At 65.1% G+C, this 57,671-nt stretch carries 56 protein-coding genes, 1 tRNA gene and 1 pseudogene (2 of these 58 cut by a window edge); 21 read left to right on the forward strand and 37 right to left on the reverse strand.

Features of this window, described 5'->3' with window-relative positions:
* Both BH95_RS01245 and BH95_RS01250 read left to right on the forward strand, forming a co-directional pair.
* Positions 1-115, forward strand: the final stretch of a protein-coding gene (locus tag BH95_RS01245) for an ABC transporter ATP-binding protein (RefSeq protein ID WP_020112030.1). It extends 926 nt beyond the left edge of the window; only the last 115 of its 1,041 coding nucleotides appear in the window; its start codon lies off the left edge, out of view; it ends in the stop codon at positions 113-115.
* Complete coding sequence (locus BH95_RS01250) at positions 112-921, forward strand: ABC transporter ATP-binding protein (RefSeq protein WP_019665838.1); 810 nt, start codon at positions 112-114, stop codon at positions 919-921. Before BH95_RS01245 ends, BH95_RS01250 begins: the two co-directional genes overlap by 4 nt.
* A gap of 340 nt (positions 922-1,261) precedes the next feature.
* On the opposite strand, the gene BH95_RS01255 is transcribed toward BH95_RS01250, so the two are convergent.
* Positions 1,262-2,602 (reverse strand): ABC transporter substrate-binding protein, encoded by a 1,341-nt coding sequence (locus BH95_RS01255; protein ID WP_020112029.1) that lies wholly within the window; start codon positions 2,600-2,602, stop codon positions 1,262-1,264.
* A 172-nt stretch (positions 2,603-2,774) separates the two neighbouring features.
* A complete protein-coding gene (locus BH95_RS01260; RefSeq protein ID WP_019665841.1) occupies positions 2,775-3,392 on the reverse strand; it encodes an ANTAR domain-containing response regulator in 618 nt (205 codons plus the stop codon).
* Positions 3,393-3,551: 159 nt separating this feature from the next.
* On the opposite strand from BH95_RS01260, the gene BH95_RS01265 reads away from it, so the two are divergent.
* Together BH95_RS01265 and BH95_RS01275 are read left to right on the forward strand one after the other, a co-directional pair.
* A tRNA-Leu gene (locus tag BH95_RS01265) sits at positions 3,552-3,628 on the forward strand.
* Between the two features lie 257 nt (positions 3,629-3,885).
* Complete coding sequence (locus tag BH95_RS01275; protein WP_033188593.1) at positions 3,886-4,614, forward strand: AAA family ATPase; 729 nt, start codon at positions 3,886-3,888, stop codon at positions 4,612-4,614.
* 2 nt (positions 4,615-4,616) lie between these two features.
* On the opposite strand, the gene BH95_RS01280 is transcribed toward BH95_RS01275, so the two are convergent.
* Positions 4,617-5,582: an AraC family transcriptional regulator gene (locus tag BH95_RS01280; protein ID WP_037181045.1), complete on the reverse strand. Its 966-nt coding sequence runs from the start codon at positions 5,580-5,582 to the stop codon at positions 4,617-4,619.
* 111 nt (positions 5,583-5,693) lie between these two features.
* Here BH95_RS01280 and BH95_RS01285 point away from each other — a divergent pair, with 111 nt between their 5' ends.
* Positions 5,694-6,173 carry an anthrone oxygenase family protein gene (locus tag BH95_RS01285; RefSeq protein WP_052059938.1) on the forward strand — a complete coding sequence of 160 codons (480 nt, stop codon included), beginning with the start codon at positions 5,694-5,696 and terminating at the stop codon, positions 6,171-6,173.
* Here the strand turns inward: BH95_RS01285 and BH95_RS28675 are convergent.
* Complete coding sequence (locus tag BH95_RS28675; RefSeq protein WP_019665846.1) at positions 6,170-6,352, reverse strand: hypothetical protein; 183 nt, start codon at positions 6,350-6,352, stop codon at positions 6,170-6,172. The two genes, BH95_RS01285 and BH95_RS28675, sit on opposite strands and share 4 nt — an antisense overlap.
* Before the next feature lie 127 nt (positions 6,353-6,479).
* On the opposite strand from BH95_RS28675, the gene BH95_RS29210 reads away from it, so the two are divergent.
* Positions 6,480-7,007, forward strand: coding sequence for a DNA-deoxyinosine glycosylase (locus tag BH95_RS29210; RefSeq protein WP_347876814.1), 528 nt, complete (start codon positions 6,480-6,482; stop codon positions 7,005-7,007).
* 198 nt (positions 7,008-7,205) lie between these two features.
* Here the strand turns inward: BH95_RS29210 and BH95_RS01295 are convergent.
* A pseudogene (locus BH95_RS01295) lies at positions 7,206-8,120 on the reverse strand (glycosyltransferase 87 family protein); the annotation flags it as partial.
* A 119-nt stretch (positions 8,121-8,239) separates the two neighbouring features.
* Between BH95_RS01295 and BH95_RS01300 the strand changes: the two are divergent.
* Positions 8,240-9,211 (forward strand): alpha/beta hydrolase, encoded by a 972-nt coding sequence (locus BH95_RS01300; protein ID WP_019665848.1) that lies wholly within the window; start codon positions 8,240-8,242, stop codon positions 9,209-9,211.
* A 16-nt stretch (positions 9,212-9,227) separates the two neighbouring features.
* Here BH95_RS01300 and BH95_RS01305 read toward each other — a convergent pair whose 3' ends face one another.
* From BH95_RS01305 to BH95_RS01355, 11 genes are all read right to left on the reverse strand, one after another.
* The gene (locus tag BH95_RS01305; RefSeq protein ID WP_019665849.1) at positions 9,228-10,148 is read right to left on the reverse strand and encodes an acyl-CoA thioesterase; all 921 of its coding nucleotides are present in this window, start codon (positions 10,146-10,148) and stop codon (positions 9,228-9,230) included.
* The gene (gene pyk / locus BH95_RS01310) at positions 10,149-11,567 is read right to left on the reverse strand and encodes a pyruvate kinase (RefSeq protein WP_027498862.1); all 1,419 of its coding nucleotides are present in this window, start codon (positions 11,565-11,567) and stop codon (positions 10,149-10,151) included.
* Between the two features lie 137 nt (positions 11,568-11,704).
* On the reverse strand, positions 11,705-13,210 hold the full coding sequence (locus BH95_RS01315) for a glutamate synthase subunit beta (RefSeq protein WP_019665851.1): 1,506 nt from the start codon (positions 13,208-13,210) through the stop codon (positions 11,705-11,707).
* On the reverse strand, positions 13,203-17,786 hold the full coding sequence (gene gltB / locus BH95_RS01320) for a glutamate synthase large subunit (RefSeq protein ID WP_037181050.1): 4,584 nt from the start codon (positions 17,784-17,786) through the stop codon (positions 13,203-13,205). The genes BH95_RS01315 and gltB overlap by 8 nt, the downstream gene beginning before the upstream one ends.
* A gap of 298 nt (positions 17,787-18,084) precedes the next feature.
* Positions 18,085-19,020: a TM2 domain-containing protein gene (locus tag BH95_RS01325; protein ID WP_037180699.1), complete on the reverse strand. Its 936-nt coding sequence runs from the start codon at positions 19,018-19,020 to the stop codon at positions 18,085-18,087.
* Between the two features lie 3 nt (positions 19,021-19,023).
* Positions 19,024-20,058, reverse strand: a complete 1,035-nt coding sequence (gene lgt, locus BH95_RS01330; RefSeq protein WP_019665854.1) for a prolipoprotein diacylglyceryl transferase — start codon at positions 20,056-20,058, stop codon at positions 19,024-19,026.
* Complete coding sequence (gene trpA / locus BH95_RS01335) at positions 20,058-20,861, reverse strand: tryptophan synthase subunit alpha (RefSeq protein ID WP_020112017.1); 804 nt, start codon at positions 20,859-20,861, stop codon at positions 20,058-20,060. Before trpA ends, lgt begins: the two co-directional genes overlap by 1 nt.
* Positions 20,858-22,171 carry a tryptophan synthase subunit beta gene (gene trpB, locus BH95_RS01340; protein ID WP_019665856.1) on the reverse strand — a complete coding sequence of 438 codons (1,314 nt, stop codon included), beginning with the start codon at positions 22,169-22,171 and terminating at the stop codon, positions 20,858-20,860. Before trpB ends, trpA begins: the two co-directional genes overlap by 4 nt.
* A 72-nt stretch (positions 22,172-22,243) precedes the next feature.
* Complete coding sequence (gene trpC / locus BH95_RS01345; protein WP_019665857.1) at positions 22,244-23,053, reverse strand: indole-3-glycerol phosphate synthase TrpC; 810 nt, start codon at positions 23,051-23,053, stop codon at positions 22,244-22,246.
* 78 nt (positions 23,054-23,131) lie between these two features.
* The gene (locus tag BH95_RS01350) at positions 23,132-23,830 is read right to left on the reverse strand and encodes a TIGR02234 family membrane protein (RefSeq protein ID WP_037180701.1); all 699 of its coding nucleotides are present in this window, start codon (positions 23,828-23,830) and stop codon (positions 23,132-23,134) included.
* On the reverse strand, positions 23,827-25,413 hold the full coding sequence (locus tag BH95_RS01355; RefSeq protein WP_019665859.1) for an anthranilate synthase component I: 1,587 nt from the start codon (positions 25,411-25,413) through the stop codon (positions 23,827-23,829). The genes BH95_RS01350 and BH95_RS01355 overlap by 4 nt, the downstream gene beginning before the upstream one ends.
* A gap of 79 nt (positions 25,414-25,492) precedes the next feature.
* On the opposite strand from BH95_RS01355, the gene BH95_RS01360 reads away from it, so the two are divergent.
* A complete protein-coding gene (locus tag BH95_RS01360; protein ID WP_033188589.1) occupies positions 25,493-25,957 on the forward strand; it encodes a peroxiredoxin in 465 nt (154 codons plus the stop codon).
* A 93-nt stretch (positions 25,958-26,050) separates the two neighbouring features.
* Positions 26,051-26,548: a MarR family winged helix-turn-helix transcriptional regulator gene (locus BH95_RS01365; RefSeq protein WP_019665861.1), complete on the forward strand. Its 498-nt coding sequence runs from the start codon at positions 26,051-26,053 to the stop codon at positions 26,546-26,548.
* A gap of 5 nt (positions 26,549-26,553) precedes the next feature.
* On the opposite strand, the gene hisI is transcribed toward BH95_RS01365, so the two are convergent.
* The 11 genes from hisI to BH95_RS01420 all read right to left on the reverse strand — a co-directional run bounded on the left by hisI (position 26,554) and on the right by BH95_RS01420 (position 35,093).
* The gene (gene hisI / locus BH95_RS01370; protein WP_019665862.1) at positions 26,554-26,892 is read right to left on the reverse strand and encodes a phosphoribosyl-AMP cyclohydrolase; all 339 of its coding nucleotides are present in this window, start codon (positions 26,890-26,892) and stop codon (positions 26,554-26,556) included.
* 58 nt (positions 26,893-26,950) lie between these two features.
* Entirely contained in the window at positions 26,951-27,724 is a 774-nt protein-coding gene (gene hisF, locus BH95_RS01375; protein WP_019665863.1) for an imidazole glycerol phosphate synthase subunit HisF, read from the reverse strand.
* The gene (locus BH95_RS01380; RefSeq protein WP_037180703.1) at positions 27,721-28,551 is read right to left on the reverse strand and encodes an inositol monophosphatase family protein; all 831 of its coding nucleotides are present in this window, start codon (positions 28,549-28,551) and stop codon (positions 27,721-27,723) included. Before BH95_RS01380 ends, hisF begins: the two co-directional genes overlap by 4 nt.
* A gap of 27 nt (positions 28,552-28,578) precedes the next feature.
* Complete coding sequence (gene priA, locus BH95_RS01385; protein ID WP_026347902.1) at positions 28,579-29,313, reverse strand: bifunctional 1-(5-phosphoribosyl)-5-((5-phosphoribosylamino)methylideneamino)imidazole-4-carboxamide isomerase/phosphoribosylanthranilate isomerase PriA; 735 nt, start codon at positions 29,311-29,313, stop codon at positions 28,579-28,581.
* A gap of 32 nt (positions 29,314-29,345) precedes the next feature.
* Positions 29,346-29,594, reverse strand: a complete 249-nt coding sequence (locus tag BH95_RS01390) for a hypothetical protein (RefSeq protein ID WP_019665866.1) — start codon at positions 29,592-29,594, stop codon at positions 29,346-29,348.
* Between the two features lie 11 nt (positions 29,595-29,605).
* On the reverse strand, positions 29,606-30,235 hold the full coding sequence (hisH, locus tag BH95_RS01395; protein ID WP_019665867.1) for an imidazole glycerol phosphate synthase subunit HisH: 630 nt from the start codon (positions 30,233-30,235) through the stop codon (positions 29,606-29,608).
* A 9-nt stretch (positions 30,236-30,244) separates the two neighbouring features.
* A complete protein-coding gene (locus tag BH95_RS01400) occupies positions 30,245-31,357 on the reverse strand; it encodes an MFS transporter (RefSeq protein ID WP_037180705.1) in 1,113 nt (370 codons plus the stop codon).
* A 49-nt stretch (positions 31,358-31,406) separates the two neighbouring features.
* Positions 31,407-32,036 carry an imidazoleglycerol-phosphate dehydratase HisB gene (gene hisB, locus BH95_RS01405; protein ID WP_019665869.1) on the reverse strand — a complete coding sequence of 210 codons (630 nt, stop codon included), beginning with the start codon at positions 32,034-32,036 and terminating at the stop codon, positions 31,407-31,409.
* A complete protein-coding gene (locus tag BH95_RS01410) occupies positions 32,033-33,148 on the reverse strand; it encodes a histidinol-phosphate transaminase (protein WP_371828303.1) in 1,116 nt (371 codons plus the stop codon). The genes hisB and BH95_RS01410 overlap by 4 nt, the downstream gene beginning before the upstream one ends.
* 26 nt (positions 33,149-33,174) lie before the next feature.
* The gene (hisD, locus tag BH95_RS01415; protein WP_037180711.1) at positions 33,175-34,515 is read right to left on the reverse strand and encodes a histidinol dehydrogenase; all 1,341 of its coding nucleotides are present in this window, start codon (positions 34,513-34,515) and stop codon (positions 33,175-33,177) included.
* 110 nt (positions 34,516-34,625) lie between these two features.
* Positions 34,626-35,093 (reverse strand): SRPBCC family protein, encoded by a 468-nt coding sequence (locus BH95_RS01420; protein WP_037180714.1) that lies wholly within the window; start codon positions 35,091-35,093, stop codon positions 34,626-34,628.
* Positions 35,094-35,145: 52 nt separating this feature from the next.
* On the opposite strand from BH95_RS01420, the gene BH95_RS01425 reads away from it, so the two are divergent.
* Genes BH95_RS01425 through BH95_RS01430 form a run of 3 tightly spaced genes read left to right on the forward strand, consistent with a single transcriptional unit; the run spans position 35,146 to position 36,334 of the window.
* Positions 35,146-35,775 (forward strand): LysE family transporter, encoded by a 630-nt coding sequence (locus BH95_RS01425; RefSeq protein ID WP_037180716.1) that lies wholly within the window; start codon positions 35,146-35,148, stop codon positions 35,773-35,775.
* Positions 35,776-35,813: 38 nt separating this feature from the next.
* Positions 35,814-35,954 (forward strand): hypothetical protein, encoded by a 141-nt coding sequence (locus tag BH95_RS28680; RefSeq protein ID WP_155291609.1) that lies wholly within the window; start codon positions 35,814-35,816, stop codon positions 35,952-35,954.
* Positions 35,951-36,334: a YchJ family protein gene (locus BH95_RS01430; protein WP_033188582.1), complete on the forward strand. Its 384-nt coding sequence runs from the start codon at positions 35,951-35,953 to the stop codon at positions 36,332-36,334. The genes BH95_RS28680 and BH95_RS01430 overlap by 4 nt, the downstream gene beginning before the upstream one ends.
* A gap of 53 nt (positions 36,335-36,387) precedes the next feature.
* Here the strand turns inward: BH95_RS01430 and BH95_RS01435 are convergent, their stop codons facing one another.
* Positions 36,388-36,798, reverse strand: a complete 411-nt coding sequence (locus tag BH95_RS01435; RefSeq protein ID WP_019665876.1) for a DUF5997 family protein — start codon at positions 36,796-36,798, stop codon at positions 36,388-36,390.
* A 78-nt stretch (positions 36,799-36,876) separates the two neighbouring features.
* Here BH95_RS01435 and BH95_RS01440 point away from each other — a divergent pair, with 78 nt between their 5' ends.
* Positions 36,877-37,875 carry a LysR family transcriptional regulator gene (locus tag BH95_RS01440; RefSeq protein ID WP_020112004.1) on the forward strand — a complete coding sequence of 333 codons (999 nt, stop codon included), beginning with the start codon at positions 36,877-36,879 and terminating at the stop codon, positions 37,873-37,875.
* Positions 37,876-37,880: 5 nt separating this feature from the next.
* On the opposite strand, the gene BH95_RS01445 is transcribed toward BH95_RS01440, so the two are convergent.
* The 4 genes from BH95_RS01445 to nadA are packed head-to-tail and all read right to left on the reverse strand — an operon-like array spanning position 37,881 to position 41,849.
* Positions 37,881-38,288 (reverse strand): RNA-binding S4 domain-containing protein, encoded by a 408-nt coding sequence (locus tag BH95_RS01445; RefSeq protein WP_020112003.1) that lies wholly within the window; start codon positions 38,286-38,288, stop codon positions 37,881-37,883.
* A gap of 29 nt (positions 38,289-38,317) precedes the next feature.
* Positions 38,318-39,184 carry a carboxylating nicotinate-nucleotide diphosphorylase gene (nadC, locus tag BH95_RS01450; protein WP_037180718.1) on the reverse strand — a complete coding sequence of 289 codons (867 nt, stop codon included), beginning with the start codon at positions 39,182-39,184 and terminating at the stop codon, positions 38,318-38,320.
* 2 nt (positions 39,185-39,186) lie between these two features.
* Positions 39,187-40,809, reverse strand: coding sequence for an L-aspartate oxidase (locus tag BH95_RS01455; protein WP_037180720.1), 1,623 nt, complete (start codon positions 40,807-40,809; stop codon positions 39,187-39,189).
* Positions 40,806-41,849, reverse strand: a complete 1,044-nt coding sequence (gene nadA, locus BH95_RS01460; RefSeq protein WP_027498857.1) for a quinolinate synthase NadA — start codon at positions 41,847-41,849, stop codon at positions 40,806-40,808. Before nadA ends, BH95_RS01455 begins: the two co-directional genes overlap by 4 nt.
* 183 nt (positions 41,850-42,032) lie before the next feature.
* Here nadA and BH95_RS01465 point away from each other — a divergent pair, with 183 nt between their 5' ends.
* Entirely contained in the window at positions 42,033-42,728 is a 696-nt protein-coding gene (locus tag BH95_RS01465; RefSeq protein WP_020111999.1) for an NUDIX hydrolase, read from the forward strand.
* Positions 42,729-42,730: 2 nt separating this feature from the next.
* Here BH95_RS01465 and BH95_RS01470 read toward each other — a convergent pair whose 3' ends face one another.
* From BH95_RS01470 to bioB, 3 genes are read right to left on the reverse strand one after another with little or no spacing between them, the layout of a single operon-like run.
* Positions 42,731-43,378 carry a DUF2567 domain-containing protein gene (locus tag BH95_RS01470; RefSeq protein ID WP_037180723.1) on the reverse strand — a complete coding sequence of 216 codons (648 nt, stop codon included), beginning with the start codon at positions 43,376-43,378 and terminating at the stop codon, positions 42,731-42,733.
* Complete coding sequence (gene bsaP / locus BH95_RS30055; protein ID WP_442981363.1) at positions 43,318-43,542, reverse strand: biotin synthase auxiliary protein BsaP; 225 nt, start codon at positions 43,540-43,542, stop codon at positions 43,318-43,320. Before bsaP ends, BH95_RS01470 begins: the two co-directional genes overlap by 61 nt.
* Position 43,543: 1 nt before the next feature.
* Entirely contained in the window at positions 43,544-44,590 is a 1,047-nt protein-coding gene (bioB, locus tag BH95_RS01475) for a biotin synthase BioB (protein WP_020111997.1), read from the reverse strand.
* Between the two features lie 128 nt (positions 44,591-44,718).
* Between bioB and BH95_RS01480 the strand changes: the two genes are divergently transcribed.
* Positions 44,719-45,309, forward strand: a complete 591-nt coding sequence (locus BH95_RS01480) for a TetR/AcrR family transcriptional regulator C-terminal domain-containing protein (RefSeq protein WP_019665885.1) — start codon at positions 44,719-44,721, stop codon at positions 45,307-45,309.
* Here the strand turns inward: BH95_RS01480 and secA2 are convergent.
* A complete protein-coding gene (gene secA2 / locus BH95_RS01485; protein WP_037180727.1) occupies positions 45,306-47,612 on the reverse strand; it encodes an accessory Sec system translocase SecA2 in 2,307 nt (768 codons plus the stop codon). The genes BH95_RS01480 and secA2 overlap by 4 nt on opposite strands.
* A gap of 162 nt (positions 47,613-47,774) precedes the next feature.
* On the opposite strand from secA2, the gene msrB reads away from it, so the two are divergent.
* Both msrB and msrA read left to right on the forward strand, forming a co-directional pair.
* Positions 47,775-48,299: a peptide-methionine (R)-S-oxide reductase MsrB gene (gene msrB, locus BH95_RS01490; RefSeq protein WP_033188578.1), complete on the forward strand. Its 525-nt coding sequence runs from the start codon at positions 47,775-47,777 to the stop codon at positions 48,297-48,299.
* Positions 48,296-48,814 carry a peptide-methionine (S)-S-oxide reductase MsrA gene (msrA, locus tag BH95_RS01495; protein WP_037141930.1) on the forward strand — a complete coding sequence of 173 codons (519 nt, stop codon included), beginning with the start codon at positions 48,296-48,298 and terminating at the stop codon, positions 48,812-48,814. Before msrB ends, msrA begins: the two co-directional genes overlap by 4 nt.
* A 186-nt stretch (positions 48,815-49,000) precedes the next feature.
* On the opposite strand, the gene BH95_RS01500 is transcribed toward msrA, so the two are convergent.
* Positions 49,001-50,164, reverse strand: coding sequence for an MFS transporter (locus BH95_RS01500; RefSeq protein WP_037160334.1), 1,164 nt, complete (start codon positions 50,162-50,164; stop codon positions 49,001-49,003).
* 144 nt (positions 50,165-50,308) lie between these two features.
* Here BH95_RS01500 and BH95_RS01505 point away from each other — a divergent pair, with 144 nt between their 5' ends.
* From BH95_RS01505 to treY, 4 genes are all read left to right on the forward strand, one after another.
* A complete protein-coding gene (locus BH95_RS01505) occupies positions 50,309-50,761 on the forward strand; it encodes a MarR family winged helix-turn-helix transcriptional regulator (protein WP_019665890.1) in 453 nt (150 codons plus the stop codon).
* A gap of 91 nt (positions 50,762-50,852) precedes the next feature.
* Positions 50,853-52,964: an acyltransferase family protein gene (locus tag BH95_RS01510; RefSeq protein WP_037180731.1), complete on the forward strand. Its 2,112-nt coding sequence runs from the start codon at positions 50,853-50,855 to the stop codon at positions 52,962-52,964.
* A 34-nt stretch (positions 52,965-52,998) separates the two neighbouring features.
* Positions 52,999-55,257: a glycogen debranching protein GlgX gene (glgX, locus tag BH95_RS01515; RefSeq protein WP_019665892.1), complete on the forward strand. Its 2,259-nt coding sequence runs from the start codon at positions 52,999-53,001 to the stop codon at positions 55,255-55,257.
* 5 nt (positions 55,258-55,262) lie between these two features.
* On the forward strand, positions 55,263-57,671 hold the 5' portion of the coding sequence (treY, locus tag BH95_RS01520; protein WP_037180733.1) for a malto-oligosyltrehalose synthase. The gene runs 30 nt beyond the window's last position; the window shows 2,409 of its 2,439 coding nt (coding positions 1-2,409); the start codon lies at positions 55,263-55,265; its stop codon lies beyond the right edge, outside the window.

Genomic DNA, 57,671 nt, shown 5'->3' on the forward strand with positions numbered 1-57,671 from the left:
GGAACAGGCCGAAGCCGAAGAGCTCGAAGCAGGCGGCGACTTGTCCGAGCCCGAGTTCGTCGCGTCTGCCGACGTCGCAACCGGCAAGCACGCCAAGGAAGAAGACGGCAAATGAGCGAACCGAACACCGACAAACTGACCCCCGCCGAATTCGCCGCAACACCGGAAGAACACGCCCGGCTCGCCGAGGGGGCTCTCGTCCGCGCCGACAACCTCGTCGCCGGATACATCCCTGGCGTCAACATCCTCGAAGAGTGCAACTTCTTCCTGAAGGACGGCGAGATCGTCGGCATCATCGGCCCCAACGGCGCAGGAAAATCGACCCTGCTCAAAACACTGTTCGGGCTCATCCCCGTCCGCAAGGGCTCGGTCAGACTCCGCGGAGACAACATCACCTCCGCCGAAGCCCACGTCCTGGTCACCAAAGGCGTCGGATACGTGCCGCAGACACAGAACGTCTTCCCGTCACTCACCATCGAGGAAAACCTCGAAATGGGAATCTATCTGCGGCCGAAGAAATTCGCGGAACGCTTCGACTTCGTCAGCGAACTCTTCCCACTCCTCGGCGAACGCAAGAAAGTCAAAGCAGGCGCACTCTCCGGCGGCGAACGACAAATGGTCGCCATGGGCCGTGCCCTGATGATGGAACCATCGGTCCTGCTGCTCGACGAACCGTCCGCAGGCCTCTCCCCCATGTTCCAGGACGAAGTCTTCATCCGCTGCAAGAAGATCAACGCAACAGGCGTCTCCATCATCATGGTGGAACAGAACGCACGCCGCTGCCTCCAGATCTGCGACCGCGGATACGTCCTCGACCAGGGCCGAAATGCCTACACCGACACCGGCACCAACCTCATGAACGATCCCAAGGTTATCGAGCTCTACCTCGGCACCCTGGCGGGAAGCAAAGAGAAGAAATAACTTCCGCACTCCGACAAGACCCGGGCTCACCCCACGAGCCCGGGTCTTGCTGCATTCCCAGGGGCCGTCCTCGTGCTCCCCAGCGCAGACGGGCTCGGGCACGCCCCGTTGCCCAAGGCGGAGCGAGCGTGGCGTTCGGTCAGTCTGACTGACCAAACCGTTCATTCGGTCCCAACGGCGGATGCCCAAGGCGGAGCGAACGTGGCGTTCGGTCACTTGGAGTGACCGAACGGTTCATTCGGTCCCAACGGATAACCGCACGGCATGGCCACCGACAGCACGGAACCCCGGTCCAGGTGGACCGGGGTTCCGTGTGTTCTGAGTCAGTACCGAGGACCGATCACTCTCCGACGACGATGTATCCGTCCGTCTTCAGGGTGTTGTCCGGGCCGAAGACCAGGTTGCCGTAGGAACCTGTGGCCGGCTCACCTGCGTCGCTGAAGTTCAGCGCACCGGTGACACCGTCGTAGTCGATGTCGGTTCCGGCCTGGACGAGGGGAAGGCACTGTGCGTAGGTGGTGCACTTCTCGCCGTCCTTGGTGACGCTGTTGATGTTGGCCGCAATGTCCGTGCCCGCCGTCGATTTTGCTTGCTCTGCTGCGAGGGCCGAGATGATGACTGCGTCGTAGGACTCGCCGGCGTAGTTGAAGTCCACCAGGGCGGGGTCGACGGTCTTGAGTCGATCCTGGAAGGCGGTGCCGACGTCGGTGAGCGGGGTGGTTCCGCGCATCGTGTCGAGCAGGCCCGGTGCGACGGACTCGCCGAGGGCGTTGCCCATGTTGCCGTCGACTCCGTAGACGAGCGTGCCGTCCGACGGTCCGATGCCGACCTCGTGCATACGCGTGATGATCTTCGCGGACTCCTCGAAGCCGACGATTGCGACGGCGTCGGGCGCGAAGTTGTTCACGTCGTCGACCTCGGCGTTGAACGACTGTGCGTTGGGGTCGTAGATGATCGACTGGATCTGATCCGACGGAATGCCCGCTGCTTCGAGGTTCTCCACGGTGTTGGCGGCGAGGCCGGTGCCGTAGGGGTCGTTGAGCGCCAGGATGGATACACGCTGCGCACCGTCCTCCGCGATGAGCTGCGAAAGCGCTTGAGCCTGAAGTACATCGGTGGGTGCGGTACGGAAGTACTGGCCCTTGTCCGCGTAGCAGACGAACTGGTCCGAAGTGTTGGCCGGGGAGAACTGTACGACGCCGGCGCTGGCGATCTTGTCGATGACCTTCAGTGACACCGAGGACGATGCCGCACCGACGATGACGTCCGCTCCACCCGCGAGCAGACGGTCGACCGTGGTGTTCGCGGTGTCCGTCGTCGTGTCACCCGAGTCGCCGGGGATGAGCTGAACAGGCTGTCCGAGAACGCCGCCCGCAGCGTTGACCTCGTCGACCGCGAGGCGCACACCCGCGACCTCCGGCGGGCCGAGGAATGCGAGGCTGCCGGTTTCGGGAAGCAGCGTACCGACGACCAGCGGGGTCGTGACGGGGGTCGCCCCTGCCGTTGCCTGATCCGGCGTGCAGTCGGTCGACACCGTTGTCTCTTCTGCCGCCGAACTTCCACCGCTGGCAGAGCTGGAACTGTCTCCCGAGCTGGAATCGTCGCTCGAGGAACAGCCGAACAGTGCCAGTGAAGCAGCACCCAGCACCGCAGCCGTGCGGACATAGGTCCGTTTTGCCATCTAGGGTCTCCTTGGTCGATCCAAAAACGAAGCGCACGTGAGTCATGCGCCGCGTGTGTGGATCAGACGCTAGCTGTCCCCATCGGTTCGCGATGGGCGAGAAGACGGCTCGTGACCTGACTGTGACCTGAGGAGCCGAAGATTTACATCGCCGTAGCGTGCGGGCCCGGAATCAGGCCTCGGGCGGGGCGTCGAGCGTCTCGATGATGACGTCGGCGACGGCCTTCATCGTCGTCCGTCGATCCATCGCGGCGCGCTGAATCCACTTGAACGCCTGTGGCTCCGTGAGCGACTGGGATTCCATCAGCTTGCCCTTCGCCCGCTCGATGAGCTTGCGCGTCTCCAGCCGTTCCTGGAGATCCGCGATTTCGCTCTCGAGCGACGAGATCTCCGTGTACCGACTTGCCGCGAGTTCCACGGCAGGCATCAGGTCGGCTTTGGAGAACGGTTTGACCAGATACGCCATCGCTCCCGCGTCCCGCGCCTTCTCCACGAGTTCACGCTGACTGAACGCCGTCAGGATGACGACGGGAGCTATACGCTTCTCGGCGATTTCCGACGCTGCGTCGATTCCGTCCCGTCGTGGCATCTTGACGTCCATGATCACCAGATCGGGGCGAAGTTCCACGGCGAGGTCGACGGCCTGCTGACCGTCGGCCGCCTCACCGACCACCTCGTAGCCCTCTTCACGCAGCATCTCCACCAGATCGAGGCGGATGAGCGATTCGTCCTCGGCGACCACGACCCGTAGAGCGGGCTTTGCGCTCTCTTGCTGGGCAGGAGCATTCATCGTTTACCAGTCTCCTTAGACACGTCATCGACCAGCAGAAATCCTCGCATGCCCGGCACTGTGCCGCAGACCTCACCTGGTTCCACGAACCCTTCGAGGGTACCGGTGTACGGGGCCTGAAGCGCATCTTCTAAAGTAGTGAACCGCACGAAGACGCCAGCCCTCGTATCCCAATTGGCAGAGGAAACGGATTCAAAACCCGTCCAGTGTGAGTTCGAGTCTCACCGAGGGCACCACCCCCCAGCGTCACTGGTACACCGACCCGCACCGCTGGTCACACGGTGAAGCCGCTAGGCATACAGTGAAGCGATGTACATACCCAGCAATCTCCGATGCCACGACACCGGCGCCGGCACTTTGTGCGCTCAGCGTGTCAATCACCGGTTCGGAGATGCTGCGGACCGGTCGGAACCGAAGTGGGTGTACTTCCAGTGCAGTGCCGACAGCACCCATGTGACCGGATACGTCGATCGACCGGTGACCGCCTGAATTCATGTTCGTAGAGCGCGCATTCGTCGATCCGGTCGATCACGTCGACGACTGGCCCTTCACCGTTCCTGCCGTGGCGGACCTCGTCGGAGACGGACTCGAGTTCCATGCGCCCGTGACGATGCTCGTCGGTGACAACGGCTCGGGTAAGTCGACCATCGTCGAGGCTGTCGCGGAGGGTTTCGATCTCGATTCGCGTGGCGGCCGGGCGTCGAGACTGCCGCGCACGGACACCGTTCGGACCCCGCTGGGTGACGTCATCGAACTCGAGACGACGCCGCGAGGCGCACGGATGCTTCGCGGACCGCGGTTGCAGAAGAAAGGCTTCTTTCTCCGTGCCGAGACGGCTGTCGAACTGACCGAGCGTTACTCGGGCGTGCCGGGTTACTGGGACGAGGACACCACCGAATTGAGCCATGGTGAGGGATTTCTCGCGGTGTTTCGCGCAATGTTCCAGGACCCGGGCTTCTACGTGCTGGACGAACCGGAGTCGGCACTGTCCTTCACGGCCTGCCTTCGACTGGTGGCGTTGATGTCCGAACTCGCCGACGCCGGGGCCCAGGTCGTCTGCGCGACGCATTCGCCTGTGTTGGCGTCGGTGCCCGGAGCCGACATCGTCGAAGTCGGTGACCACGGTCTACGCAGAACCAGTTGGGAGGAACTGGAACTCGTCGCGCATTGGCGTCGGTACCTCGCCGATCCGTCGATGTATCTGCGTCACCTTCTGGACTGATGTCAGGGCACCGGTAGCTCTCGGCGACGGACGCTTCCCGGTGACTGCCCGACGAGCCTTTTGAATGCTCTCCCGAAGGCTGCTTCGGACTCGTAGCCGCTTCGACGTGCCAGTTCGGCGACAGTGCGGTCACCGGATTTCAGTGCGTCGTGAGCGCACTGCATCCTCCACCGAGCGAGGTAGCGCATGGGAGCTTCACCGACGAGTGTGGTGAAGCGTGCGGAGAAGGCCGACCTCGACATCGAGACTTCGGCGGCGAGGGTCGCCACGGTCCACGGCTTGTCCGGCGAGCGGTGAATCACCGCCAGCGCTGGGCCGATCCCTCGATCCTGCAGTGCACCGAGCCAACCGGATCCGGCCGCGGGATCGTTCTCGATCCACCACCGCAGCGCCTGGATGACGAGGATGTCCGACAACCGCGTGATGACGGCTTCCCCGCCGGGTCGGACTCGCTGGGACTCGTCGGCGACGAGGCCGAGTGTGCTGTGCATCCACGACAGCTGCGGTGTCGGTGCCGACTCGACGACGATCAGCGACGGCAGGCAGTCGAGCAGCTTTCCGACCGACGGGTGATCGAGCCGCACGGCTCCACAGATCATGGTCGTCGGGGATCCGGTGCCTCCGTGGCGGACGACGGCGTATCGATCGCTGATGTAGTCGTGGTGCAACTCGTGCACGAGGGGCGCGGAGTCGGCGAGGGAGGCGTCGCTGGACAGGACATGTCCGGAACCGTCCGGCACCAGCGCGAATTCGCCCGGGGCGAGCCACCGAGGCTCGGCGCCGTCGACATCGAGGAGGCCTCGTCCGGCGACCACGACGTGAAACCACAGGCAGTCCTCCATGGGGGGCATCGCGAGTCCCCAGGGCTCGGCCAGCTCGGACCGACAGTAGAACGCACCGGTCATTCGGACGAAATGCAGGGCTTCGCCGAGCGGGTCGGATGTTCTCCATGGATCGTGGCCGCGCATCGACCGATCGTACGACGTCGTGGACGAACGAGCATGAAGTAGCGACGAACGAGCATGGATCGTCCAGCCACTCGGAGGCATGCTGGACGAACCGACAGAAGGGACACCGTCGTGCTCGAGAAGGTTGCATCCATCGCCACCACGACCTCTGCCGTCGGGTGCGGGCTGACAGCGGGGGTGCTGCTGGCGTTCTCGGTCGGCGTCATGCCCGCGCTGAGAACGCGACCCGCCGCCGACGCCGCTGCCACGATGCAGCAGATCAACAACGTGATCGTCTCACCTGTGTTCCTGACGGTCTTCCTCGGCGCCGCTGCTGCTGCAGTGGCCGCGGCCGTCACGAGCCTTGCGTCGGGCGGAGATTCGGGGACGCTCGTCGTTGCCGGCGCCGTGGTGTACGTGGTCGGGTGCGTAGCGGTGACGGTCGCAATCAACGTGCCGCTCAACGTATCTCTGGCCTCGGTCGACCCGTCCAGCAGCCACGGTGCTTCGGTGTGGGCGGACTACCTCACCCGCTGGACGCGGTGGAACCATGCCAGGACTGCGGCGGCCACTCTGGCGTGTGCTGTGTTGACCGCGGCGGCGCGGATCTAATCTGCTTGCGGTTGCTCGTGACGATGACGGATCTCGGCTTCGAACTTCTCGATCAGAGCATCCGCCTCGGCGAGCTCGGCGCCTTGCGCACCCTCGTCCATCGATTGGTCGCGGCCGCGCTTGAGCACAGCGAGTTCTGCGTCGAGTTCATGATTGTCGAGTACTCGTGGATCCAACATGGCTCCATTGTCGTCGACGACGCCGGTGCCCGCACGCGATTGGGCCTGACATGCTGGTGGGATGACCACGGTGCACAGCTTTCCGCCGATAGTCGACCGTTCGTCGCACACGTTGATCCTCGGCTCCATGCCCGGAGTGGCGTCACTGAGAGCGGCGCAGTACTACGCGCATCCTCGTAACGCGTTCTGGCCGATCATGGGTGCGTTGTTCGGTGCGGGCTCGGAGAAGTCCTACGACGAGCGAACAGCGATTCTGCTCGCGCGTGGAATCGCGGTGTGGGATGTGGTGAAGCTATGCACGCGGCGCGGGAGCCTCGACTCCGCGATCGTCGATTCGACTGTCGTGACGAACGACTTCGACTCCCTGCTCGGCGAATTTCCTTCCATCCGGCGCATCGTCTTCAACGGAGCCAAGGCGGAGACGAGTTTCGTTCGTCACGTCGCCCCGTCCGTACGCGATGTCGCTGTACGTCGGCTTCCGTCGACCAGTCCCGCTCACGCCGCTCTGTCCTTCGACCGAAAGCTCGACGCGTGGCGAACGATCGCGCAGCCTCGGCCGGCGATATCTGGGTCCTACGGTCGAGACGAGGGCCACCAGGAGAACGACGACGAACACGATCGGGTAGACCGACGTAACCGGAATCCACGCCCATGACGGGACGCCGAGCATGAATGTGCCGATGACGGCAGTGCCGCTGGGCGCCGTCCAGTACCAGGCGACGAACGGGGCCACGACGAGGGCCGGCACCGCCCAGCTCCAGGACCGAGCGGATCTCGCGGCCCAGTCCAGTACCACCACGACCAACGGCACGCACCACACCCAGTGATGCCCCCACGAGAACGGGGACACCATGGGTGTTGTCAGGCCGCAGATCGTCAACGACAACAATCGAGCGCCTCGTCGCTCGGCCGCCACCGCGCACCACAGTCCGATCGCGCCGACGACGAGAACACAGCCGAGCCACAGCACCATCGGCGGGGACCCGTCGGACCAGAGTCGAGCGAGCACACCGTGCACCGACTGATTCGCCGGCGACGGAAGCCACCCGATCCGATCGGACTGGAAGATCGCGCTGGTCCAGAAGGTGCGTGCGTCGTCGAACAACAGAATCGATCCCGCGAGGACGGTGGCGACGAACGTCGCGACGGCCACCGCCGCAGTCCGGAACTGTTTGACGGCAAGCGCGTACACGACGAAGAATGCCGGCGTCAGTTTCAACCCCGCGGCGAGGCCGACGCCGATTCCTCGTAGGCGACTGCCGTCGGGACGGCCGAGGTCCCACAGCACGAGGATCAGCAGTAGAAGGTTGATCTGCCCGAGCCACAGCGTCATTCGAACTGGTTCGAGCCAGGTGAACGCAATCGCCGACCCCAGGGAGACGACATGAGTGGGCACTCCGCGATATCCGAGAATCCGCCAACTCGACAGCACCGCGAGATAGAGAAGCAGGATGTTGACGATGCCCACGACCGCCGTCGTGGCCGAGATCGGTAGCACGGCAAGCGCAACGAACACCACAGCAGCGAACGGCGGGTAGGTGAACGGGAGCGCTGTGTCGAACAGCGAGAACGAATACAGGCCCTCACCGGTCAGCAACGTCCCGCCGCCGTGCCGGTACACGATGGCGTCGACCCCGTTTCCGAACAGTCCGTACAAGCCGGCGAATCCCAACGTCCACGCGTGTGCGACGAGCGCGACGGCTGCGGCGACAACTGCACACGTGACCCATCGCCCGTCGTGTCGTCGAAACGTGTCTGTTCCCGGCATGAATCGGAGAATATTGCGAATCCGCGAAATGTCACGGACGACACGGGTGAACTTTGTCGTTTCGACGCTGGATCGTTAGCAGAGGTCACGCCGATCCATGCCACCATCGATTGATGCGGATGTGGCAGAAGTTACTGATGTTGCGTTCCGTCGTCGTGATCGCGCTCGCTGCGAGTGTCCTCGCGATCGCCGGTCCCGCGTACGCCGGTCCCGCCGAAGCCGCCCGTGTGGTCGATGTGCGCGCCGTGTCCGCAACTCACTCGGTAGTCGACGTGTACTCGCCGTCCATGGACAAGGTGATCTCGAACGACGTCCTGCGGCCTTCCCACGGCGGCACTCTTCCCACCCTGTATCTCCTGAACGGTGCACTCGGGAACGAGGACGGCGTGGGATGGCTCGGAAACTCTTCGGTAGCGGAGTTCTTCGCCGACAAGAACGTCACCGTCGTCATGCCGGTCGGTGGGAGGTTCAGCTTCTACACCGACTGGCAGAACCCCGACCCGGTGCTCGGAAACTACAAGTGGCAGACGTATCTCACCCGCGAACTGCCCCAGGCGATCGACGGCCACTTCGGCTCGACCGGGAAGAACGGCATCGCCGGCCTGTCCATGAGCGGAGGCCCCGCGCTCGATCTTGCCATTCAGGCACCGGACGTGTTCGATGCCGCGGCGTCGTTCAGCGGCTGCCCTGCACCCTCGAATCCGTTTGCGATGGCGGGAATCTCGACGATGATCGCGGGTGGCCTGAACAATCCGTTCAACATGTGGGGATTGCCCGGCAACCCTGCGTGGCGCGAACACGACCCGGCCGTGAACGTCGAAAGACTGCGCGGCACATCGGTGTACGTCAGCGCATCGGAGGGGCAACCGGGGCCGGTGGACCGTATCCCTGTCGGCGCTTTCCCACCCGTCGGCGGAATCGTCGTCGAAGCGCTCGTCAACTACTGCACGTCACTGTTCGTCGACGCTCTGCACCGAACTGGAGTTCCGGCAACGATTTCCATGCGTGAGCGGGGCGCCCACACCTGGCCGCTCTTCGAAGACCAGCTACGCGAAGCCTGGACCACGACGATCGCACCTGCCCTGGCCTGAGCGTCGAGCCCCCGAGTCAGGCCTTCCGTGGGAAGTGCCTGATCAGACCTTCCTGCACCACGGTCGCGAGAAGCAAGCCGTCCATCGAGAAGAACCTACCCGTGGCCAGGCCTCTGGACCCCGCCGCGACGGGAGACTCCGTCGCGTACAGCGCCCAGTCGTCGAACCGGAACGGTCGATGGAACCAGATGGAATGGTTCACCGTCGCCGCGACAATACGGTCGAACCCCCAGGACAGACCGTGAGTGGTGATGATCGAGTCGAGCACCGTCGTGTCCGACGCGTATCCCATCGTGGCGGCGTGGAAGATCGGGTCGTCGGGAAGGTCGCCGTCGGCTTTCATCCACACGCGGTTGTGGTTGAGTTTCTCCCCGGTCCCCTGCAGAATCCACGCCGGATCGTTCGCGTAGCGCATGTCGATCGGTTTGAGGGCATCGACGAACATCTGCAGCCTGTCCTCGTACCCGACGAAGTGGTCGCCGAGCGGCGGCAATGCGTCCGGGTACGGAACATCGGGCAGTTCGACACTGTGCTCGAGCCCGGTGCCGAAATCCTGGAACGCGGCGAGCATCACGAAGATCTCGTTGCCGTCCTGATAGGCCGTGACCTGCCTGTTCGCGAATGCTCGACCGTCGCGGTGTCGATCGACGTGATACTCGATCGGCTTCTTCACATCACCGCCGCGGATGAAGTGCGCGTTGATCGCGTGTACGTCGCGGGTCGTTCCCGTGACCGTTCGGCCCGCCGCGATGAGCGCTTGCGCCACCAGCTGACCACCGAACGTGCGACTCCCGACCTGGCGAGGATGCACTCCCCGAAATTTGTCCTCGCCGAACTCCTCGAGCTGAAGCAGCTCGAGGAGTGTGTCCAGGTCGGTCGTCACATCACGATCACTGCTGGGCGCAGTAGCTGCGCCGGTTCCCCCCGCGTCGGTCACTTACCGGTCCTCTTCCCCAATTCGATGCACGTGGATCAAGTTGGTCGAGCCTACTGTGCCGGGAGGTGCTCCGGCGACGATCACGACCTGATCGCCCCTGTTGTAGCGGCCGAGCTCCAGGAGTGCCTTGTCCACTTCGAGAACCATCGCGTCGGTGGTCGCGACCTCAGGGACCAGGAACGTCTCGGTTCCCCAGCTCAGCGCCAACTGCGAGCGCACCTCGGGAATCGAGGTGAACGCCAGCAGTGGAAGCGACGTGTGCAGGCGCGCCAACCGTCGAACGGTGTCTCCGGACTGAGTGAACGCGACGAGCGCCTTGGCGTCGAGACGTTCGCCGATGTCCCGCGCAGCGTAGGAGATGACGCCTCGCTTGGTACGCGGAACGTGAGTCAGAGGAGGAACGGGATCGCCCTCGCTCTCGACCGTTTCGACGATGCGGGCCATGGTGCGGACGGTCTCCATCACGTACTTGCCGACGGAGGTCTCACCGGACAACATGACCGCGTCGGTGCCGTCGAGCACGGCGTTCGCGACGTCGGACGCCTCGGCCCTGGTAGGACGGGAGTTCTCGATCATCGACTCGAGCATCTGGGTGGCGACGATGACGGGCTTGGCGTTGGCGCGGGCGATCTGAATCGCGCGCTTCTGCACCAGGGGAACCTGCTCGAGAGGGAGCTCGACGCCGAGGTCGCCGCGGGCGACCATGACCGCGTCGAACGCGAGCACGATGGCTTCGAGGTTGTCCACGGCTTCGGGCTTCTCGAGCTTCGCGATGACCGGCACTCGGCGACCGACGCGATCCATCACCGCGTGCACGAGCTCGACGTCCGCGGGGGAACGAACGAACGACAGTGCGATGAAGTCGACTCCGAGCGACAAAGCGAACTCGAGATCGGCAATGTCCTTCTCGGACAACGCCGGAACGGACACGTCCATGCCGGGCAGGGACACACCCTTGTTGTTGCTGACCGGTCCGCCTTCGGTGACGCGGCACAGCACGTCGTTGCCTTCGACTCCGGTGACGACCAAGCCGACCTTGCCGTCGTCGACGAGGAGCCTGTCACCTTCCTTCGCGTCCTGCGCCAATTCCTTGTACGTGGTCGACACGCGATCGTGCGTGCCGTCGCATTCGTCGACAGTGATGCGTACCAATTCACCGGCGGCCCAGGTGGTCTTGCCTTCCGTGAACCGTCCGAGACGGATCTTGGGTCCCTGTAGGTCGGCAAGGATGCCGACGGCTTTGCCGGTGGCATTCGAGGCCGCACGGACCCACTCGTAGTTGGCCTGATGATCGGGGTGATCACCATGGCTGAAATTCAGTCGAGCGACATCCATTCCACTCTCGACGAGTTCGCGGATTCGCTCAGCGCTGGCGGTTGCAGGTCCAAGGGTGCAAACGATCTTCGTACGTCGGCTCACGACCACGAGCGTAGTCGGTGCCCCTCACCTTCTCTACGGCAGAGGTACCCGACGCAACACTACTGGCCGGTAGTAGTGAGTTGCCACAGGTGAACAGACCTGGATCGGTACAGACTACGACTTCACAACGGTGCTGATCACACCACTGCGAGAGGCAGAGCCGTCGGATGAACGGGCGACGGAAGGTCGGAGCGACCGGTCAGGAACGCGTCGACGCCATGCGCCGCCGACCGTCCCTCTGCAATGGCCCAGACCACCAAGGACGCGCCGCGGTGAGCATCGCCGCAGACGAACACGCCGGGAGCGGTGGTCTGCCAGTCGGGCCCACAGGAAAGCGAACCGCGACGAGTGAGCGACAGGCCGTAGTCGTCGAGAAGAGGACTGTGCTCGACGCCGTCGAATCCGATCGCGAAGAGCGCGAGATCGCAGGGAAGCTCGACTTCCTCACCGATGGGGGTGATGATCCGTCGGCCGTCTGCGTCGCGCTGCACCTCGACCTCGGCGAGGACCATCGCTCGAACGCGGCCGTTCTCGTCGCCCAGAAAACGTTGGACGGCAACCTGATGCCGCACGACACCGCCCTCGGCGTGGGCCGGTGAGGTGCGCAGAACGAGGGGCCACGACGGCCACGGCGACTTGGAGTCGTCCCGAGCATCCGGAAGCGCCTGGTTGTAATCCAGCTGCGTCACCGACGCGGCGCCCTGACGGTGCGCCGTGCCGAGACAGTCGGCTCCGGTGTCTCCGCCGCCGATGATGACGACGTGCTTGTCCTTGGCCGAGATGGACGTGGGGCCGTCGCCCTCGCACTCCTTGTTCGACGGCACCAAATGCTCCATGGCGAGGTGGATACCGCTCAGACCACGACCCTCGACCTCGGTGTTGTCCCGCGCCCGCAACGCACCGACAGCAAGAACCACAGCGTCGAACTTCGCCCGCAACTGCTCGACGGTGAAGTCGATTCCGACCTCGCAGTCGGTGACGAAATGGGTGCCCTCCGCACGCATCTGCATGAGGCGCTGATCCAGAACCGACTTCTCCAATTTGAACTCGGGGATGCCGTACCGAAGCAGACCTCCGAGCCTGTCGTCCCGTTCGTACACAGTGACGTCGTGACCCGCGCGGGTCAGCTGCTGCGCGGCGGCGAGTCCGGCTGGGCCGGAGCCGACCACCGCGACGGTCTTACCCGTGCTGATCGTCGGCGGCTGCGGTACGACGCTGCCTTCGTCCCACGCAAGGTCCGCGATGGTCTGCTCGACGCGCTTGATCGTCACGCTTCCACCGGTCTCGCTCTCCGAGATCGAGAGCACGCACGCAGCTTCGCAGGGTGCAGGACACACACGGCCGGTGAACTCCGGGAAGTTGTTCGTCGCGTGCAGGCGATCGCTCGCAGCGTCCCAGCGGTCTCGACGCACCAGGTCGTTCCACTCCGGAATCAGGTTGCCGAGGGGGCAGCCCGCAGTTCCGGAGTGGCAGAACGGAATTCCACAATCCATGCACCGGCGTGCCTGATCGGAGACCTCGGCTGCTCGCTCGTCGGCAGGCTGGTGCGAGTAGACCTCTTTCCAGTCCTTGACCCGCTCACCGATCGGCCGCTTCGCTGCTTCCTGCTTGACGATGTTCAGAAATCCTCGTGGGTCAGCCACGTGCAGCCTCCATGATTGCTGAGTCGACGTCGCGCCCCTCGGCGCGCGCCATCGAGGTCGCCTCCAGCACACGCTGATAGTCGACGGGCATGATCTTGGTGAACAGAGCGGAACGGCGCGGCCAATCCGCGAGCAGCGACGACGCCACCGCGGATCCCGTCCACTTCCGGTGGTTCTCGACGGTGTCCCGCAGCCATGCGAGATCGTCGGGATCGGGCGTCTGCAGAGACACCATGGCCATGTTGACGTTGCTCTCGTCCAGCCCGAGGACGAAGGCGATACCTCCGGACATACCGGCGGCCATGTTGCGTCCGGTCGGTCCGAGGACAACGACACGGCCACCTGTCATGTACTCGAACGCGTGGTCGCCGACGCCTTCGTTGACCGCGGTCGCGCCGGAATTCCTGACCGCGAACCGCTCCCCCACCCGTCCGCGCAGGAAGACCTCACCCGCAGTGGCGCCGTAGAGAATGGTGTTGCCGGCGATGACGTTGTCCTCCGCGACGAAGGTGGCGTCGGATGACGGCCGGACGACGACGCGGCCGCCCGAAAGCCCCTTTCCGACATAGTCGTTGGCGTCACCGATCAGATCGAGGGTGATCCCGGTGGGGAGGAATGCACCGAGCGACTGACCTGCAGACCCTGTCAGTTCGACGCGCACCGTGTCGTCGGGAAGCCCCGCACCGCCGTACCGGCGCGTGACCTCCGCACCCAACAGAGTGCCGACGGTTCGGTTGACGTTGCGCACCGGCAGTTCCAGTTTCACGGGATGCGCATCCTCGAGTGCACCCTCGGCCAACTGGATCAGGGTTCGGTCGAGCGCGAGATCGAGTCCGTGGTCCTGACCGCGGAGGCGTCGACGCTGCGTCATCGGTGCGCCGTGCTGATCCTTCGGCATGGCGAAGATCGGCGTCAGGTCCAAGCCCTTGCTCTTCCAGTGCGCCACACCGGCGGCCGTCTCCAGAGCATCTGCGTGCCCGACGGCTTCGTCGATGCTGCGGAAACCGAGCTGCGCCAGATACTTGCGCACGTCCTCGGCCACGAACCGGAAGAAGTCCTCCAGGAACTCGGGCTTTCCGGTGAACCGTTTGCGTAGTTCCGGGTTCTGGGTCGCCACGCCCACCGGGCACGTGTCGAGATGACACACACGCATCATGATGCATCCCGACACGATGAGCGGAGCCGTCGAGAATCCGAACTCCTCGGCACCGAGCAGCGCCGCCACGATGACGTCCCTGCCGGTGCGGAGCCCACCGTCGCACTGCACCGTGATTCGGTCGCGGAGTCCGTTGAGTACCAGAGTCTGCTGAGCGTCGGCGAGACCGATCTCCCACGGAGCGCCCGCGTGCTTGAGCGACGTCAACGGCGCCGCACCCGTGCCGCCGTCGTAACCCGAGATCAGGACGACGTCGGCGTGCGCTTTGCTCACACCCGTTGCCACGGTGCCCACTCCGACCGAGCTGACGAGTTTGACGTGGACGCGTGCATTCTCGTTGGCGTTCTTGAGATCGTGGATCAGCTGCGCCAGGTCCTCGATGGAGTAGATGTCGTGATGCGGGGGCGGCGAGATGAGACCGACACCCGGCGTCGAGTGACGGGTCTTGGCGACCCACGGATACACCTTGTAACCGGGCAGTTGACCACCCTCACCAGGTTTCGCGCCCTGCGCCATCTTGATCTGAATGTCGCTGGCATTGACCAGATAGTCGCTCGTGACCCCGAAGCGGCCGCTCGCCACCTGCTTGACCGCGCTGCGACGAGACTTGTCGTACAACCGATCCGTGTCCTCGCCGCCCTCACCGGAATTGGAGCGACCGCCGAGGTTGTTCATGGCGACGGCCATGGTCTCGTGCGCTTCGGCAGAGATCGACCCGTAGCTCATCGCACCGGTGTTGAACCTGGTGACGATCGACTCGGCCGACTCGACCTCGTCCAGCGCAACAGGGGCGCGCAGGCCTTCCTTGAACTCGAACAAACCGCGGAGCGCACCACCTTCCCGCGCCAGCCGGTCCACCTCGCTGCTGTACTTCTGGAACACGTCGTAACGCCCGGTGCGGGTCGCGTGCTGAAGCAGGAAGACGGTTTCCGGAGTGAACAGATGCAGCTCGCCCTCGCGACGGAACTGATATTCACCACCGATGTCGAGACGACGGTGGACCCGGTCGGTGGGGTTCTCCGGGTAGGCGCGACGATGCCGCAGCTTGACTTCCTCGGCGAGAACGTCCAAGCCGACACCGCCGAGGGTGCTGACCGTCCCCTTGAAGTACTCGCGGACGACCTCCTTGTCGAGACCGACGGCCTCGAAGACCTGCGCACCGGTGTAGGAGCCGACCGTGGAGATGCCCATCTTCGACATCACCTTGAGCACGCCCTTGCCCAGTCCGTACAGGTAGTTGCGGACCGCGACCGTGGACTCGACACCGGTGAGTTCACCCTCAGCGACGAGATCCTCGATGGACTCCATCGCCAGATACGGATTGACCGCCGCTGCACCGAAACCGATCAGCAGGGCGAGGTGGTGGACCTCGCGTGCGTCACCGGACTCGACGACGAGAGCGACCTTGGTGCGTTCCTTGGTGCGCACCAGGTGATGGTGGACTGCAGCCGTGGCCAACAGCGACGGAATCGGCGCGTACGTGTGGTCGGAGTCCCGATCGGAGATGATGAGCGTTCGGTATCCGGCGGCGATCGCATCACTGGCACGACGACGCAGATCCTCGAGGGCTTCGGCGAGCCCCTCGCCGCCGCGCTCGACCTCGTACAGTGCCCGCAGCACAGTGGCCGACAAGCCAGGGTGATCGCCGTCGAAGTTGATGTGAATGATCTTGTTCAGTTCGTCGTTGTCCAACACCGGCCACGGCAGAACGATCTGACGGCACGACGCAGCGGACGGTTCGAGCAAGTTCTGCTCCGGGCCCATCACTCGCGTCAGCGACGTGACGATCTCCTCGCGAATGGAATCGAGCGGCGGGTTGGTGACCTGGGCGAACAGTTCGATGAAGTAGTCGTACAGCTGCTTCGACCGCTGCGAGAGCACAGCGGGTGGCGTGTCGGTTCCCATCGATCCCAACGGCTCACCGCCCGACGCGGCCATCGGCGTCAGCACGACGCGCAGGTCTTCCTCGGTGTACCCGAACGCAACCTGCCGACGAACCACCGAGTCGTGGTTGTACTGGATGTGCGCACGATCGGGCAGGCTCTTGATCTCGAGCAGGCCTGCATGCAGCCATTCCTGATAGGGGTGCTCGGACGCGAGCTGCAGTTTGATCTCCTCGTCGGGAACGAGACGGCCTGCCTCCGTGTCGATCAGGAACATCTTGCCGGGCTCGAGCCGTCCCTTGGCCACCACCTCGGACTGCGGCACGTCCAGCACACCGGCCTCGCTGGCGAGAATGACCCGACCGTCCTCGGTCTGCCACCACCTGCCCGGACGAAGACCGTTCCGGTCCAGCACGGCCCCGACGTACGCACCATCGGTGAACGTGACGCAGGCGGGCCCGTCCCACGCCTCCATGACCGACGCATGGAACTGATAGAACGCCCGCACCGCCGGATCCATGGTGCTGTGGTTCTCCCACGGCTCGGGGACCATCATCATGACCACGTGCGGCACACTGCGCCCGCCGAGATGCAGAAGTTCGAGGACCTCGTCGAGAGACACCGAATCCGAACCGTCCGGATTGCAGATCGGGTACAGACGCTCCAGATCACCGGGAATGAGACTCGACGCCAGCATCGCCTCGCGGGCGCGCATACGGTTTCGGTTGCCCTTGACGGTGTTGATCTCACCGTTGTGCGCGACGTACCGATGCGGGTGCGCCAGCGGCCACGACGGAAACGTGTTGGTGGAGAATCGACTGTGCACAATGGCAATTGCGCTCATGCACAACGGGTCACGAAGATCCGGGAAGAACAGCGGCAACTGCATCGTCGTCAGCATGCCCTTGTAGACCATCGTCCGCGAGGACAGCGACGGGAAGAACAGCCCGGTGCCGGCAGCTTCGATCTCCGGTGTCACCCGCTCGGCCCGCTTCCTCAAGCCGTAGACCAGACGATCCAGTTCAACGCCCGACGGCCTGACGCCGTTCACCTCGGGAGCCGTCACGAACAGATACGTCATGTGCGGCATACAGCCCAGTGCCGTCACACCGATATCGGCCTTGTCCGGATCGACCTCGACCTCGCTCCACCCGAGAACCGACAGACCCTCCTCGGCGGCAATCGCTTCGACCCGAGCCACGGCGGCAGCCCGCTCACGTACTCCTTGCGGCAGAAAGCACATACCGGCGGCAAACGTGTTCGCGCCGTCGGCGGCGGCGTCGGGCAACGGGAAGTCGGCGAGGGAGGCCAACAGTTCGACCGGAAGCTGAATCAGAATGCCTGCGCCGTCACCACTGTTCGGCTCGGCGCCCGCAGCACCCCGATGCTCCAGATTCTCCAGGGCGAGAACGCCGTCGGCGACGATGCTGTGAGAGCGGCGACCCGCGATGTCCGCGATCATCGCGACGCCGCAGGAATCCTTTTCGCGAGACGGGTCGTACAGCCCCTGCTCCGCCGGCAACTGTGAGAACAGCAAATCCGCCACCTCCCTCTCGGCCAGGGAGGCACCGCAGAGCGAACGGCACTCGAAACATCACGGCGCCGTCTCGTTCTCCTCGGCAACTCCGCTAGCGATCAGCTCCGACACGATTCTAGGCTCGTGGGAGCTCTTGTTTCACTGAACGGGTCTACCGGGACAACTCTGGCCCGCGAAGGAATTCGGCCGTCTCAGCACCGAATGACTGGAGCTTACCGTAGCTCTTGACAAACACCGAAACCACCAGGCCGGCTTACCTCCACCGGCAGGCAGCCACCAGCGAACGATGCCGGCGGATTCAGTCCCGCAGCGGGCGTCCGTTCTGATCGCGCACGTTCCCGGTGAGCATCATGATCCCGTCGATCAACGGCCAGATTCCGCCGATACCGCACGTCAACCACGTCACCGCAATCTGTGCAACGGCCATCCCTGGCTGATTCAGGTAGAACCGTCCGGCACCGAACGGACCGAGGAGTATTCCGAGCACCCCGCCGGTCACCTTCGACTTGTCGGACAACGGCTCGCCCGTCACCGGATGACGGCCGTAGGGAGCGACGGGATCCACACCGTACGGTCCCACGGCATACGCGGGTGGCACGGGATACCCGGGCGGCGGACCGTAGCCATCCGGTGCACCGTAGCCCGGTTGCGGACCGTAACCCTGTGGACCGAAACCCTGTGGAGCACCGAAACCCTGCGGAGCACCGAAACCCTGCTGGGGACCGTAACCCTGGGATCCGCCATAACCCTGCTGCGGACCGTAACCCTGTCCGTCGTACGGGCCCGGTTGCGGATAGTTCGGATCCGGCGGGCCGTACACGGGGCCGCCCGGTGCGCCGAATGCAGTCGTCGGTGAATCCGCTTGGTAAGGCGGGTAACCCTGAGAATCAGGGGCGTGAGCGGCCGTCGGATCACCGGCCGCGGACGCGCGCTTGCCCAGATCGACCGTCGGCTGCGGTGTGGTGTCCGGAGTGCTGGGCGGCGGGTAGCTGGGACTTTCACCCCAACCCGGACCGTTCCCGACCCCGGAGTGGACGTCCCAGCCTGGGCCGGACCCGGAACCGGAGCCGACGGCTCCCGTCACCGGGCCTGCCTCCGAGGTGGCAGGCGGCTCGGACAGCGACGCCTCGGCGGTTGCGTCGTAGTCGAACGACGAGGCGAACTCGGGCCGCGACTCGGTGCCGTCGGATGCGCTACCGGAACCGGATTCCTGATTCTTGTCGGACTCGCTCACCGGTCACTCCTTGTTCGAGGTGGACTGCGCATCGGTCCCCGGCGCCGCGTTGTCGCCGGACGGAACCTCGGCGGCATCGTCGCCGTCGGATGGTTCGTCCCCGGACCTGTCCTCGCCTTCGGACCTGTCGCCGGCCGCGAACCGGTCGTCGTCGAACCTGTCGTCGTCGGACCGGAGCGATGCCGGGTCCTCGCGGCCCTTGGTGGCGAGGACGAAGTACAGCACGGCAAGCACGAACACGATGGCCGACGTGAAGCTGTTGATGCGGATGCCTGCGATGTGGGTGGCGTAGTCGTCGCGCATGAGCTCGACCCAGAACCGACCTGCGCAGTACCCCGCAACATAGAGTGCGAACAGACGACCGTGGCCGATCGAGAACCTGCGGTCCACGACGACCAACAGCGCCACGACGGCGAGACTCCACAGCAGTTCGTACAGGAACGTCGGATGAACGATCTTCTCCACGACGCCCGTCGACACTCCGGTGAGTTGATCGATGCGGCCCGAGTCGTTCACGCGCTCGTAGATCTCGAGTCCCCACGGCACCGTCGTGTCACGGCCGTACAGTTCCTGGTTGAAATAGTTACCGATGCGGCCGATGGCCTGAGCCAGCAGAATCGGAGGACCCACGGCGTCGCCGAACGCGGGCAACGGAATTCCTCGTCGCCTGCACGCGATCCAGGCGCCGACACCACCGAGAAGCACCGCGCCCCAGATTCCGAGGCCGCCCTCCCACACCTTGAGTGCCCGCACGGGATCGCCACCTGGACCGAAGTACGTGCTCCAGTCGGTCGCCACGTGATAGAGCCGCCCGCCCAGCAGACCGAACGGGACCGCCCACACGGCGACGTCGAGAACCGTGCCCTTCGTGCCTCCACGAGCAACCCACCGGCGATCGCCCCACACGATGGCAACGACGATCCCGACGATGATGAACAGTGCGTACGCACGCAGAGCCAGAGGCCCGACGTACCAGACTCCCTGAGGAGGACTGGGAATGTACGCGAGTACTGCGGACGACGCGGAGCTGCCGGACATCACGACGCCACGTTAGCGGATCGGACGCCTTCGGCGAGTTCCGACGTGAGCTCGGCGACCGCATCCAGGCCGCGGTCCACGGCACTGACGAGCGCTGATCCGACGATGACCGCGTCGGCGAACTGCGCGATCTCGGCAGCTTGCGCACCCGACCGGACACCGAGGCCGACGCCCACCGGAATGTCCGAGTGGCGACGAATACGGGCCGTCAGTTCGGGCGCCGCCGAGGACACGGCATCGCGGGCGCCGGTGACACCCATCGTCGACGCGGCGTAGACGAACCCGCGGCTCGCCGCGACCGTGCTGGCGATACGCTCCTCCGTCGACGACGGCGCGACGAGGAAGATGCGGTCGAGGTCATGTCTGTCCGACGCTTCGATCCACTCCCCTGCCTCGTCGGGGATGAGATCGGGCGTGATGATGCCGAGCCCTCCTGCGGCCGCGAGATCACGAGCGAACGCGTCGATCCCGTAGCGCATGACCAAGTTCCAGTACGTCATCACCACGGCCTTGCCACCCGCCGCGGAAACCTTTTCCACGACGGTGAACACGTCGCGAACCCGTGCACCCGCTCGCAGGGCGGTGTCGGCCGCGGCCTGGATCGTCGGTCCGTCCATGACCGGATCCGAATACGGAATCCCGACCTCGACGATGTCGCAACCGGCCGAGACCATGGTCTGGAACACCTCGATCGACTCGGGCACCGTCGGGAATCCTGCAGGCAGATACCCGACGAGAGCAGCGCGATTCTCCGAGCGGCACTGTGCGAACGTGTCCGCGAGCCTCGAACGTCGTTCGGTCATGCTTTCTCGCCCTTCTCGCCGTCTACTTCTGCATCACCGTCACCGTCGACCAGGCCGAACCACTCCGCCGCGGTGTCGACGTCCTTGTCGCCGCGACCGGATAGGTTGACCAGGACGATGGCACCCTCACCGAGTTCCTTGCCCAGCTTCAACGCTCCGGCCACCGCGTGTGCGGACTCGATGGCAGGGATGATTCCTTCGGTACGACTCAGCAGCCGGAACGCGTTCATCGCCTCGGTGTCGGTGATGCCGCGGTACTCGGCACGGCCGATGTCGTTGAGGTACGAGTGCTCCGGACCGACACCCGGATAGTCCAGCCCGGCCGAGATGGAGTGCGATTCGATGGTCTGCCCGTCCTCGTCCTGCAGCAAGTACGAGTAGGTGCCGTGCAACGTACCGGGCGAACCACCACTGATCGTCGCGGCGTGCCTGCCTGTCTCCACGCCATCGCCCGCTGCTTCGAATCCGATCAGACGCACCGACGGATCGTCGATGAAGGCATGGAAGATTCCGATGGCGTTCGATCCGCCACCGACGCAGGCGGCGATGGCGTCGGGCAACCGCCCGGTGGACGCTTGAACCTGCTGCCGCGCTTCGAGTCCGATGATGCGCTGGAAATCGCGCACCATAGCCGGGAAGGGATGCGGCCCGGCGACGGTGCCGAAGCAGTAGTACGTGTTGTCCGCGTGGGCAACCCAATCCCGCAGCGCCTCGTTGATCGCATCCTTCAGGGTTCGCGAACCGGATTTCACCGCGACAACCGAGGATCCGAGCAACCGCATGCGGGCGACGTTCAGAGCCTGACGCTCGGTGTCGACCTCACCCATGTACACGACGCAGTCGAGACCGAGCAGAGCGCACGCGGTTGCTGTGGCGACACCGTGTTGTCCCGCACCGGTTTCCGCGATGACCCGCGTCTTACCCATACGCTTGGCCAGAAGAACCTGACCGAGCACATTGTTGATCTTGTGAGATCCGGTGTGGTTGAGGTCTTCTCGCTTGAGGAGAATGCGCGCACCGCCTGCGTGCTCGGACAGACGGGTCGCCTCGAACACAGGGGACGGCCGTCCGGTGTAATCACGCTGGAGTCGATCGAGCTCGCCGAGGAACTCGTTGTCCGAGCGAACCTTGTCGTACTCGGCGGTGACCTCTTCGATGACGCCCATGAGCGCCTCGGGCACGAACCGGCCACCGTAGACGCCGAAGTGCCCACCTACGTCGGGATCGTGTTGGCTACGGTCGGTCAACCCCAGACTGCTCTGAGGAAGATCGCCGCCCTTGAAACCGGGGTTCGTCTGCGCGCTGCTCACCCGAACAGTCTGCCCCAGCGGCCGCCGGCGGCGACCATCGGGGCAGGATCGATCGGACGGTGGACTTGCCTGTCAGCGAGCGGGGCGAGGGCAGGACGGGTGTGTGCCCGCAGTGACGAGATCCGACACGGCCGTGCGTGGATCACCGCTGGTGACCAAACCTTCTCCGACCAGTACGGCGTCCGCTCCTGCACCTGCGTAGGCCAGGAGATCTGCGGTTCCGCGTACACCGGACTCGGCAACGCGGATGACCTCGCTGGGCAGCCCGGGGGCGATGCGACCGAAGCTGTCACGATCGATTTCCAGCGTCTTCAGGTTGCGGGCGTTGATTCCGATCACCCGGGCACCCGCTTCGAGCGCCCTGTCGGCCTCGGCTTCGGTGTGAACCTCGACGAGCGCGGTCATTCCGAGCGACTCCGTGCGATCGAGCAACGACACGAGCGCGTCCTGCTCCAGCGCCGCGACGATCAGCAGAATCACGTCGGCGCCGTGCGCCCGCGCCTCGTGAATCTGGTACGGACCGACGATGAAGTCCTTGCGCAACACCGGAATACTCACGGCCTTGCGTACGGCGTCCAAGTCTGCGAGCGAGCCGTGGAACCGGCGTTCCTCCGTGAGCACACTGATGATGCGTGCACCGCCCTGCTCGTACGCCTGGGCGAGTGTGGCGGGATCACCGATCTCGGCGAGCGCGCCCTTCGACGGACTTGCCCGCTTGACCTCGGCGATGACACCGATTCCGTCCTCGTGCAGCGCTGCCGTCGCGTTCAGCGGTGCGGGTGCTTTTGCCGCTGCCGCCTTCACGGTCGCGAAGTCGACAACCGACTCCCGGGCAGCGACATCGGCTCGCACACCGTCCAGAATCGAATCGAGAACAGTCATGGTGACCCGAGTCCTTTCCCATCGATGACCTGATGTGAGAAAACTCATTTCAGGCCTGTCCTAGCGTAGTCGGCAGCTTCAGTCTTCTTTTCTCCGGGTGCCCGACGGGTCGGTGGGGTCCTCACCGGCGTCGAGTGCGTCCCACAGCATTCGTTCCGTCAAGTCTTCCCCCTCGTCGTTCGAAGTGGCCCGGTCCGTGGCCGACGATGCTGCCGCTGATGCTCGCCGTGCCACTTCCTCACGACGCGCAGCGGGTGCGTCGTACTTCGAAGACAGTACCTTCCGTGCGGTCGGTTTCCTAAGCAGCATGACGGCGGCGAGCGCCGCGCACAGTGCGCCCACCAGTGCGACGACCGCGGGCAACGTGAACGCCTCCGCGCCGACCACGTCCGCGCGCCCGGGAAGCTCGGCCAGATCCGCAGCCCTCGCCTCCGACACGTCCGAGACCAGAGCCTGTACTGCAGGAATCCCTGCCCCGACCGCCACGAGCCCCACGAGAACCGCGAGAACGCGAGAAGCCCACCCCCGCACCGCGAACGACGCGGCAACCGCCGCCACCAACGCCAGCGCCAACGGAGTCGATGCCGCTGCCCACGTGCTTCCGAGGAGATCCGTCGCGCGGTCCTCGCCGAGCCCGTCGGACGAGATCACGTGAACCCACGTCATCCGCGAACTCCCCCACAGACAGAGCGCCCCGACGAGCATCGCGACGACGGGGATCGCCGCAGCTCTCGATTTCGCCGGTCGCCCGGTGCCCGACGCCGGAGCTGCGGTCACTTCTCGTTCCCTCCCGCCGCATCGTTGCCGACGGCTCGGAGGGATTCGGCCGCGGCAACGGCGCCCAGAACCGCCATCGCCTTGTTCCGTGCCTCGGTGTCCTCGTACTCTGCGACCGAGTCGGCGACCACACCCGCTCCGGCCTGTACATAGGCCGTGCCGTCTTTCATCAGAGCCGTGCGAATCGCGATCGCAGTGTCGGCGTCACCGGAAAAGTCCAGGTATCCGACGATCCCGCCGTACACACCACGCCGCGTCGGTTCGAGTTCGTCGATCAACTCCATCGCGCGCACCTTCGGCGCACCGGACAGCGTTCCTGCCGGGAAGCACGCCTTGACTGCATCGAGTGCCTGCTTGTCTTCGGCCAGATGTCCCGAGACGACGGACACCAAATGCATGACGTGGCTGTATCGCTCGATGTGGCGATAGTCGTGCACCCGCACGGTGCCCGGCGTGCACACGCGCCCCAAGTCGTTGCGACCGAGATCGACCAGCATCAGGTGCTCGGCGTTCTCCTTCTCGTCCGCCAGGAGGTCCTTCTCGAGGAGGATGTCCTCCTCCTCGGACTCGCCTCGCCACCTCGTACCGGCGATCGGGTGAGTCGTGGCGACACCGTCGACGACGGTCACGAGAGCTTCGGGGCTGGATCCGACGATCGAGAACGCGGTCTCGCCGTCCTCGCCCGGCACGTGCAGCAGGTACATGTACGGGCTGGGATTCGACGCTCGAAGCATGCGATACACGTCGAGCGGCGTGGCGTCGGTGTCCATTTCGAATCGCTGCGACAGCACCACCTGGAAGGCTTCGCCCGCCTCGATTTCCTTCACGAGCCTGTCGACGTCCCGTCCGAATCCTTCGGACGTGCGCTGACGGCGGTAGTCCGGCTTGGGTCGGCTCACCGTCGACACGGTCGAGGGTGCGGGCGCCGCGAGATCCGCGCACATTCGGTCCAGTCTGCGAACTGCGTCGTCGTACGCCTCGTCGACACGATCGTCCGTGCCGTCCCAGTTCACCGCGTTGGCGATGAGAGTGATCGCGCCTTCGTGGTGATCGACGGCCGCGAGATCGGTTGCCAGCAGCATCACCATCTCCGGCACCTGCAGGTCGTCCTGAGCGTGCTCCGGCAGCTTCTCGATACGCCGAACAGCGTCGTACCCCATGTAGCCGACCATGCCGCCCGTCAACGGCGGCAGATCGGGAAGCCGTTCCGAGCGCAGTAGTTCGAGCGTCCTTCCCAGAACGTCCAGCGGGTTGCCGCCGGTCGGGACGCCCGCGGGGACGTTGCCGCGCCACACCGCCTCACCGTCGGCCGTCGTCAACGCTGCAGGTGTTCCTGCACCGATGAACGACCACCGTGACCAGGACCGGCCGTTTTCGGCGGACTCGAACAGAAACGTGCCCGGCCGGTCGCCACCGAGCTTGCGGTAGGCGGACAGTGGGGTCTCCGAGTCCGCGAGAACCTTGCGCACCACCGGCACCACTCGGTGCTCGGCTGCGAGCGCCCGAAAGACCTCGCGACTGGTTGTCGATTCCGCATCCGGATCGGAGTGGACGCCGGGCAGGGTGGTGGTCTCGCCATGCATGCGTCCATCCTCCCAGGTGCCCGACAGAAGGTGTGGTGCGCGGTGGTCTTCGAACTTACCGAGCGGTAGCGTCGCAGGAATGAAACCAGGAGATCGTGTAGAGAACTTCACGTTGCCGGACCAGAGCGGAACCCCGCAATCGCTCGACACGCTGCTGCAGAACGGGCCCGTGGTGCTGTTCTTCTACCCCGGCGCACTCACACCGGGCTGCACCGTCGAAGCCTGCCACTTCCGCGACCTCGCCGCCGAGTTCGCCGAGGCCGGTGCCACTCGCGTGGGAATCAGCACCGATGCAGTTTCCAAGCAGGCCGAGTTCGCCGACGTGAAGTCCTTCGACTATCCGCTGCTGTCGGACGAGTCCGGCGCCGTCGCCACACAGTTCGGAGTGCGACGCGGCCTGCTCGGCAAGCTGTCCCCGGTCAAGCGGGCAACGTTCGTCATCGACACGGACCGGACCGTTCTCGACGTCTTCACCAGCGAATTCAGGTTCGAGGCGCACGCCGACCACGCGCTGGAGTTCGTTCGGAACCGCTCGAAGGCATAGCCACCGCACGGGGCGATAACGTGAACCTTCAATCGAGTGAAACACTGTGTTGACTACAACCAACTGTTCGCTCGAAAGAAGGGTTGCCCCGCGATGGCCGAGTCGGTAGACCACTCCGAACCACGCTGGCTCACCGACAGCCAACAAGAGGCCTGGCGCTCCGTAGTCGCGATCATCACCCGACTCCCCGCGGCTCTGGACACGCAGCTCCAGCGCGACTCCTCGCTGACACACTTCGACTACTTCGTGTTGTCCGTGCTGTCCGAGGACCCGAACCGGCGAATCCAGCTGCGCGACCTCGCCAAATTCGCCAACGCATCGTTGTCGAGGTTGTCCCACGTGGTGACCAAGCTCGAGAAGATCGGCTGGGTACGCCGCGAGAGCATCGAAGGCTCACGTGGCAGCTACGCCGTCCTCACGGACGCAGGAATGGACAAAGTCGTCGAATCGGCACCAGGCCACGTCGCCACCGTCCAAGCCCTGCTGTTCGAAGGACTCGACGACGACCAGGTCACCGCACTCGGCCGACTCAGCTCCACCATCCTCACCCAACTCGACAAGGGCATTGCCGAAGGCACAGGCAAAGCCTGACTGCACTAGCTCAACAGCACGTCGGCATCGAAGCAGGTGTGGTCACCGGTGTGACAGGCGCCGCCTTCTTGATCGACGACGAGGAGAACGGTGTCTCCGTCGCAGTCGAGTCGAACCTCGTGGACGTACTGGGTGTGGCCGGACGTCTCGCCCTTCACCCAGTACTCCTGCCGCGAACGCGAATAGTAGGTTCCCTTGCGCGTTTCCAGCGTCCGAGCCAGGGCTTCGTCGTCCATCCAGGCGACCATCAGAACGTCACCGGACGACTTCTCCTGAGCTACGGCGCTGACGAGACCCGCCTCGTTGCGTTTGAGGCGTGCCGCGATAGCGGGGTCGAGACTCATGACAACCGTTATACCTCTCGAATCGACAGCGACACCCTCGGTACGACCGAGGGGCGCATCACCTGACGACGATGCCGTCGCTGCGCATTGCGTCCTTGACCTGGGAGATCGTGAGATCCCCGAAGTGGAAGACGCTGGCCGCGAGGACTGCGTCCGCGCCTGCCCTCACCGCCGGCGGGAAATGCTCGACCAGTCCTGCTCCGCCGCTGGCGATCACCGGCACGTGCACGGCTCGACGAACCTCTGCGATCATCGGCAGATCGAAACCCGCCTTGGTTCCGTCCGCGTCCATCGAGTTCAGCAGAATTTCGCCGACACCCAATTCGGCACCACGAACCGCCCACTCGACAGCATCGATGCCCGTGCCGCGCTTTCCACCGTGCGTCGTCACTTCCCAACCCGACGGTGTGTCCTGCCCGCCGGTCGGCACGGTCCTCGCGTCCACCGACAGCACGATGCACTGTGATCCGAACCGTTCGCTCAGTTCGCGGAGAAGCTCCGGGCGCGCGATGGCGGCGGTGTTCACGCTCACCTTGTCCGCGCCTGCACGCAGCAGCCTGTCGACGTCCGCAACGGTGCGCACTCCCCCGCCGACGGTCAGCGGAATGAACACCTGCTCAGCAGTTCGGCTGACGACGTCGAGCATCGTTGCGCGGTCCGAAGTGGACGCGGTGACGTCCAGGAACGTCAATTCGTCGGCACCTTGGGCGTCGTAGGCCGCCGCGAGTTCCACGGGATCGCCTGCGTCCCGCAGGTTCTCGAAGTTCACGCCTTTCACGACGCGGCCTGCGTCGACATCGAGGCACGGGATGACACGTACGGCGACGCTCATCGCACTCGTCCTTCCAGGAAATCGGCGGGATCACCGAGGTCGGTGATGACCTTCAGCAGTTCGTCGTGTGCTCCGGGAGAGGCAGCGAGCACCGACGTCGAATCGACGGTCCACGGCTCACCCGCCAGGTCGGTGACCACGCCGCCTGCTGCCTGCACCAGCAGCGCGCCCGCCGCGTTGTCCCACGCACGGTGACCGAACACGACGCATCCGCCGAGCACTCCGCTCGCCGTGTAGGCGAGGTCGACGCCGGTGGCACCGTGCATACGCAAGCGGGAGGACACCTTCGACAGCTCTTCGAGGATTCGCACCCGGTACAGGCCTGGCGTGCGGCCTCGGCTGGCGATGTTGAACGCACCGAACCCGATCATCGAATCCGACAGTGCGCGACTGCCCAGTCTCGGCAATGCCTCACCGTTCAGATGCACGTGCCCACCGGCTGCCGCCGTGAACCGATGCCCGACGAGCGGGAGCCAGGTCAACCCGAGCACCGGCACGCCGTCGTGCAGCAACGCCAACAACGTTCCGGCCGAGGGCAATCCGGCCGAGTAGTTGAACGTCCCGTCGATGGGGTCGAGGACCCACACCGTGCCCGTACTCAGATCCGGCCCGCCGAACTCTTCACCGTGAACCGCAATCCCGGTGTGCTCGACCAGTTCTGCGGACAACCGCTTCTCCAGTTCGAGATCGACCGCGGTCGCGAAGTCGTCCGGCCCCTTCTGCACCGCGCTCGGAGCACCGACGCCCGCGACGAAGCGGTCGTGGGTACCGTCGAGCAAACGACCGGCGATCTCCAGCAACCGTTGCGGGTCCTCGGGCAGGCTCATCGATGAAATGTCTCTCGTCTTCCGGTACTAGCGGGACACGGCCGCGAGGGCGTCGGGCAATGTGAATCGGCCCGCGTACAGCGCTTTACCGACGATCGAGCCTTCGACTCCCTCGGGTACCAGCGACGCGATCGCGCGGAGGTCCTCGATCGTGGAGACGCCTCCGGACGCGATGACCGGCTTGTCGGTCTTCTCGCACATCTGGCGAAGCAGGTCGAGATTCGGTCCGGTGAGTGTGCCGTCCTTCGTCACGTCGGTGACGACGTACCGGGAGCAACCGTCGCGCTCGAGCCGCTCGAGAACCTCCCACAGATCACCGCCGTCGCTGACCCACCCGCGGCCACGCAGACGGTTCTGCCCCTCGACGATCAGCACGTCCAGCCCGACGGCGACCCTGTCGCCGAACTCGCCGATCGCCCGCGAGCACCACTCCGGGTCCTCCAACGCAGCGGTTCCGAGATTGACACGCGCACAACCCGTCGCGAGCGCCGCACGAAGCGACTCGTCGTCGCGAATTCCGCCGGACAGTTCCACCTTCACGTCGAGTTCGCCGACGACCTCGGCCAGCAACTCACGGTTGGATCCACGACCGAACGCGGCGTCGAGGTCCACGAGATGGACCCATTCGGCACCGTCGTTCTGCCACGCGAGGGCGGCGTCACGAGGCGATCCGTACTTGGTTTCGCTCCCCGCCTCTCCCTGAACGAGACGGACAGCTTCGCCGCCTGCGACATCGACAGCAGGCAATAAGACCAGGCTCACGTGCGATTATGCTACTGCCATCGACGACGCCGTCAGCGCTCAGGGTCTCCGCTGCCGTCCTCGACCGAACCCTCTGCGCCCAGACCGCGGCGAGTCATGCGTGTGGACACCACACCCATCGCGGTGATCGCCGCAGCGATTCCGATGGCAACGATCAAGAGCCCGACTCCTGGCCCCGGTCGCACGACGGCGACGATCGCGGTGGTGACGACGAGAACCAGCGTCGCGCTCCCGAGGGAGGCGACGGCCAGACGCCCGAACGAGAACTCCCGGTCGCTCACCTAGGCCGTGCTCACAGCGAGTCGATCCAGTTCTTCAGCAGCGCGGCCCCCGCGTCACCGGACTTCTCCGGATGGAACTGCGTAGCGGACAACGGACCGTTCTCGACGGCGGCGAGGAAATCACCGCCGTGATCGGCCCACGTCAGCAGAGGTGCGGCAATGGTGTCGCCGACGTCCATCTCCCACTTCTGGGTTGCGTACGAGTGCACGAAGTAGAACCGCGTATCGGCGTCGATACCGTCGAACAGAACGCTCTTCTCCGGTGCTCGGACGGTGTTCCAGCCCATGTGCGGCAGCACGTCCGCCTGCAGTCGTTCGACGGTCCCCGGCCACTCACCGCAACCAGCGGCCGACGTTCCGAATTCCACGCCACGGTCGAACATGATCTGCATTCCGACGCAGATGCCGAGGACCGGTCGACCACCGGCAAGACGTTGCCCGATGATCCGGTCTCCCTTGACTCCCAGGAGGCCCTCCATGCACGCAGCGAACGCGCCGACACCGGGCACCACCAACCCATCGGCCGCGAGCGCGATCTTGGGATCGGCGGTGACAGTGACGTCTGCGCCCACCCGGTCGAGGGCCCTTTTCGCGGAATGCAGATTGCCCGAGCCGTAATCGAGCAGCGCGACAGACTTCATGCCACCAGTCTATCCAGGCCGCCGCCACGAGTAGATCGCGACCACCGCGGCCATCGCGAGCGCCACCGACGCCGCCGTCGCGAATCCTGTGGCGTAGCCGACCGTCCCGACGATCACCCCGAGGGCCATGGCGCCTGCCCCGGTCCCCGCGTCGAACCCGATGTTCCAGGCGGCACTGGCCTGGCTGAATCTGTCCGGGCCGGCTGCACGGAACGTCATCACCAGGCTGTCGTTCTGGGTCGCTCCGTACCCGAGGCCGAACAGTACGGCCGCGGCGATGAACACAGCCGCGGGGTTGCGTTGTGCGACGGCGACAGCGAACAACGTTCCCCCACTGAACACCAGCAGCAGCGCTGGTGCGAGAGAGCGCCCGATGCCGAGACGATCCGCCACTGCGCCCGCGCCGTAGCGTCCGATCAGCATCGAACCGCTGATCACGGCGAGGGAGACACCGATCATCGACTCCCGGCCGGGCTCGGCGATCGGCAGCAGACTGGACAACCCACCGAACGACGCAGATGCCGCCGCGACGGCGAGACACGGAATCACCAGCGCGCGTGCCGACGATCGTCCGTCGGACTTGTCCCGACGCGGCGGAGCCATCGGCCGTACCGGCGGCAGAAAAACGATCGCGAACAGCCCGCTCACCGAGACCAGCGCCCCGACGACGAACACTGCCGTCGGGGACACGGAGAACAGCACGAGGCCGAGCGGCAACGTCACCATCTGCGACAGCGCCACCGCGATGCCCTGTGCTCCAGTGGCCCGCCCCAGCAGAACGGGCGGGGCCAACTCCGCCACCAATGCCGCACCGGCGACGGTCAACAGCCCGAAACCCACTCCGCGTACAGCGGATACAGCCAGCGCGGGCACCACAGCGGCCGACGCCACCAGGACGAGCGCAGGCACTCCGAGGAGGGTGCATCCCGCCGCGAGCACCGGCCGGTGACCGAAGCGAACTAGTAGCCGGGGAACGAAGAGCTGGGTGAGAACCGTCGTTGTCATGAACAAGGCCGTGGTTGCCCCGGCCACGGCCGCGGATCCGCCTCCGACCGACACTGCCAACGGAACGACGGGCAGGAGCAGTCCCCACCCACCGAACGCAGCCGCCCCCATGACCATCGCCGCGGGCAGCCCCTCGATCTTCAGGAGCCGAGAAGTCAAGCCGACGTCACAGACTGCCCTTGGTGGACGGAATTCCGGTGACCCGCGGGTCGTACTCGACCGCCTGCCGAAGTGCCCGGGCAACGGCCTTGAACTCGGCCTCGGTGATGTGATGCTGATCGCGTCCGTACAGAACCCGCACGTGCAGAGCGATTCTCGCGTTCATCGCCAGAGACTCGAACACGTGGCGGTTGATGACCGCGTGATACGGCACGCCCGGATACCCACCGATGACCGAATGCACCATGTAGTCCGGCTCGCCGGTGTGCACGCAGTAAGGCCGGCCGGACACGTCGACCGACGCGTGGACCTGAGTCTCGTCCATCGGGATGAAGGCGTCACCGAAGCGAGTGATGCCGGACTTGTCCCCCAGTGCCTGACCGAGAGCTTGACCCAACACGATCGCGGTGTCCTCGACGGTGTGATGAGCATCGATCTCCACGTCACCCTTGGCGTGCACCGTCAGATCGAATCGGCCGTGCGTGCCGAGTGCGGTCAACATGTGGTCGTAGAACGGCACACCGGTGGAGATGTCCACGATGCCCGTGCCGTCGAGGTCGATCTCGACGGTGATGTCCGATTCCTTCGTCGTGCGCTCGATGCGCGCGATCCTCGGTGCTCGCTCTGCTGCGGTCATCGGTGTGCCTCTGCTCGGTCGGTGTTGTCCAGTTGTTCGTGCGCGAGTGCCGCGCTGACGTCGAGGAATCGATCGTTCTCGGCGTCGAGGCCGATCGTGGTACGTAGGTACCCGGCGATGCCGACGTCGCGAATCAACACTCCGTCGTCGAGATACCGCTTCCACGTCGCGCCCGCGTCGGAGAACCGGCCGAACAGAACGAAGTTCGCGTCGCTGGGAACGACGTCGAACCCGAGCTCGGTCAGCCGTGCCATCACCCGATCCCGCTCGGCGGACAACTGCGCCACACTCGCAAGGGTTTCCGGTGCATGCCGCAGCGCCGCCAGCGCGGCGGCCTGCGTGACGACCGACAAGTGGTACGGCAAGCGCACCAGGAACATCGCGTCGACGATGGCGGGTGCGGCGACGAGGTAACCGAGCCGCCCACCGGCGAATGCGAAAGCCTTGCTCATCGTTCGGCTCACGACGAGCTTGGACGGATACTCGTCGATCAGACCGATTCCGCTGGGCTGTGCGGAAAATTCCGCGTACGCCTCGTCGAGAATTACGATTCCGCGTGCCGCGTCGAGAATCCGACGCAGGTCCGCGGACGCGATACTGTGCCCGGTCGGGTTGTTGGGGCTGGTCACGAACACGACGTCCGGATCACGCTGGGCGATGGCGTCGACGGCACGATCGATGTCGAGCGAGAAGTCCTCGCTCCTGTTCATCTCGAGCCATTCCGTCTGGGTCCCGGACGAGATGATCGGATGCATGGAGTACGACGGCACGAACCCCAGCGATGTCCGGCCGGGTCCACCGAACGCCTGAAGAAGCTGCTGCAGAATCTCGTTGGAGCCGTTGGCGGCCCAGACGTTGCTGACGTCGACCTCGAAGCCGGTCCGACCGGTCAGGTAGGTGGCCAGTGCCGCGCGGAGTTCGACGGCATCGCGATCGGGATACCGATGCAGTTCGGCCGCGGCCACCCGGACGGACTCCGCGACGTCGTCGACGAGCGCCTGTGTCGGAGGGTGCGGATTCTCGTTCGTGTTGAGCTGCACCGGAACCGACAGTTGCGGCGCTCCGTATGCCGTCTTGCCTCGCAGGCTCTCCCGCAACGGCAACTCGTCCATCGAGACGCTCGATCCGACGACGCCGCTCACTTCGACAACCCTTCGAATCGCAACCGGACCGCCTCGCCGTGCGCCGGGAGATCCTCGGCGTTCGCGAGGGCGATCACGTGGCCTGCAACATCCTTCAATGCCGCCTCCGAGTAGTCGACGACGTGAATTCCGCGCAGGAACGTCTGCACGCTCAGACCCGACGAGTGACGCGCACAACCCGCGGTGGGCAGAACGTGATTGGACCCGGCGCAGTAGTCACCGAGACTGACCGGCGACCAGGCGCCGACGAACACTGCGCCTGCGCTGCGCACACGAGCGGCCACGGCCCGGCTGTCCGCTGTCTGGATCTCGAGGTGCTCGGCCGCGTACGTGTTCACCACGGCCAGCCCCTGATCGATGTCGTCGACGAGCACGATGCCGGATTGCTTACCGGACAGCGCTGTCGCGACGCGCTCTGCGTGCGTCGTGAACTCCAGCTGGGCGTCGAGCGCACGATCCACCGCATCGGCGAGTTCGGTGCTGGTGGTCACCAGCACACTGGCCGCCATGACATCGTGCTCGGCTTGGCTGATCATGTCCGCCGCGACGTGCACCGGATCGGCCGTGGAATCGGCCAGCACGGCGATTTCCGTGGGACCTGCCTCGGAATCTATGCCGATCAGAGAACGGCACAGGCGCTTGGCTGCCGTGACGTAGATGTTGCCGGGGCCGGTGATCAGGTCGACCGGTTCCAGTTCGGTGCCGTCCACGTCCGTGCCGCCGTACGTGAGCAAGGCGATTCCCTGGCCGCCGCCCACTGCCCACACCTCTTCGACACCGAGCAGTTGCGCAGCAGCGAGGATCGTGGGGTGCGGCAACCCACCGAACTCTTTCTGCGGCGGGGACGCGACCACCAGCGAACCGACACCCGCGGTCTGAGCCGGAACAACGTTCATCACCACAGACGAGGGGTACACCGCGTTTCCGCCGGGCACGTAGAGACCGACGCGCTCGACCGGGACCCACCGTTCGGTGACCGTTCCGCCTGGAACGACCTCGGTGGCCGTGTCGGTGCGACGCTGATCCGCGTGCACGATCCGAGTGCGCTCGATGGCCACTTCCAGCGCCGCGCGAACCGCGGGGTCGAGCTCGGTCAGTGCCTTCTCCAGAGCCGCGGCGGGCACGCGCACACGCTCCGGACGAACACCGTCGAACTGTTCGGAGTACTCGAGCGCCGCCTCGACGCCGCGCTCCCGCACCGCCTCGACGACGGGACGAACCTGATGCAACACCGCATCGACATCCACTCCACCTCGTGGAAGCGCGCCGCGTAGTTCGGCGGTGGATGGAGTTCGGCCGCGTAGATCCACGCGGGCGAGCTCGATGCGGGCAGGCATAAGGACTCCTTGCGAAACGACGAGAAGTGACGGTTGTCGATCCTCAAGGATAGTGCCGGTGCCAATCGGTTATCCCCGCACGTCCTGCAGACGGTGACGAGGTGCTCGCGTCAGGTGTACTTGCGGGCAAGCTGTGCAAGCGTCGAACTGATGCCTTGCGCATTCTTCTGCGGCATCTTGAACACCTCGAGCAGCTTCGGAGCCTTCGCCGTGCTGTAGTCGAAGGACTCGGTCACGGCGGAACGACCCGGCTCGGTCTCCTCGAACTGCCAACGCCACGTGTGCCCCATCGGATGCTGCCACTCGATGACTTTCACGTCCGCATCGTCTCGAAAATCCGTGACGGTGCTGGTGATCCGATACGGAACTCCGAACTGCTTCATGCTTACGGAGAACTTGGCTCCGCGCGTCAGCCGGTTCGGCCCGCGGACCGTGTCCTTCACGGTGCCGGACCCGTCCAACTCGCCGTGCCGATGCGGATCCGCGACGAGAGCGAGCAACTCGGACGCAGGAGCATTCACGACGGTGCGACGAGCCACTACGCGGTCACCTTGATCGATCGTTTCGATGGAAGCCATACCGGTCCAGTACCCACGATCGCCCCAACCACTCCTGATGTTCAATAGTCCCATGAGCATGCATGTCTGGTTTGCGTTCCTCGGCGCGGCAGTGGTGATCAGCCTCTCGCCCGGCGCGGGCGCCATCGCCTCGATGTCCACCGGCCTCCGCTACGGACTGGGACGCGGTTACTGGAACATCGTCGGTCTGCAGATCGGGCTGCTGCTGCAGATCGGCATCGTCGCGGTCGGCCTCGGCGCCGTCCTCGCCGGGTCGGCGGTGGCGTTCTCGGCGATCAAGTGGTTCGGCGTCGCCTACCTCGTCTACCTCGGAATCCGGCAGTGGCGGGCAGGTCCGACCGACATCGACACCGCCCCCGGCGTCGCCGACCGGGGAGTCGCCATGCTCGGACGAGGCTTCCTCGTCAACGCCTCGAACCCCAAGGCAGTGGTGTTCATGCTGGCCGTTCTCCCACAATTCCTCGACCCGGCACATCCACTTCTGCCGCAGTACCTGATCATCGCTGCCACGATGGTTGCCGTGGACATGCTCGTGATGACCGGCTACACCTCACTCGCCTCGCGAGTGCTGAAGCTGATGCGCTCGCACCGTCAGCAGGTCGCTATGAACAGGACGTTCGCGGGCCTGTTCTTCGTCGCAGCCACGTTCCTGGCCACCATCCGCAGGGCAAACCCGATCTGAAGGCAGGAGTCAGCACCATGAGGAAATATCAAGTGCTCATGAAATCGCCCGACGGCGACACCGTCACGGCGCTCGGGACCTTCGACACCCTCCTCGAAGCCAACACCTGGATTCGAGACGAAGGTCACCGCGACGAACACGAACTCGGCACCTACGACGTCGCCGTGGTCGGCGAGTGAGCCCCACCTGCACCTGCCTCAGCGGCGACCTGTTCGACGCCTGCTGCGGACCGTTTCTCGCAGGAACCACGCACGCACCCACCGCAGAACGACTGATGCGGTCGCGGTACACCGCATTCGCAGTCCGCGACCCCGAGTACCTGCTCCGAACGTGGCACCCGACGACCAGGCCCGACGAGCTCACCCTGGACGACGAGCAGCGCTGGTACCGGCTGGACATCGACGACACCAGCTCCGGTGGGCTGCTCGACTCCGACGGCGTCGTCGCGTTCAGTGCCTTCTACCGGCACCCCGACGGAAACGGAGTTCTACACGAGCGCAGCCGATTTGTTCGCGAACACGGACACTGGCTCTATCTCGACGGCGTCCTCAGCCCGTAATCAGGTCAGCGGAGCTTCCATACCTCTGGTCAGCGGAGCTTCTGTGCCTCTGGTCAGCGGAGCTTCTGCGGCCGATTGGAGGCCGCACGGCGCGCTTCTTCCTTCGCCTTGACGCGTTCGGCTTCGGCTCGCACTTCCTTCTGCAGCCGCTGTTCCTTCACGAGCCAGTCCGGCTTGTCGGCGAGCAACGTCTCGATCTGTTCCGACGTCAGCGCTTCGGTCACGCCCGACCTGCCGAGTCCCGCGATGGAAATCCCGAGCTTGCGCGCGATGACGTCCTTCGGGAACGGGCCGTGCTGCTGCAGGTCCGCCAACCACTGCGGCGGATTCTGCCTCAGTGCGTCGAGTTCGGAGCGGCTCACGGGAGTCGACTGAAACTCCTGCGGGGCCGCAGGAAGGTAGATGCCGAGCTTGTTCGCCGCGGTCAGGGGCTTCATGTTCTGCTGATTCTTCTCCGGGCTCACCCGCACAGCCTATCTTCCCCACGCAGTGCTCGATGCCACCGTCCGGGCTCTCGCCGGTTCTCGCATAGTGTTGACCACGTGAATTTCGACGTGCAGGTGCTCCGCTGGTACATCGCCGTGGCCGAGGAACTGCACTTCGCACGCGCGGCGAAGAAGCTGAACATCGCCAGGACGAAACTCAGCGCGGCTGTCATCGACATGGAAGCAGAACTCGGGTACCCACTGTTTCGTCCCGGCGTGAGCCCGACCCAGTTGTCCGCCGAAGGCCGGGAGTTTCTCGTGACCGCCCGGGCTCGCGTCGCCGAGGACGACACAAGACTCCGCGCCGAGGCCGCGCGCAAGGCCGCCGAAGTCGCCACCCTCACTGTCGGGTTCACCGAGGGCGTGACCCCGACGAAGTGGAGCCGGATCTGGGCCGAGCGATTCGAGGACATCACCCTCGAGCTGGTCCCCACCACAGTCGACACCCAGCTCGACTTGCTCAGAAGCGGTGCCGTCGACGCCGGCTTCGTTCGGCTGCCGGTCGATCGGAACGGGCTGAGTGTCGTTGCGCTGTACGAAGAAGTCCCTGTGGTCGTTGTGCCGAAGGATCACGCGGTAGCCGCGTTCGACCGGGTCGCGGTGACCGATCTCGCCGACGAGCACCTCCTGCAGTCACCCGAGGAGATACCGGAGTGGGCGGCAGTCGCCACCGAGATCGCCGACGGTACGGCCCTCCCGATCCCGGACATCGGGTCCAATTCGGAACTTGTCGAATACGTCGCTGCCGGTCTGGGGCTCGCCATCGTCCCTCAGTCCATCGCGCGGCTGCACGCTCGGAAGGATCTCGTGTATCGGCCGGTGGACGGGGTGGCCGGATCCACGGTCGCGCTCGCCTGGCCGAGCGACAAGAACACCGAGAACGTCGAGGAATTCTTCGGCATCGTCCGCGGCAGATCGGCGCGCAGCTCTCGAGGCAAGACAGCGGACCAGACCCGAAAGCCGAATCAGGTCAAGAAGCCCGCAGCGCCGAAAGGGAAGACGCAGAGCGGGAAAGCACCACGCAAGGCGGGGCCGCGTAAGCGTCCCAAGCGCTGACTCGGTCAGGCTCCGTGGTGGCGCTCGAGGTCCCGCATGCGATCGAGGTCGCGCAGCTTGTCGAGGTCGCGACGGTCCCGCTTGGTCGGCCTTCCGGCGCCCCGGTCACGTCGAGGCTGTGAGGCCAGAATTTCCTTCGCCGGCGGGGGCGGACTGCGGTCGATCATGCATTCCGCGGCTACCGGCGCTCCGACGCGTTTGGCGATCAGGCGGGTCACCACCACGATCTTCTCCAGTCCCTCCACGCGCAGTCTGACTTCGTCGTCGACGCCGATACGCAGACCGGGTTTCGCCGGGGTGCCGTTCACCCGAACATGACCCGCACGGCACGCGGCGGCCGCTGCCGAGCGGGTCTTGAACAGCCGGACCGCCCAGATCCAGCTGTCGAGGCGGACGCTCTGTATCTCTGACATCGAATTCGAATCTACAAGACGGCCACCGTCTACATGTCGAGCCCGAGATCCAGCACCGTCACCGAGTGCGTCAACCCCCCGACCGCGAGGAAATCCACTCCGGTCTTCGCGTAGTCGCGGGCGACGTCGATCGTCAGACCACCGGAGGACTCCAACTTGGTCTGCGGAGAAAGTGCGGCTCGGCGCTGGACGGCCATCTGCGTCTGCCACAGAGCGAAGTTGTCCAGCAGGACCAACTCGACGTTCTCGGCCAGTACCTGGTCCAGTTGCTCCAGGCTGTCCACCTCCACCTCGCATTCGATGTCGGGTGCCGCGTCGCGGACGGCCTGCAACGCCGCGACGACCGATCCCGCTGCTGCGACGTGGTTGTCCTTGATCAACGCCGCGTCACCCAACCCCATTCGGTGATTCACTCCACCGCCTGCGCGCACCGCGTACTTCTGCAGCGTCCGTAAGCCGGGCAACGTCTTTCGGCTGTCTCTGATCTTCGCGTCGGTGTCGGCGACCTGGTCGACCCAGGCCGCAGTCGCGGTCGCGATTCCGGACAGGTGGCACACCAGGTTCAACATCGTGCGCTCGGCGGTCAGCAAACCTCTCGTCGGCGCTGTGACGGTCAGAATCGACTGTCCGGGAACAACTTCGGTGCCGTCGACGACTCGATCCTCGACCGTGTACCCGTCCACGCCCAACACCTCGTCGAGAACGAGAAGACCCACGTCGATTCCCGCGACGGTGCCCGCTTGCCGAGACACCACTGTCGCCGTTGCGCGCGCCTCCGCAGGAACCGTTGCAGTCGTGGTCACATCGGGCCCGTACCTCAGGTCCTCCGCCAACGCGGTGCGGACGATCGACCGGATCTCGTCGGGATCGAGTCCCTGTTCGATCAGCGCGTTCACTGTCAGCTCACCCCTGTCGTCACGTGCGAAAGGCAGGCCTCGAACGTCGATTCGAGCACACCCTCCTCGTTCCTGGAAATTCTGAAACTGCCCAGCAGATCGTCCCGGACTTCGGGATGGTCAGCCCGGGTGTGGCATCCCCGACTCTCGGCGCGCTGGCTCGCCGCGAGAACGAGAGCCGACGCCGCCGCTGTCAGCGCCGAATCCTCGAGCGCCGTCCCGTCGACCACGTCGCGGGTGGTGGATTCTCGGAGAACCTCCGCGGCGACGCGAAGACCACCCTCGTCACGCACCACACCGGCGCACTCAGTCATCGTCTTCTGCAATCGTTCTCGCGGAACCGCGGCGGCGGTGGGCACGGACACGTCGACCTCGGGGGTCGGCGATCCGAGTCGTTCCACCGCTGCTTGCCCGACGCGCTCACCGACGACGAGACCTTCGAGCAGGCTGTTCGACGCGAGCCGATTGGCTCCGTGCAGCCCCGTCCGCGCCACCTCCCCGGCCGCGTACAAACCGGTCACCGACGTGCGCCCCCACACATCGGTGACAAGCCCTCCGCACGAGTAATGAGCTGCCGGTGCGACCGGAACGAGGTCGTGGGCCGGGTCGATTCCCGCGGCGAGGCACGAGGCGGTGACCGTCGGAAAACGAGTACGGAAGTCCCGAATCATCCTGGCGTCCAACAGAACATGGTCGGTACCGGTTGCGCGCAGCCGCTCGGCGATCGCACGCGACACGACGTCACGCGGCGCGAGATCGGCCATCGGGTGACTTCCGGCCATGAAGCGCACACCGTCCTGATCCACCAGAACAGCACCCTCGCCTCGCACGGCTTCGCTGACGAGCGGCCTGCGCCCGGTACTGCCCGCGGCGAACAGCACCGTCGGATGGAACTGAACGAACTCGAGATCCGCCGTGTCCGCGCCTGCATCGAGACCGAGCGCTATTCCGTCGGCCGTCGCCCCTGCCGGATTGGTGCTGCACGAGAACAGCTGCCCCAGACCGCCCGTCGCGAGCAGAACCGCAGGCGCATGGACGACTCCGTAACCTCGACCGGACAGCACGAGCGCCCCGACGACGTGCCGCGACACCGTCAGAACCTCGACCACTCGTCCGGCCATCACGACGTGCCCGTCGGCTCGGCGACTCGACACCGTCAACGCTCGCTGGACCTCGGCTCCCGTCGCATCCCCCCCGGCGTGCACGATCCGCCGAACCGAGTGCCCACCCTCGCGCGTACGCGCAGGCAGACCGTCGGCACCGAGGTCGAACACGGCACCCCACTCCTGCAGCGTCGCGAGGGCATCACGACCGCTCGCGACGATCGACCTGACGGCCTCGACGTCACACAGTCCGCCGCCGGCCCCGCACGTGTCTCGCACGTGCGAGTCGATCGCGGCCTGCCCGCCCGATCCGGGAACAGCGATGCCGCCCTGCGCGTACTGAGTCGCGGTCCCGGGCGGTCCGTCCTTGGCGATCGTGAGCACGCGAAGCCCGCGTCTGCTCGCCGACAGTGCCGCACTCAGACCCGCGACGCCGCCTCCCACGACGACGAGGTCCGCCGACACCTCCCAGGACCCGATGTCGGCCGAGGCCTCCCGTGCAGCCCCCGAGGGTGTCGTCACTCGCCGCCGCCCGGCGTGCCGATCTCGATCATCCGCTGGACGGACTTGCTCGCCACGTGCGCCGTGTCGAGGTCGACGTGCACCTCGTCCTTTCCTTCGACGAGGCAGCGCAGCAACGCGGCAGGAGTGATCATCTTCATGTAACCGCACGATGCCCGGTCGTTGACGGCCTGGAAGTCGACTTCCGGTGCGGCACGGCGCAGCTGATGCAGCATGCCGATCTCGGTGGCCACCAGAACCTGCTTGGCTCCCGTCGCACGGGCGGCATCCAGCATCCCTCCCGTGGACAGGATCTTGACCTTGTCCTCCGTGACGAAGCCCTCACCCGCGAGGTACAGAGCCGACGTGGCACAACCGCACTCGGGGTGAACGTACAACTCGGCGTCGGGGTGAGCCCTCGACTTCTCCGCCAGTTCGTCACCGTTGATGCCCGCGTGCACGTGGCACTCGCCTGCCCAGATGTGCAGGTTCTCGCGCTTGGTGACCCGCTTGACGTGGGCTCCGAGGAACTGATCGGGAAGGAACAGAATCTCGCGACTCGGATCGATGGACTCGACCACCTCGACAGCGTTCGATGACGTGCAGCAGATGTCGGTGAGGGCCTTGATCTCGGCCGTGGTGTTGACGTAGGACACGACGACGGCGTGCGGGTAATCGGCTTTCCACTCGCGGAGTTGGTCCGCGGTGATCGAGTCGGCCAGCGAGCATCCGGCACGCTGGTCGGGAATGAGGACCGTCTTCGACGGGCTGAGAATCTTCGCGGTCTCGGCCATGAAGTGGACACCGCAGAAGATGATCTCCTCTTCGGGAACCTCGGCGGCCATCCGCGACAGCGCCAGGGAGTCACCGACGTGGTCCGCGACATCCTGGATGGCGGGAAGCTGGTAGTTGTGCGCAAGGATCGTCGCACCGCGACGGCGCGCCAGACGCTTCACCTCGGCCGCCCACTCCTCGGTCGGTTCCACCCCGCTGTAGCCGCCGGGGCCGTCGACTATGCCGGCCGCGCCCGCCCACAGAGCCGCAGTCGCGGCGGAATCCATCACGGCAGAATTGATCACTGCCGAACCACTGGCCCCGAGCCCGTTCGTCCTGCTCGCCATGGCGGTACTCCTTCATCGATCGTCCGGCCGAGGTAGTGCCGCCGGCGTTTCCGGCGAACGTGTCGGTCCGGCGTACTTCGTCCGGATTTACTTCCTTCAGGTTTTCGACTTACAATCGAAAACATGCAACATCGTAGCACCGTCCACGAAGTTCTCATCGCGGTATTCCAGGTTCGCAGCTTCGCCGCAGGCCAGGCGCCGGAACTGGCCGTGCTGCTGTGGCAACGTGCGCTCGATCCCCAGAAGGGTTCGTGGTCGCTTCCAGGCGGTGTACTGAGCGACGACGAAGACCTCCCCACCTCGGCGCGGCGACAACTCGCCGAGAAGGTCGACGTGCGCACGGTGGCGCACCTCGAACAGTTGTCGGTGTTCAGCGACCCCGAGCGTGTACCGGGCGACAGACGAATCGCATCCAACTTCCTCGGACTTGTCCCGATAGTGTCCGACCCCCGACTGCCACCCGACACAGCGTGGCACCCCGTGGCCCGCCTACCGGAGACGTCGTTCGACCACGGAACCGTAGTGCGACACGCGCGCAACCGTCTTGTCGCCAAGTTGTCCTACACGAACATCGGCTTCGCGCTGGCACCCGTCGAATTCGCGATGTCCACGCTGCGGGAAATCTACACCGCAGCACTCGGATACAGCGTGGACGCGACCAACCTCCAACGCGTGCTCGGCCGGCGCAAAGTGATCGAACCGACCGGTCGAACCTCGCCGTCGGGCCGGACCGGAGGTCGACCTCCCGCACTCTTCCGCTTTGCGGAATCGTCGATCAGAGTCACGGACGAATTCGCGGCCCTGCGGCCTCCGACCTGACCTCAGGCTCGGTCGCGCTCGAGAAAGAACTCGCCCTCCGGCGCGCCGGCGGGGTCGCCGTCGTGATCCAGCGGAGTGAACCGCAGATTGTCGTGCGGGTTCATCGCAACCAACAGGAGCACCACCAGCGACGCCACGAGGGGCTGCACCACCAGCAGCAACGGCGATTCGAATCCCGGTGCGACTGCAACGACGGAGCCCGTCGCCGGATCGTCGGGCCTGGGATGAACCCACCGTGCGGCAGCGATACCGACGCCGAGCATCGCCCCGGATCCGAGTATCGAACCGATGAGGATACCCGCGAATTGCAGCGGACCCCGAACTGCCGTCCACGCCCAGACCGCAACGGGCAGAACAATTCCCGCAACAATCGCCGCACAGGCCGCCATCGCCAGCGCATCGAATCGATGCAGGCTCTCACCGGTCAGAGCGGCTCCACGCCCGGGGGCAACCACGACGAACCTCTCGGCCGGAGCGAGCAACGCCCAGACGATCCCGGCGAGAACACCGACGAGGACCGACACCGCGATCGGAACACCGAGCACCCGCCACCTCGCGGTCGTCGGCACGTCGAACTGCCCCGTCACGATCAACGCCTGCCCAGCAACGTCGAATCGGTGACTCCATGCCGGGAGCATTCCGCGGTCCATCCGTCGGGCACCACCTGGACCACCATTCGGCGGCCGCACTCCACACAGAATCGAGGAGGCTCGAGGCCCAGGGCAACCGCAGGCGAGAGCACCGGTGCGACACCTGGCACCACAGGCCGACCGGTGTAAGCGTCGAATAGCGCGGCACTGATCACCCCGTCCACCTTAGATGGTCGAGTTCAGTGCCTTGATCGGCATCTGCAGCGAACCGAGCAGGTCGAGGTCCTGTTCGGCCGGTCGACCGAGAGTGGTCAGGTAATTGCCCACGATGACCGCATTGATACCGCCGAGAATTCCCTGCTGTGCCCCCAGGTCGCCCAGAGTGATCTCGCGACCGCCGGCGAACCGCAGAATCGTCCTCGGCAGCGCCAGACGGAACGCGGCAACGGCACGCAGCGCCTCGGACGCAGGAAGCACATCGAGATGCCCGAACGGGGTGCCCGGACGCGGATTGAGGAAATTCAACGGCACCTCGTCGGGCTCCAACGCCGCGAGATCCGCAGTGAACTCCGCCCGCTGTTCCAGCGACTCCCCCATCCCGAGAATCCCGCCGCAGCAGACCTCCATCCCCGCGTCGCGCACCATTCGCAGTGTCTCCCAGCGCTCCTCCCACGTGTGCGTCGTCACCACGTTGGGGAAATACGACCGCGACGTCTCGAGATTGTGGTTGTAGCGGTGAACACCCATGCCTGCCAATCGATCGACCTGCTCCTGAGTGAGCATGCCGAGCGAACACGCGATGTCGATGTCGACCTCGTTCCTGATGGCCTCGATCCCCGCGGCAACCTGGGCAAGCAGCCTGTCGTCCGGCCCGCGGACCGCTGCGACGATGCAGAACTCGGTCGCGCCCGTCTTCGCGGTCTGCTTCGCCGCCTCGACCAGGCTCGGGATGTCCAGCCGTGCCGCGCGAACCGGAGACTCGAACAACCCGCTCTGCGAACAGAAGTGACAGTCCTCGGGGCAACCACCCGTCTTCAGGCTGATGATCCCCTCGACCTCGACCTCCGGCCCGCACCACTTCATGCGGACGTCGTGCGCAAGAGCGAGAAGGTCCTCCAACCGCGATTCCGGCAGCCGCAGGACCTCGAGCACCTGAGCTTGCCCCAACCCGATACCGTCCGCCAGCACCTGCACCCGTGCGGTCTCCAGAACGTCCGTCCTACCGGACGGCTCCTGCAGGCTCGACCCCGTGCCTACCGATCCGTGCGTCATGAGCAACTCCTGAGGTTCGCCGACTGCGGCTCGAATTTAGCCTTGAACACTGTTCAAGTTGAACGGCGTTCAAGCTATACTCGGCGTCGATTACTGTCAAAGTCGAGCGGACCGACAAGGAGTGAAGAGTGCAACTGCGCAGAGCCGACGTCCTCGACGGTGCCATTGCGATCCTCGACGAATACGGCCTGGGCGATCTCACGATGCGCCGCCTCGCGACATCACTTCACGTGCAGCCGGGCGCGCTGTACTGGCACTTCAAGGACAAGCAGACTCTGCTCGGCGCCATCGCCGACACCCTGCTCGCCGACGTCGACGCCGCGACGGACGCCGGCGACTGGGACGACCAACTCCGAGAACTGGCCCATCGCCTACGCAATGCGCTGCTCTCGCACCGCGACGGTGCGGAGTTGGTCGCCGCGACGTACGCGTCACGGTTGGTCACCAACCGCATCCGGGAACGTATTGCAGCGGTGTGCATACGGGCCGGATTGCGTCGGGCTGAATCCGAACTGGCCGCGGACACAGTGCTCTACTACGTGCTCGGCCAGACCGTCGACGAACAGGCACGCATGCAGATGGACTCGGCCGGAGCGCTCACCGAATCCGCATCGCCTTTGTTCGAAAGCCCGGACCCGACAAGCCGTTTCGATTTCGGACTGACCCTGTTCGTCGACGGCGTCCGAGCACGCCTGGGAGACCGAGCGCGACTGTCCTAACCGCCGAAGATCGGGCCGAGTCCCGCGCTGTTCGCAGTGTTGCCGGCGAACGGGTTGTCGTGAACCATGTAGGTCCACGTCGAGGACGGTCGGGCAAGTCCACTCTTGCCGAGATCGATGCCGTTCTCGGTGATCTCGGCCGACTCGAACGTCGCACGAGCATGCTCGATCGCCTTGTCGGACACCTCCCTGAACGCATCCACTGCGATCCGGTGATACTCGTCGAGCGGATTCTCGCGCCCGAGCGCGCGCAAATGGATACTTTCGCGCACGTCGGCGAGATGAGCAAGGTACTCGGACCACGACCGATCGAGATGGAAGAGCACGATGCGGCGTGCTGTAACCGTCAACACGTCCTCCGACACCGTCTCGCGTAGTTCGGCCGCTCGATCCGGCGCTGCGGATTCGAGAAGTTCGAGCGCCTCGCCGGTGGTCAGCAACGACGCTCGCCGACGATCCAGAATGTCGCGGTGCTGCGCCGTCAACTGGTTGTAACGCCATGTCCGAGAGTGCACTTCGAGCATGGCCCCCTCGGCGATGCGTTGCGCATGGTCGATCTTCGCCGCCACACCGTTCGCCGTGACGAGTCCGGTGTCGTCGGTCTTCTTCGGCTGATCCTTCGGACCGAGGTTCGCCGTCACGACCTCGTCCTCCCAACTGGAGAAGAACACCGAGCGGCCGGGATCGCCTTGCCGCCCGGCTCGGCCCCGCAACTGGTTGTCGAGCCGTTCGGTCGTGTGTCGGCCGGTGCCGACCACCAGCAGACCACCGAGTTCGGCGACCTCGTCCTTTTCCTTCCCCCCGCCGGAGGGACCACCGAGCTTGATATCGGTTCCGCGCCCGGCGATCTGAGTGGACACCGTCACTGCCGACCGCTCACCGGCCCGCGCGACGACGGCCGCCTCCTCGGCGTCGTTCTTGGCGTTGAGCACGACGTGGGGTACACCCGCCCTGTCCAGCAGATCGGAGAAGACCTCGGACTCGGCGACGTCGTGCGTACCGATCAGAATCGGTTGGCCTGTCTCGTGGGCTTGTTCGACGAACGCGACGACGGCGGCATTGCGGTTCTCGGACGTGTCGTACACACGATCGGCTTCGTCGACACGAACGTTGGGTTCATTCGGCGGAACGACGGACACGCCGAGCGAATAGAACTTCTTGAGCTGCTCGCCCGCAGCAAGCGCGGTGCCGGTCATTCCGCACACCGTGGCGTATCGACCGATCAGGGCCTGGACGGTGATGGTGTCCAGAATCTCGCCGGTCTCGGTCGGTGTCAGGCCTTCCTTGATCTCCACGGCTGCCTGCAGACCGTCGGGCCACCGCTGCAACTCCGCGACACGTCCGCGAGATGCGTTGATCAGCTGCACCCGTCCGTCGCGCACGATGTAGTGCACGTCGCGCTTGACGAGAACCTGGGCATGAAGAGCAACGTTGACCGCGACGAGGGTGGATCCGACGTGGTTCTCCGCGTACAGGTCGATGTCGCCGAGTTCCTTCTCCAGTTTCTCCGCACCGGCATCGGTGAGGAAGACGTTGCGACCGTCGGCATCGGTGTCGAAGTCGGTTCGACTCTGCAGAAGCTTCACGGCGTCGAAAACACGATCCGACGGAACGTCGCCCTTCACCGAACCGGCGAGCACGAGTGGAACCAGCGCCTCGTCGACCAACACCGAATCCGCCTCGTCGATCAGCGCGACGTCGGGTGCGGGCGTGACCAGATCGGCGGCGTCGTCCACGAGATGATCGCGAAGAACGTCGAAGCCGATCTCGTTGACCGACGCGTACGTGACGTCGCACGCGTATGCAGCTCGTCGCTCGGCCGCGGACGAGCCCTCGGAGATCCAACCGACGGTGAAGCCCAGTAATTCGTACAGCGGGCCCATCCACTCGGCGTCGCGTCGAGCCAGAAAATCGTTGATGGTCACGACGTGGACGCGGCGCCCGGCCATCACGTAGCCGATCGCAGCGAGGGCCCCGGACAAGGTCTTGCCTTCGCCCGTCGACATCTCCACCACATCGCCTGCGAGCATGCGCACCGCAGCCAGGAGTTGAACGTCGAACGGTTGCAGCTCCAGCGCGCGCGACGATGCCTCACGGACCAGTGCGAGGTAGCGCGGAACGTCGAGCTTGGCTGCGTCCGACACAGTTGCGTCGGCAGCCGCGGCCTTCAGATCTTCGTCCGACAGGCCCTTCGCCCACTCGGCGTGTCCGGCTGCGTTGTCGACGATGGACCGTGACCGGGCCTGGCCCTTCTGCGCGGAGCGCCCCAGAACCTTCCAGAACCGATCAGTACCCGATGCCATCTTCGTTTCGTCCCTACTGCCGGATGCCGGTGGGCGTGAGCCCTTGCCGCGGCCAGCCTACTGAACACCCGACGTGGATCGGGCACCGGAATATCGACAGGTGAGCGTTGTTGACTCATGGTGTGGCCGTGACGGCCGACGGTGACAGCAGGAAGGACACCGATGACACGTTCTTACGCCAAGGATTCCGAGCAGTTGAAGAATCTGACGGCCGAGCAATACCGAGTGACACAGCAGGAAGGCACCGAGCGAGCTTTCGACAACGAGTACTGGGACAACCACGAGCCGGGCCTCTACGTCGACGTCGTGACCGGGCAACCGTTGTTCTCCTCACTCGACAAGTTCGAGAGCCACTCGGGATGGCCGAGTTTCACCAAACCCGTCGACGCGACATCGGTAGTGCAGAAGCGCGACTTCAGCCATCTGATGGTCCGCACGGAAGTTCGTTCCTCCGGTGGCGACTCGCACCTTGGCCACCTGTTCAAGGACGGCCCGAAGGACCAGGGCGGCCTTCGCTACTGCATGAACTCCGCTGCCCTCCGGTTCGTGCCGGTGGATCGCCTCGAAGCCGAGGGCTACGGTGAATACCGCGCACAGTTCGACACGACGACACAGTCGGACAACACACAGTCGGACGACGCACAGTCGGACACAGTATCGACGCCAGACGAAGGAGCGCAGCAGTGAGTACAACCACCGAGACCGCCATTCTCGCCGGAGGCTGCTTCTGGGGAGCCCAGGAACTTATCAGGCACCGACCGGGCGTTCTGTCGACTCGGGTCGGTTACTCCGGCGGCGACGTGGACAACGCGACGTACCGTAATCACGGCACGCACGCCGAAGCCGTCGAGATCGTGTTCGATCCGAGTCTGATCTCGTACCGCGACCTGCTGGAGTTCTTCTTCCAGATACACGATCCGTCGACGAAGAACCGCCAGGGCAACGACGTCGGACTGAGCTACCGCTCGGCGATCTACTACACGTCCGACGAGCAGAAGCGAGTCGCGTTGGACACCATTGCGGACGTCGACGCTTCCGGCTTGTGGCCGGGCAAGGTCGTCACCGAGGTCGAGCCGGCAGGCCCGTTCTGGGAAGCAGAACCCGAGCACCAGGACTACCTGCAGAACTACCCGACGGGCTACACCTGCCACTTCGTTCGCCCGGGCTGGAAACTGCCGCATCGAGCGGACGCCGTCAGCTGAACGAAGGCCGAACGAACTGACCGTGGTCCCGAACGGCAGTGTTCTTGAACGGCAATGTTCCTGAACGGCAATGTTCCTGAACGGCAATGGTCCTGAACGGCAATGGTCCTGAACGGCAATGGTCCTGAACGGCAATGGTCCCGAGCGTTATGCTCGGGACCATTGCCGTCAGGGTGGGGCGTCGGATCAGATCCGAACCATCGAGCGCTGATGCTGCAGTCGGGTGGCCACCACGAGCACGACCACAGCGGCCACGGTGATGACCGCGCCCGCCCAGATCGGCGAGGTGTATCCCAGCCCTGCAGTGATCGTCACTCCGCCGATCCATGCACCGAGAGCATTCCCGAGATTGAAGGCCGCGATGTTGGCTCCCGACGCCATGGTCGGTGCGTCGTCGGCGAAGGCCATCACGCGCATCTGCAGGCCGGGGACCGTGGCGAAGCCGAACACGCCCATCAGGAACAGGGACACCACGGTTGCGATCTGGCTTTCCGCGGAGAACGCGAAGAACACCAGCACAGCGGTCAGCGCTGCGAGCAACGTCAGCAACGTCGCGGTGAGGTTACGATCCGCGGCCCTGCCACCGAGGTAGTTGCCGATGAACAGTCCGACGCCGAACAGAATCAGCAACCACGGCACCGAGCCGGAGGTGAACCCGCTGACCTCGGTGAGTGTGAAGGCGATGTACGTGAATGCCCCGAACATACCGCCGTAACCGAGGATCGTGATCGCGATCGAGAGCCACACCTGTAGGCGTCCGAACGCACGCAGCTCGGACCGCAGATGCCCTGGAGTCTCGGAGTCCGTCTTCGCCGGGACGAGAGTGATGGTGCCGACCAACGCCACAACCCCGATGACGGTGATGGCCCAGAATGTCGAACGCCAGCCGTAGGTCTGACCCAGCAGGGTTCCGAACGGTACTCCCAGAACGTTGGCTGCGGTCAGACCGGCGAACATCATCGCGATCGCGCCTGCCTTCTTCGCGGGCTCGACGAGACTTGCTGCGACCACGGCTCCGATTCCGAAGAATGCACCGTGACACAGTGCTGCCACGACACGGCCGAGCATCATGGCCTCGTACGATCCGGCGATCGCGGACAGAAGGTTGCCCGCGATGAACAGTCCCATCAATGCGACCAGAACGTTCTTGCGCGGAAACCGGGTGACGAGTGCCGTCACCACGAGGGCCCCCACGACGACGCTGAGCGCGTAGCCGGTGATGAGCCAGCCCGCCACGGCCTCGGTGACTCCGAAGTCCGCGGCGACTTCCGGCAGTAGCCCCATGATCACGAACTCGGTGAGTCCGATACCGAACCCTCCGATGGCGAGTGCGAGCAGTCCGAGCGGCATGCAGTTTCTCCTTGATCGATGCGTTCGCCGATAGCTAGCGCGTGCACTTAGTTGCAGACGCGTCATAAATAGTTGCACACGCCTTATAACTGCGCAAGCTGCTAAACTCCGACTGAACTTTCGACAGGCTTCGAGGAGGACACAGTGGGAATCGCCGACGATTCATCCCTCATCCGCGCCCAGGGATGGCGAACACTCGCAGCGCTCCACGCGCACATCGAGGCCGAACTCGAACGCGCACTGCAGGCCGAGCACACACTCTCGGTGGTCGAGTACGCAGTCCTCGACGCGCTCGGTCGGCAAGACGGGTGGCATATGCGGATGCAGCAACTGGCACGTGCAACGGCTTTGAGCAGCAGCGCCACCACTCGATTGGTCAATCGACTCGAAGATCGAGGCATCCTCACACGAGTGCTGTGCAAGGACGACCGTCGAGGCATCTACACGGAACTGACCACCGACGGCCGAGCGCTGTTGGAACGAGCACGCCCCACGCACGACGAGGTTCTGGAAAGCTCACTGTCGTCGGCCGAGCAGATTCCCGAGTTGGCACCACTCGTCGACGCGATCCACCGATTGCCCGCAGCCGCTGGCTGATTGTTCACCCGGGGTTCAGGCACAGTATCGTCTGCCTCGAGAACTGCACTGCGTCCCCGTATTCGTCGACCGTCGGAGCTTTCACCCTCTTATGCACGCCCAGTACCAACCTGCCGGCACTTCCGTGCCCGCTGCTCCCCCGGTTCGGGCGGCCGACGCACGACCGGCAGTGCGGCAGGATCTCAACGGTCTACGCGGCGTCGCGATCGCTCTGGTCGTCGTCTTCCACATCTGGATGGGACGCGTCTCCGGCGGTGTCGACGTCTTCCTGACCTTGACGGGCTTCTTCTTCACGGCCTCGCTGATTCGCACCGCCCGCGCGGGTGGATCGATCGATCCGTTCCGTCGAGTCGCCCGCATCCTGCGCAGGCTCGGCCCCCCGCTCGTGCTCGTCCTGACCGGTGTGGCCGTCGCAACGATCGTTCTGCTCCCGCGCACGCGATGGGTCGACATCGGAAATCAGCTGGTCTCGGGCGTCTTCTTCTTCGCCAACTGGGAGTTGGCGTGGACCTCACAGGACTACTTGGCGGCGGACCCGACGGTCAGCCCGGTCCAACACCTGTGGTCCGTTGCGGTCCAATTCCAGTTCTATCTGATCGCCATCGCCGTCGTCTTCGGGCTCTCCTGGATTCTTCGCAAGTCACGCGGAGCATCGCGACCCAGCCCCGATCCTCGTGTCTACCTGGTGCTGTTCGTCGGCGCGGCACTGCTGTCCTTCGTCTACGCCGCAGACGGTACGTCGCGGCTCCAATCCTGGAATTACTACGACACCGGCGCTCGACTGTGGGAGATCCTGCTGGGGGCGGCCGTCGCAGCGATGTACGCCGCGAAACCACCCGTCCACGACGGGGCCGATGCATCGTGGCCGTCGAAGACAGCCCGCACGGCACTGGCGGCGGCCGGGTTGACCGCGATCGTCGCGTGCGGATTCATCTTCGACGGTGTGCAGGAGTTCCCGGGCCCCTGGGCACTGTTTCCCGTACTCGCGACACTCGCGTTGGTGCTCGCGGGACCCGACACACCTGTCGCAGCGCTGCTCAGCACGCGATTCGGGCTGTGGCTCGGCTCGATAGCCTTTCCTCTGTATCTCTGGCACTGGCCGATTCTGATCTTCACCCTCGCGTACACGGGCGAACAGACCGCGGACCTGCTCACCGGCGCGTGCATCATCGGAGCGTCCGTGCTTCTGGCGATGCTGACCGTTCGCCTCGTCGAGAAGCCGGTGCAGGCGCCCGCCCGATCCATTCCACGCCTCGCGGTGACGGGCACCGCTGCGGTCCTTGCCCTCGCACTCGTGGCCGGTTCCGCCGGATGGAACTACTACATCCAGAGATCGGTCGCGAACCTGCAGGCCAACGACACCGTCGACCCGATCACTCATCCGGGCGCTTTCGAACTCACCGACGGCATCGTCGCCGAGGACGCACCGGTCAGTCCCGCGCTGTTCTCGGCACCGGAAGATCTGCCGATCACCACCGTCGAAGGCTGCATCGCGGACTTCGAGAGGCGTGATGCGATCAGCTGCGAGTACGGCGACACGACCGCGAACCGGACCATCGCACTTGCCGGTAGCTCCCACGCGGAGCACTGGATCACCGCACTGGATCTACTCGGCCGCGAACACGGGTTCCGCGTCGTGACCTATCTCAAGATGGGCTGCCCACTCACCCTCGGCACGATGCCCATGCTCGGCGACAGCGAATACCCCGACTGCCTGGACTGGACCGAGACGGTACTGTCCGATCTCGCGCAGATACGACCCGATTACGTGTTCACCACCGCGACGCGGCCGAGCGACGACGGCCCGGGCGACGTCACCCCCGACTGGTACGTGCAGGTATGGAACGAGCTGTCGGCCTACGGCATCCCCGTCCTCGGTATCCGCGACAATCCGTGGCTCGAACGTGACGGCATCGCGTACCGGGCCATCGATTGCCTGGCCGACGGCGGCAACGCGACATCGTGTGGCATGGAGCGAGGCAACGCACTCGGGCCGATCAACCCAGCTCTCGCGGCATCCTTCCGGCTTCCGACGGTGTACCCCCTGGATCTCTCGAACGCTCTGTGCGACGGTCCGGTCTGCCGTGTCATCGAGGGCAACGTACTCATCTACCGCGACGAACATCACCTCACCGCTACCTACGTACGCACTCTGACCAGCGAGTTGGGGCGGCAGATGGCGTCGGCGACGGGTTGGTGGTGAGCCGGTTCGATCCGGCCACAGTAGGGTTTCCTTCATGTCTGTCGAAGCACCCAACGAATCACCCGCGATCGAAGTCTGGCCCGGGTCCGCGTATCCGCTGGGAGCCACCTACGACGGTGTCGGTACCAATTTCGCGCTGTTCTCCGAGGTTGCCGAAGCCGTGGATCTGTGCCTCATCGCCGACGACGGCACCGAGACTCGTATCCGTTTCGAGGAGTCGGACGGCTACGTCTGGCACGCGTACCTTCCGTCGGTGATCCCCGGCCAGAAGTACGGTTACCGAGTACACGGTCCGTGGGATCCGGCGTCGGGTCATCGTTGTGATCCGAGCAAGCTGCTTCTGGACCCGTACGGCAAAGCGTTCGAGGGTGACTTCGACGGTGACCGTTCGCTGTTCTCCTACAGCCTCGACGTTCCCGAGCCCGAGGAGGCCGCGGCTCCGGACGAGAAGCCGTACGAGGACGACGCGGATCTGGCGGATCCGGACCTCGAGGTCGTCGAGCCGGATCCCATCGCGCACGACGAGGCACCACGCGACGATTTTCCGCAGCACGATTCCCTCGGCCACACGATGACCACGGTGGTCATCAATCCGTTCTTCGACTGGCAGAACGACCGCGCACCGCGTCGGCCGTATCACGAGACGGTGATCTACGAGGCGCACGTCAAAGGCATGACGATCACGCACCCCGACGTTCCGGAATCGTTGCGCGGAACCTACGCAGGGCTCGCCCACCCGGCGATCATCGACCACCTGCTGAATCTGGGCATCACCGCGATCGAACTGATGCCCGTGCACCAGTTCATGCAGGATCAGACACTGCTGGACAAGGGACTGCGGAACTACTGGGGATACAACACGTTCGGCTTCCTCGCGCCCCATGCCGACTACTCGTCGAACCCGACGGCGGGCGCGGCCGTGACCGAGTTCAAGGCGATGGTCCGTGCGTTCCACGCGGCCGGTATCGAAGTGATTCTCGATGTGGTCTACAACCACACCGCCGAGGGCAATCACATGGGCCCGACCATCAGCTTCCGGGGAATCGACAACGCTGCGTACTACCGCCTCGTCGACGGCGATTCGGCCCACTACATGGACTACACCGGCACGGGTAACAGTCTCAACGCCCGCCATCCGCACACGTTGCAACTCATCATGGACTCGCTGCGCTACTGGGTCACCGAGATGCACGTCGACGGCTTCCGCTTCGACCTGGCGTCGACGCTGGCTCGTGAACTGCACGACGTGGACCGGCTGAGCGCCTTCTTCGATCTGGTCCAACAGGATCCGGTCGTCAGCCAGGTCAAGCTGATCGCCGAGCCGTGGGACGTCGGCGAGGGCGGCTACCAGGTCGGTAACTTCCCCGGTCTGTGGACGGAGTGGAACGGCAAGTACCGCGACACCGTCCGTGACTACTGGCGCGGCGAGCCCGCCACACTCGGCGAGTTCGCATCACGACTCACCGGATCCTCCGACCTGTACGAGGCCACCGGTCGTCGCCCCGGTGCGAGTATCAACTTCGTCATCGCGCACGACGGGTTCACGTTGCACGACCTGGTGTCCTACAACGAGAAACACAACGACGCCAACGGCGAGGACAACAACGACGGCGAAAGCCACAATCGTTCGTGGAACTGCGGTGTCGAAGGCCCGACCGACGACCCCGAGATACTCGACCTGCGCGCCCGTCAGATCCGCAACATCATGGCGACTCTGCTGCTGAGTCAGGGCACGCCGATGATCGCGCACGGTGACGAACTAGGTCGAACCCAGCAGGGAAACAACAACGTCTACTGCCAGGATTCGGAACTGGCATGGATGGATTGGTCGCTCGCCGAGACCAACGCGGACTTGATCGAGTTCACCAAGAACGCGATCGCGCTGCGCAACGACCATCCGGTGTTCCGTCGCCGCAGGTTCTTCGAGGGCCGGCCGATTCGCACCGGCGAGCAGGCCCGCGACATCGCCTGGTTGACCCCGGCCGGTGAGGAGATGACACCCGAGGACTGGGACAGCGGATTCGGCAAGAGCCTGACCGTCTTCCTGAACGGCGAAGGCATTCCCGAGCCGAATCAGCGAGGCGAGCGCGTCGTCGACGACTCGTTCCTGTTGTGCTTCAACGCCCATCACGAAACCATCGAGTTCCTGACCCCCGACGGCGAGTACGCCAAGGAGTGGACGGTCGCACTGAACACGGCAATCCTCACCGGGGTGAGTGAAAATGTCATAGAAGCGGGTACACCGGTCGAGGTGGCCGCCCGGTCACTCCTCGTTCTACGAAAGACGGACTGACACCAGTGTCCCATCCCCCGCGGCCGATTCCCTCGAGTACGTATCGACTTCAACTGCGAGGGGACGGGTTCACCTTCGCCGACGCCCGCCGGATCGTCGGCTACCTCGACGATCTCGGCGTGAGCCATGCATACCTGTCGCCGATCCTCGAAGCCACCGACGGCTCGACCCACGGGTACGACGTCATCGACCCCACCTCGGTGTCCGCACCGCTCGGTGGGCGCGAAGGCTTCGAAGCGCTGGTCGCTGAACTGCATTCGCGTGGCATGGGCGTGATCGTCGACATCGTGCCCAATCACGTGGGCGTCGACGATCCGCGGCAGAACGCGTGGTGGTGGGACGTGCTGTCCAAGGGGAAGGCCTCCGAGTACGCCTCGTACTTCGACATCGACTGGGCGTCGGAGAACGGAGCCGACGGAAAGATTGCGTTGCCCGTCCTCGGATCGGCCGACGACACCGCGGCCCTGACGATCGACCGGTCCGGAGACACGCCGTTGCTCGCGTACTACGAGCACCGATTCCCCATCGCCGCCGGAACCCTCTCCGACGGACCCGGCACCATCCCTGACGGAGTCGGCACCGAGGACGCCGAGGCAGTCCATGCCGCGCAGGCGTATCGCCTCGTCGACTGGAAGTCCGGTCTCGTCGGGTACCGGCGTTTCTTCTCCGTCAACGGCCTCGCCGGTCTTCGGCAGGAGGACTTCGACGTGTTCACCGCGTCGCACGTCCAGGTTGCCAGTTGGATCACCGACGAGCTGGTCGACGGTCTCCGCGTGGACCACCCCGACGGATTGGCCGATCCCGCCGGCTACCTCACCGAGCTCCGCGAACTCATCGGCCCCGATCGTTGGCTGGTGATCGAGAAGATATTGGCGCGCGGCGAGCCACTGGATCCCGCGTTGCCGGTGCACGGAACCACCGGATACGACGCTCTGGCCGATCTCGGCGGTGTCTTCGTCGATCCGTCGGGTGCCGAGGCTCTCACCGAGCTGTCTCGTTCGCGGGGCGGAGCGCCGGGGGACGCGCAGTGGTTGCATGCCGCGGAGCGCGACTTGAAAACTGCTGTCGCCGAGGGCGATCTGGCTCCGGAGGTCAGGCGGCTGGCGCGCGCTGTCGTGCGCGAGTCCGGTTCGGACGCACCGTTCGAGTCGATCACCGCGGCGATCGTGGCCGTGGTGGCCCGGATGCCGTACTACCGGTCGGACTACGGGCCGCTGGCCGGGACGGTCGGCCGAGTCGTCGGCGACGTCGGGGCCGCCGAACCCGCCCTGGTCGACGCACTGGATGCGGTGACCGCTGCGCTGATCGCCGACGGCGAATCGGCGGTGCGGTTCGAGCAGGTGTGCGGTGCGGTCACGGCGAAGGGTGTCGAGGACTGCTTGTTCTACCGCGCCGCTCGGTTGATCTCGCTGCAGGAGGTCGGCGGTGACCCGGCGGAGTTCGGGATCTCCCCCGCTCAGTTCCATCTTGCGAATGCGGAGCGAGCGGCTCGGTGGCCCGCGGCGATGACGACACTGTCCACTCACGACACCAAACGCGGCGAGGACGTGCGGGCCCGAATCGGGGTGCTGTCGCAGACACCGGAACTGTGGTCGCGGTGCATCTCGGATTGGGAGGAGGTCGCCCCGAGTCCGGACGGTGCGACCGGACTGTTCCTGTGGCAGAACCTGTTCGGAGTGTGGCCCGCCGACGGCGTCGTCTCCGCCGAACTACGCGAGCGAATCCACGCGTACGCGGAGAAGGCCATGCGTGAAGCCGGCACCCGTACGGGATGGACCGACGTCGACGAGGCGTTCGAGGCATCGGTGCATTCGTGGCTCGACTCCGTGATGAGCGGTTCGGTCGCCGACTCGGTGACCATGCTGGTCGCACGGCTCGACCCACACGGACGAAGTGACGCACTCGGCCAGAAACTGCTCCATCTGCTCGGACCGGGAGTGCCCGACGTGTACCAGGGCACCGAGCTCTGGGAGGACTCGCTCGTCGACCCGGACAACCGTCGGTTGATCGACTACGACGTTCGACGTCGGCATCTGTCCGCTCCGTCGTCGACGGTGGTGGACTCGTCCGGATCGGCCAAGTTCGCGGTCGTCCGCGAGTCCCTGCACCTGAGGCGTGAACGCCCGGACAGCTTCGTCGGCGGAAAGTACGCGCCGGTGTACGCGCAAGGTTCGTCAGCAGCGCACATCGTGGGATTCGCCCGTGGCCCCGTTGCTGGAGCCGCGGACGTGATCGCCGTCGCCACCCGACATTCCCTCGGGCTCGATTCGGGCAGCTGGGGGTCGACGACGATTGCACTGCCGGCGGGCCGGTGGCGAGATCGTTTGACCGACAACGAGTACCACGGCGTAGTCAAGGCCGACACACTGCTGTCGTCCTTGCCCGTTGCTGTGCTCGTGCGTGAGATCACCGTG

Source organism: Rhodococcoides fascians A44A (assembly GCF_000760735.1).
Classification (GTDB): Bacteria; Actinomycetota; Actinomycetes; order Mycobacteriales; family Mycobacteriaceae; genus Rhodococcoides; species Rhodococcoides fascians_E.

Bases quoted from the DNA above. Each gene is read 5' to 3' on its own strand.
- BH95_RS01425 (WP_037180716.1), top strand. From the start codon at position 35,146: ATGAGCATGCATGTCTGGTTTGCGTTCCTCGGCGCGGCAGTGGTGATC.
- BH95_RS01250 (WP_019665838.1), top strand. From the start codon at position 112: ATGAGCGAACCGAACACCGACAAACTGACCCCCGCCGAATTCGCCGCA.
- BH95_RS29210 (WP_347876814.1), top strand. From the start codon at position 6,480: ATGCCCGGAGTGGCGTCACTGAGAGCGGCGCAGTACTACGCGCATCCT.
- nadA (WP_027498857.1), bottom strand. From the start codon at position 41,849: ATGGATTCCGCCGCGACTGCGGCTCTGTGGGCGGGCGCGGCCGGCATA.
- BH95_RS01420 (WP_037180714.1), bottom strand. From the start codon at position 35,093: ATGGCTTCCATCGAAACGATCGATCAAGGTGACCGCGTAGTGGCTCGT.
- BH95_RS01255 (WP_020112029.1), bottom strand. From the start codon at position 2,602: ATGGCAAAACGGACCTATGTCCGCACGGCTGCGGTGCTGGGTGCTGCT.
- hisI (WP_019665862.1), bottom strand. From the start codon at position 26,892: ATGAGTCTCGACCCCGCTATCGCGGCACGCCTCAAACGCAACGAGGCG.
- BH95_RS01380 (WP_037180703.1), bottom strand. From the start codon at position 28,551: ATGAGCCTGCCCGAGGACCCGCAACGGTTGCTGGAGATCGCCGGTCGT.
- BH95_RS01445 (WP_020112003.1), bottom strand. From the start codon at position 38,288: ATGTCAGAGATACAGAGCGTCCGCCTCGACAGCTGGATCTGGGCGGTC.
- trpA (WP_020112017.1), bottom strand. From the start codon at position 20,861: ATGACCGAACGACGTTCGAGGCTCGCGGACACGTTCGCACAGTGCCGC.
- lgt (WP_019665854.1), bottom strand. From the start codon at position 20,058: ATGTCCGGCAGCTCCGCGTCGTCCGCAGTACTCGCGTACATTCCCAGT.
- BH95_RS01355 (WP_019665859.1), bottom strand. From the start codon at position 25,413: ATGCATGGCGAGACCACCACCCTGCCCGGCGTCCACTCCGATCCGGAT.
- BH95_RS01360 (WP_033188589.1), top strand. From the start codon at position 25,493: ATGAAACCAGGAGATCGTGTAGAGAACTTCACGTTGCCGGACCAGAGC.
- BH95_RS01410 (WP_371828303.1), bottom strand. From the start codon at position 33,148: ATGGACGAGTTGCCGTTGCGGGAGAGCCTGCGAGGCAAGACGGCATAC.
- hisH (WP_019665867.1), bottom strand. From the start codon at position 30,235: ATGAAGTCTGTCGCGCTGCTCGATTACGGCTCGGGCAATCTGCATTCC.
- hisD (WP_037180711.1), bottom strand. From the start codon at position 34,515: ATGCCTGCCCGCATCGAGCTCGCCCGCGTGGATCTACGCGGCCGAACT.
- glgX (WP_019665892.1), top strand. From the start codon at position 52,999: ATGTCTGTCGAAGCACCCAACGAATCACCCGCGATCGAAGTCTGGCCC.
- hisF (WP_019665863.1), bottom strand. From the start codon at position 27,724: ATGAGCGTCGCCGTACGTGTCATCCCGTGCCTCGATGTCGACGCAGGC.
- BH95_RS01510 (WP_037180731.1), top strand. From the start codon at position 50,853: ATGCACGCCCAGTACCAACCTGCCGGCACTTCCGTGCCCGCTGCTCCC.
- BH95_RS28675 (WP_019665846.1), bottom strand. From the start codon at position 6,352: ATGTTGGATCCACGAGTACTCGACAATCATGAACTCGACGCAGAACTC.
- msrB (WP_033188578.1), top strand. From the start codon at position 47,775: ATGACACGTTCTTACGCCAAGGATTCCGAGCAGTTGAAGAATCTGACG.
- BH95_RS01300 (WP_019665848.1), top strand. From the start codon at position 8,240: ATGTGGCAGAAGTTACTGATGTTGCGTTCCGTCGTCGTGATCGCGCTC.
- bioB (WP_020111997.1), bottom strand. From the start codon at position 44,590: ATGACGCACGGATCGGTAGGCACGGGGTCGAGCCTGCAGGAGCCGTCC.
- BH95_RS01275 (WP_033188593.1), top strand. From the start codon at position 3,886: ATGTTCGTAGAGCGCGCATTCGTCGATCCGGTCGATCACGTCGACGAC.
- BH95_RS01465 (WP_020111999.1), top strand. From the start codon at position 42,033: ATGCAACATCGTAGCACCGTCCACGAAGTTCTCATCGCGGTATTCCAG.
- BH95_RS01280 (WP_037181045.1), bottom strand. From the start codon at position 5,582: ATGCGCGGCCACGATCCATGGAGAACATCCGACCCGCTCGGCGAAGCC.
- hisB (WP_019665869.1), bottom strand. From the start codon at position 32,036: ATGACCGCAGCAGAGCGAGCACCGAGGATCGCGCGCATCGAGCGCACG.
- BH95_RS01470 (WP_037180723.1), bottom strand. From the start codon at position 43,378: ATGGACCGCGGAATGCTCCCGGCATGGAGTCACCGATTCGACGTTGCT.
- BH95_RS01400 (WP_037180705.1), bottom strand. From the start codon at position 31,357: ATGGTCATGGGGGCGGCTGCGTTCGGTGGGTGGGGACTGCTCCTGCCC.
- BH95_RS01500 (WP_037160334.1), bottom strand. From the start codon at position 50,164: ATGCCGCTCGGACTGCTCGCACTCGCCATCGGAGGGTTCGGTATCGGA.
- trpC (WP_019665857.1), bottom strand. From the start codon at position 23,053: ATGACTGTTCTCGATTCGATTCTGGACGGTGTGCGAGCCGATGTCGCT.
- BH95_RS01260 (WP_019665841.1), bottom strand. From the start codon at position 3,392: ATGAATGCTCCTGCCCAGCAAGAGAGCGCAAAGCCCGCTCTACGGGTC.
- secA2 (WP_037180727.1), bottom strand. From the start codon at position 47,612: ATGGCATCGGGTACTGATCGGTTCTGGAAGGTTCTGGGGCGCTCCGCG.
- BH95_RS01365 (WP_019665861.1), top strand. From the start codon at position 26,051: ATGGCCGAGTCGGTAGACCACTCCGAACCACGCTGGCTCACCGACAGC.
- BH95_RS28680 (WP_155291609.1), top strand. From the start codon at position 35,814: ATGAAATCGCCCGACGGCGACACCGTCACGGCGCTCGGGACCTTCGAC.